General features: G+C 45.3%; 45 protein-coding genes and 3 pseudogenes (1 of these 48 only partly in view). 43 read left to right on the top strand and 5 right to left on the bottom strand.

The features are described from left to right. The first annotated feature begins 527 nt into the window (after positions 1-527). The 7 genes and pseudogenes from G475_RS0107525 (at position 528) to G475_RS24475 (ending at position 7,689) form a co-directional block, all read left to right on the top strand. A complete protein-coding gene (locus tag G475_RS0107525) occupies positions 528-2,297 on the top strand; it encodes a class I mannose-6-phosphate isomerase (protein ID WP_026700753.1) in 1,770 nt (589 codons plus the stop codon). Between the two features lie 52 nt (positions 2,298-2,349). Further along, positions 2,350-3,132, top strand: a complete 783-nt coding sequence (locus tag G475_RS0107520; RefSeq protein WP_035710449.1) for a glucose-6-phosphate isomerase family protein — start codon at positions 2,350-2,352, stop codon at positions 3,130-3,132. A 17-nt stretch (positions 3,133-3,149) separates the two neighbouring features. Then, positions 3,150-3,704 (top strand): glucose-6-phosphate isomerase family protein, encoded by a 555-nt coding sequence (locus G475_RS0107515; RefSeq protein WP_051302279.1) that lies wholly within the window; start codon positions 3,150-3,152, stop codon positions 3,702-3,704. An 18-nt stretch (positions 3,705-3,722) separates the two neighbouring features. After that, on the top strand, positions 3,723-4,454 hold the full coding sequence (locus G475_RS0107510; RefSeq protein WP_035710448.1) for a GntR family transcriptional regulator: 732 nt from the start codon (positions 3,723-3,725) through the stop codon (positions 4,452-4,454). A gap of 109 nt (positions 4,455-4,563) precedes the next feature. Further along, complete coding sequence (locus tag G475_RS0107505; protein ID WP_026700749.1) at positions 4,564-5,883, top strand: PTS sugar transporter subunit IIC; 1,320 nt, start codon at positions 4,564-4,566, stop codon at positions 5,881-5,883. A 48-nt stretch (positions 5,884-5,931) separates the two neighbouring features. Then, positions 5,932-7,341 (top strand): glycoside hydrolase family 1 protein, encoded by a 1,410-nt coding sequence (locus G475_RS0107500; RefSeq protein ID WP_026700748.1) that lies wholly within the window; start codon positions 5,932-5,934, stop codon positions 7,339-7,341. 44 nt (positions 7,342-7,385) lie between these two features. Then, a pseudogene (locus G475_RS24475) lies at positions 7,386-7,689 on the top strand (PTS sugar transporter subunit IIB). A 29-nt stretch (positions 7,690-7,718) separates the two neighbouring features. Here the strand turns inward: G475_RS24475 and blaI are convergent. Both blaI and G475_RS0107485 read right to left on the bottom strand, forming a co-directional pair. Continuing rightward, entirely contained in the window at positions 7,719-8,105 is a 387-nt protein-coding gene (blaI, locus tag G475_RS0107490) for a penicillinase repressor BlaI (RefSeq protein ID WP_026700747.1), read from the bottom strand. Between the two features lie 96 nt (positions 8,106-8,201). Continuing rightward, complete coding sequence (locus G475_RS0107485) at positions 8,202-9,974, bottom strand: BlaR1 family beta-lactam sensor/signal transducer (protein ID WP_026700746.1); 1,773 nt, start codon at positions 9,972-9,974, stop codon at positions 8,202-8,204. Between the two features lie 273 nt (positions 9,975-10,247). Here G475_RS0107485 and G475_RS0107480 point away from each other — a divergent pair, with 273 nt between their 5' ends. From G475_RS0107480 to G475_RS28160, 7 genes and pseudogenes are all read left to right on the top strand, one after another. Next, a complete protein-coding gene (locus G475_RS0107480; RefSeq protein WP_026700745.1) occupies positions 10,248-12,260 on the top strand; it encodes a penicillin-binding transpeptidase domain-containing protein in 2,013 nt (670 codons plus the stop codon). Positions 12,261-12,305: 45 nt separating this feature from the next. Next, the gene (gene bla, locus G475_RS0107475; RefSeq protein WP_026700744.1) at positions 12,306-13,238 is read left to right on the top strand and encodes a class A beta-lactamase; all 933 of its coding nucleotides are present in this window, start codon (positions 12,306-12,308) and stop codon (positions 13,236-13,238) included. A gap of 109 nt (positions 13,239-13,347) precedes the next feature. Next, positions 13,348-14,253 carry a DoxX-like family protein gene (locus tag G475_RS0107470; RefSeq protein ID WP_026700743.1) on the top strand — a complete coding sequence of 302 codons (906 nt, stop codon included), beginning with the start codon at positions 13,348-13,350 and terminating at the stop codon, positions 14,251-14,253. A gap of 13 nt (positions 14,254-14,266) precedes the next feature. Next, positions 14,267-14,878 (top strand): DUF4166 domain-containing protein, encoded by a 612-nt coding sequence (locus G475_RS0107465; protein WP_035710445.1) that lies wholly within the window; start codon positions 14,267-14,269, stop codon positions 14,876-14,878. Between the two features lie 447 nt (positions 14,879-15,325). Next, positions 15,326-16,006: a response regulator transcription factor gene (locus G475_RS0107455; protein WP_026700741.1), complete on the top strand. Its 681-nt coding sequence runs from the start codon at positions 15,326-15,328 to the stop codon at positions 16,004-16,006. Further along, complete coding sequence (locus G475_RS0107450) at positions 16,003-17,856, top strand: sensor histidine kinase (RefSeq protein WP_026700740.1); 1,854 nt, start codon at positions 16,003-16,005, stop codon at positions 17,854-17,856. The genes G475_RS0107455 and G475_RS0107450 overlap by 4 nt, the downstream gene beginning before the upstream one ends. A gap of 17 nt (positions 17,857-17,873) precedes the next feature. Then, positions 17,874-17,936: pseudogene (locus G475_RS28160) on the top strand (IS1/IS1595 family N-terminal zinc-binding domain-containing protein); the annotation flags it as partial. Between the two features lie 127 nt (positions 17,937-18,063). Here the strand turns inward: G475_RS28160 and G475_RS27720 are convergent. Next, positions 18,064-18,429: pseudogene (locus G475_RS27720) on the bottom strand (VanZ family protein); the annotation flags it as partial. 577 nt (positions 18,430-19,006) lie between these two features. Here G475_RS27720 and G475_RS0107435 point away from each other — a divergent pair. The 11 genes from G475_RS0107435 (at position 19,007) to G475_RS0107385 (ending at position 30,092) form a co-directional block, all read left to right on the top strand. Then, positions 19,007-19,699 carry an N-acetylmuramoyl-L-alanine amidase family protein gene (locus tag G475_RS0107435; protein ID WP_026700739.1) on the top strand — a complete coding sequence of 231 codons (693 nt, stop codon included), beginning with the start codon at positions 19,007-19,009 and terminating at the stop codon, positions 19,697-19,699. Between the two features lie 129 nt (positions 19,700-19,828). Further along, the gene (locus tag G475_RS0107430; RefSeq protein WP_026700738.1) at positions 19,829-20,644 is read left to right on the top strand and encodes a polysaccharide deacetylase family protein; all 816 of its coding nucleotides are present in this window, start codon (positions 19,829-19,831) and stop codon (positions 20,642-20,644) included. A gap of 197 nt (positions 20,645-20,841) precedes the next feature. After that, entirely contained in the window at positions 20,842-21,492 is a 651-nt protein-coding gene (locus G475_RS0107425; protein WP_084414033.1) for a GDSL-type esterase/lipase family protein, read from the top strand. Next, complete coding sequence (locus G475_RS24465; RefSeq protein ID WP_051302271.1) at positions 21,493-22,623, top strand: acyltransferase family protein; 1,131 nt, start codon at positions 21,493-21,495, stop codon at positions 22,621-22,623. It abuts the gene before it with no gap. A 606-nt stretch (positions 22,624-23,229) separates the two neighbouring features. After that, the gene (locus G475_RS24460) at positions 23,230-24,954 is read left to right on the top strand and encodes a polysaccharide deacetylase family protein (protein WP_051302269.1); all 1,725 of its coding nucleotides are present in this window, start codon (positions 23,230-23,232) and stop codon (positions 24,952-24,954) included. Between the two features lies 1 nt (position 24,955). Beyond that, positions 24,956-26,254 (top strand): glycosyltransferase family 2 protein, encoded by a 1,299-nt coding sequence (locus G475_RS0107410; protein WP_026700736.1) that lies wholly within the window; start codon positions 24,956-24,958, stop codon positions 26,252-26,254. A 17-nt stretch (positions 26,255-26,271) separates the two neighbouring features. Then, positions 26,272-27,423, top strand: a complete 1,152-nt coding sequence (wecB, locus tag G475_RS0107405) for a non-hydrolyzing UDP-N-acetylglucosamine 2-epimerase (protein ID WP_026700735.1) — start codon at positions 26,272-26,274, stop codon at positions 27,421-27,423. 12 nt (positions 27,424-27,435) lie between these two features. Continuing rightward, entirely contained in the window at positions 27,436-28,524 is a 1,089-nt protein-coding gene (locus G475_RS24455) for a glycosyl hydrolase family 8 (protein ID WP_051302267.1), read from the top strand. Between the two features lie 117 nt (positions 28,525-28,641). Further along, on the top strand, positions 28,642-29,196 hold the full coding sequence (fliS, locus tag G475_RS0107395) for a flagellar export chaperone FliS (RefSeq protein WP_324603207.1): 555 nt from the start codon (positions 28,642-28,644) through the stop codon (positions 29,194-29,196). Then, complete coding sequence (locus tag G475_RS0107390) at positions 29,197-29,559, top strand: flagellar protein FliT (RefSeq protein ID WP_026700733.1); 363 nt, start codon at positions 29,197-29,199, stop codon at positions 29,557-29,559. A 158-nt stretch (positions 29,560-29,717) separates the two neighbouring features. Then, positions 29,718-30,092, top strand: coding sequence for a hypothetical protein (locus G475_RS0107385; RefSeq protein ID WP_156911644.1), 375 nt, complete (start codon positions 29,718-29,720; stop codon positions 30,090-30,092). An 87-nt stretch (positions 30,093-30,179) separates the two neighbouring features. Here G475_RS0107385 and G475_RS0107380 read toward each other — a convergent pair whose 3' ends face one another. Next, complete coding sequence (locus tag G475_RS0107380) at positions 30,180-31,277, bottom strand: DUF6612 family protein (protein ID WP_026700731.1); 1,098 nt, start codon at positions 31,275-31,277, stop codon at positions 30,180-30,182. Between the two features lie 399 nt (positions 31,278-31,676). Between G475_RS0107380 and G475_RS0107375 the strand changes: the two genes are divergently transcribed. The 14 genes from G475_RS0107375 to tatC all read left to right on the top strand — a co-directional run bounded on the left by G475_RS0107375 (position 31,677) and on the right by tatC (position 47,497). Then, positions 31,677-33,104 carry an NAD-dependent succinate-semialdehyde dehydrogenase gene (locus G475_RS0107375; RefSeq protein ID WP_026700730.1) on the top strand — a complete coding sequence of 476 codons (1,428 nt, stop codon included), beginning with the start codon at positions 31,677-31,679 and terminating at the stop codon, positions 33,102-33,104. A gap of 356 nt (positions 33,105-33,460) precedes the next feature. Further along, entirely contained in the window at positions 33,461-34,045 is a 585-nt protein-coding gene (gene hpf, locus G475_RS0107370; RefSeq protein ID WP_026700729.1) for a ribosome hibernation-promoting factor, HPF/YfiA family, read from the top strand. A 367-nt stretch (positions 34,046-34,412) separates the two neighbouring features. After that, positions 34,413-36,941, top strand: a complete 2,529-nt coding sequence (secA, locus tag G475_RS0107360; RefSeq protein WP_026700728.1) for a preprotein translocase subunit SecA — start codon at positions 34,413-34,415, stop codon at positions 36,939-36,941. A gap of 31 nt (positions 36,942-36,972) precedes the next feature. Continuing rightward, positions 36,973-38,077, top strand: a protein-coding gene (gene prfB / locus G475_RS0107355) for a peptide chain release factor 2 (protein ID WP_156911643.1) whose coding sequence is annotated in 2 segments (ribosomal slippage) — positions 36,973-37,044 and positions 37,046-38,077 — 1,104 coding nt in all. Because the reading frame shifts where the segments join, the coding sequence is not laid out codon by codon here. Between the two features lie 69 nt (positions 38,078-38,146). After that, positions 38,147-38,932 (top strand): SDR family oxidoreductase, encoded by a 786-nt coding sequence (locus tag G475_RS0107350; protein ID WP_026700726.1) that lies wholly within the window; start codon positions 38,147-38,149, stop codon positions 38,930-38,932. 23 nt (positions 38,933-38,955) lie between these two features. Further along, entirely contained in the window at positions 38,956-39,822 is an 867-nt protein-coding gene (locus G475_RS0107345; protein WP_026700725.1) for a YitT family protein, read from the top strand. Between the two features lie 63 nt (positions 39,823-39,885). Continuing rightward, positions 39,886-40,215, top strand: a complete 330-nt coding sequence (locus G475_RS0107340) for a c-type cytochrome (RefSeq protein WP_026700724.1) — start codon at positions 39,886-39,888, stop codon at positions 40,213-40,215. 411 nt (positions 40,216-40,626) lie between these two features. After that, positions 40,627-41,313 carry a cell division ATP-binding protein FtsE gene (gene ftsE / locus G475_RS0107330; protein WP_026700722.1) on the top strand — a complete coding sequence of 229 codons (687 nt, stop codon included), beginning with the start codon at positions 40,627-40,629 and terminating at the stop codon, positions 41,311-41,313. Next, entirely contained in the window at positions 41,303-42,196 is an 894-nt protein-coding gene (ftsX, locus tag G475_RS0107325) for a permease-like cell division protein FtsX (protein WP_026700721.1), read from the top strand. The genes ftsE and ftsX overlap by 11 nt, the downstream gene beginning before the upstream one ends. Positions 42,197-42,231: 35 nt before the next feature. Beyond that, positions 42,232-43,488, top strand: a complete 1,257-nt coding sequence (locus G475_RS0107320) for a murein hydrolase activator EnvC family protein (protein WP_026700720.1) — start codon at positions 42,232-42,234, stop codon at positions 43,486-43,488. Between the two features lie 436 nt (positions 43,489-43,924). Next, complete coding sequence (locus G475_RS0107315) at positions 43,925-44,677, top strand: gluconate 2-dehydrogenase subunit 3 family protein (protein ID WP_026700719.1); 753 nt, start codon at positions 43,925-43,927, stop codon at positions 44,675-44,677. Positions 44,678-44,692: 15 nt separating this feature from the next. Then, positions 44,693-46,432: a GMC family oxidoreductase gene (locus tag G475_RS0107310; protein WP_026700718.1), complete on the top strand. Its 1,740-nt coding sequence runs from the start codon at positions 44,693-44,695 to the stop codon at positions 46,430-46,432. 84 nt (positions 46,433-46,516) lie between these two features. Continuing rightward, positions 46,517-46,735: a twin-arginine translocase TatA/TatE family subunit gene (gene tatA / locus G475_RS0107305; RefSeq protein ID WP_026700717.1), complete on the top strand. Its 219-nt coding sequence runs from the start codon at positions 46,517-46,519 to the stop codon at positions 46,733-46,735. 15 nt (positions 46,736-46,750) lie between these two features. Then, the gene (gene tatC / locus G475_RS0107300; protein WP_026700716.1) at positions 46,751-47,497 is read left to right on the top strand and encodes a twin-arginine translocase subunit TatC; all 747 of its coding nucleotides are present in this window, start codon (positions 46,751-46,753) and stop codon (positions 47,495-47,497) included. Here tatC and G475_RS0107295 read toward each other — a convergent pair. Beyond that, entirely contained in the window at positions 47,494-48,615 is a 1,122-nt protein-coding gene (locus G475_RS0107295; RefSeq protein WP_026700715.1) for a cysteine desulfurase family protein, read from the bottom strand. The two genes, tatC and G475_RS0107295, sit on opposite strands and share 4 nt — an antisense overlap. Before the next feature lie 236 nt (positions 48,616-48,851). Between G475_RS0107295 and G475_RS0107285 the strand changes: the two genes are divergently transcribed. The 4 genes from G475_RS0107285 to uvrA all read left to right on the top strand — a co-directional run. Next, the gene (locus G475_RS0107285) at positions 48,852-50,336 is read left to right on the top strand and encodes a S41 family peptidase (RefSeq protein WP_051302264.1); all 1,485 of its coding nucleotides are present in this window, start codon (positions 48,852-48,854) and stop codon (positions 50,334-50,336) included. A gap of 97 nt (positions 50,337-50,433) precedes the next feature. Then, positions 50,434-51,627 (top strand): PDZ domain-containing protein, encoded by a 1,194-nt coding sequence (locus G475_RS0107280; protein ID WP_026700713.1) that lies wholly within the window; start codon positions 50,434-50,436, stop codon positions 51,625-51,627. A 697-nt stretch (positions 51,628-52,324) separates the two neighbouring features. Next, on the top strand, positions 52,325-54,301 hold the full coding sequence (gene uvrB, locus G475_RS0107270) for an excinuclease ABC subunit UvrB (protein WP_026700711.1): 1,977 nt from the start codon (positions 52,325-52,327) through the stop codon (positions 54,299-54,301). 5 nt (positions 54,302-54,306) lie between these two features. Further along, positions 54,307-56,925: the 5' portion of an excinuclease ABC subunit UvrA gene (gene uvrA / locus G475_RS0107265; protein WP_026700710.1), read on the top strand. Its footprint extends 267 nt past the window's final position; 2,619 of the gene's 2,886 nt are visible here — the first part of the coding sequence; its start codon is at positions 54,307-54,309; its stop codon lies off the right edge, out of view.

Below are 56,925 nucleotides of genomic sequence, written 5' to 3'. Positions count from 1 at the left end.
CGTTCTTTGCCTATAGAACAAACACCACTAGTGCCGAGGCGGCGTTCATTTTTTCCATTCGGGCCCAGACCCAGCTAAGGAGCTTAGCCGCCCCCCACCACATGGATACGCCGGACGAAGGAATGTATGGACACCCATCCAGTGATATATGGGAGGGTTAGCGACCATGTGCGATGTGGGTGATTACCAAGAGCACGGTCATATAATAATTTACCAACAAATTCCTGTTCGAGCAGTTGGAAGGAATCCAAACTGGTTCAAATTGTTATAAATAACAATATATGTGTCCGTGAGGTGGGAATGAATCTATCTGGTGATAATTGATAGGATAGAAATTAGGAGAAAACAAGAGCATGTGGAAGAATAATTAATTACAAAGAGGGAGAGGTCATGTTTTACTATCCAGCTCCCTTGTGTGAAAAGTGAAAAAATTTGTATTGACTTTCCTTAACAAAATGGGTATTCTTTTATTAAATCATAATGTTATAACATTATATCGTTATATTTTTTACGGGAAGGAGTAATACATGTCTTCAGCATCTGAGAGAACATCGAATTATGTGAAGGAACCGATTGTTGAAATCACAGGGCACAGCGATCAAGTATGGCAAGGGTATAGCAGCATCGCCAAAGAATTGAATCAAGCCATTCACAATTATCCGTTAGAAAAAACGATTATCACGATTGAATGTTATCCGGGGGTGAGGGAAGAGGAAATTATGCAGGGGCTGTCCGGGTATTTGAATTTTGATCTTATTGTTAACTCGGACAGTGTGGCGTATCCTGCTGAAATAGTAACGGAAATGATTGAACGGAACCTTACAGAGGATAGGGTATTTGGGGCGATTTCTCCCCATCACCTGGAGGAGTTTTTTGACAACGAGAAGGTAGACGACGTAAGAAAGCAAATCGAGGATTTACACACTGGAACCATTCTAGTTTATGGAGTAGGAGCCAGTGTGATTTCTAAAGGAGACATCTTCCTTTATGCCGATTTGGCACGCTGGGAAATTCAGAAGCGTTATGAAAGGAAAGAATTAGGGAATTGGAAAGCGGATAACAGGGAAGAAGAACCGCTGCTTAAATTTAAAAGAGGGTATTTCTTTGAATGGCAGGCGGCGGATCGTTTAAAAAAAGATGTTCTTATGGATATTGATTATCTGCTGGATACCAACTTGGACAATAAGCCGAAGATGATTACCAATGATGCATTATTTAACGGATTAGACCAGGTGGTTCATCAGCCTTTCCGAGTCGTTCCTTATTTTAAGCCAGGGGTGTGGGGCGGCCAATGGATGAAGGAAGTATGTGACCTGGATCGGAATGCAGCGAACTTTGCCTGGGCTTTTGACTGTGTGCCGGAAGAAAACAGTTTATATCTTCAATTTGGCAGGGTTACTCTGGAAATTCCATCTATAAACGTAGTGTATTTTAAACCAAGAGAATTATTAGGAGAGAAAGTTCATGCCCGCTTTGGGACGGAATTTCCTATTCGCTTTGATTTTTTGGATACGATGGATGGGCAAAATCTGAGTCTTCAAGTGCATCCCCTGACAGAGTATATCCAAGATCAATTTGGGATGCATTATACCCAGGATGAAAGTTATTATTTATTGGATGCCGGGGAGGATGCGGTGGTTTATCTGGGGTTAAAAGAAGATGTGAACAGCGAAGAAATGGTTGAAGACCTTCAACGTGCAAATGAAGGAGAACTATCATTTCCAGATGACAATTATGTCAATCAATATCCAGCCCAAAAGCATGATCACTTTTTAATTCCGGCGGGAACCGTCCATTGTTCCGGCAAAAACAGCATGGTCCTGGAAATTAGTGCTACTCCCTATATTTTCACTTTTAAATTATGGGATTGGGGAAGGGTCGATCTGGATGGCAAGCCAAGACCTGTCCACCTTACTCATGGAGAAAAAGCCATCCAATGGGATCGGACAAAATCATGGGTAGATAATCACTTAGTGAACCGTATCGAAACGGTGGATGCGGGGGATGGATGGCGTGAAGAAAAAACGGGGCTGCACGAACGTGAATTTATCGAGACAAGACGACATTGGTTTCAAAAAACCGTAGCCCATGACACCCATGGCGGGGTGAATGTTCTTAATCTCGTGGAGGGAGAAGAAGCTGTAGTAGAAAGTCCTGCTCATGCCTTTCCCCCTTTTATTGTTCACTATGCGGAGACCTTTATTATCCCGGCTCACGTTGGGCCGTATACGATAAGACCTCACGGGGACAGCGAAGGAAAAGAAATGGCGACCATCAAAGCCTGGGTTCGAACCTGATGTCTGCGTTTCTGCTAACGAGTACAGCGAAGAAAGGGATGAGGTGATACGTTTGAAGAAATTTGATCCCGGCCTGGGGGTTAGAATAGATAAGGACCAAATGGAGTTCAGGTACGATCAGGATGTATTTGGCCCCCAGCCAGAAAAACGAACGCTTTCTGATATACGCGGAAGTTTAAAAGACCCGGACTGCAAAGGGCCCGATATTGTTTATTCTATAGCAATGGATGTTGGAAAGAAAAAACATCAAAAGCAACTGTACCAGAGAAAACTTCTGTTTGGTGTGGTAACGTATGCGGCAGGAGCACTCGGGGAGGAACCCATTAGAAGTCAGGGCCATATTCACAAAGCTTCTTCTCACAGCGGCTGGTCCCCGCCGGAAATCTACGAGATATGGGAAGGAAAAGCCGTTATTTATATGCAGGAATACGCAGATGATTTTCCGGGGAAATGTTACGCCGTACAGGCAGGCCCTGGGGATGTGGTGGTCGTTCCTCCCGGCTGGGCTCATTCAACGATAAGCGCTGATCCCGCTGCCCCGCTGACATTTGGAGCCTGGTGTGATAGGGAATATGGATTTGAATACGGAAAAATAAGAGCCCATCAAGGCCTGGCATGGTATCCTATATTAGATGATAATTTTAATATTGTCTGGGAACATAATGACAATTATATCTATACCAATTTAATTGAAAAGTCCCCCAATAAATATGAAAATCTCGATATCACAGAGAGAATACCTATATATAAGCAGTTTGAAAATAATCCGGATACGTTTCAATTTGTGTCGAAGCCCTTTTTAAAAAGAAATGAATGGGAAAATTTTGTACCATAGAAAAGGAGGAGTCCTCAGTGGAATGTAGTAAAGCTAAAGTGCAGATAGATACAAGCACAGGAAAGTTAACAGGAGAAGATGTTTCCAAATCGACACATCAGTTGAAACATTTGCAGGGAATTTTTGAAGATCAGGCTGCCTATGAAGCTATGAATCCAGAAACCATCGTTTATGAGGTAGAAATGCATGATAAAGAGACACTTGGAACGGAAGGGGGCCTGTTATTCGGTACGAGTTATATTTATCCTGGAAAAGTGGGCAAGGAATATTTTATGACGAAAGGACATTTTCACCAGAAAAGAAACCGCGCCGAATACTATTGGGGCATCCAGGGACATGGCGTTCTTTTGTTCATGTCAGAAACGGGGGAGGTCACAGCCGAAGAAGTACTGCCGGGCTCCCTTCATTATATCCAGGGGTATACGGCTCACCGCCTGGTCAATATTGGGGAAGATGTTCTTGCTGTTGGGGCCTGCTGGCCATCAGACGCAGGACACGACTATGCGGACATATTAGAACGTGGATTTTCCAAAAAAGTGAGAGAACGAAACGGAGTTCCTTTCATCGAATAAATAAATGGAGTGGGAATAATGACATTAGATTTTTCTAAAGGAGCAGCACCTCTTTATTACCAACTTGAAGATATTATTAAAGAGAAAATTATGACAAACGAATATGAAGTCGGCCAAAAGATAGAAACAGAAAAAGAGCTGGAAGAAAAATATCAATTAAGCCGTATTACCGTGAGACAGGCATTAAATGAGCTGGTTCAAAAGGGTTACCTGCTTCGGCAGCGTGGAAAAGGAACCATTGTATTGGGACAGAATTTATTCAAAGAACAAATCGTAAAAGTAAAAAGTTTTACGGAGGAGATGAGAGAGAGGGGCCTGGAGCCAGGGACCTTAAGTATTAACGTATCGTTGCTCCAGGCAAATGCCGCCGAAGCAGAAAAATTAAAAATAAACGAAGGCGAAGAGTTTTATAAAATAGAACGTGTAAGAACAGCTAATGACATTCCTATTGTTGTGTTTGAAACTTATCTTCCCAACAGAGCCGTTTTTAGTGAGGAAAAATTAAGAAATATCGAGTCTCTCTATGCTTTTATGAAGCAGCACCACATCAATATACAACGCACCTCTGAATGTTTTGAAGTCGGATTTGCCAGTAAAACGATAGCAGAAGAGCTTGAAGTGGAAGAAGAATTTCCACTTATGCTGAGAACGAGACAATCCTTTGATTCGAAGGGGCATGTCGTAGAGTATACGATCGCTCATTACCATTCCAAATTGTATAAGATTTATATGGAAATGGAGGGGATTTAACCCTTACTCTTTTTCTGTTAAATATAAATGTTATAATCTTATAACATTTAAAATGAAAAGGCTTTCAATATATGTTGTATATAGTGATAAATTCAGGAGGAGTGATACTGTGGAAAAATTTATTTCATTATTTGAAAAGTATATGATCCCGTTAACAAGTGCTTTGGATCGCAGCAAAATATTTACTGCCCTGAGAGAAGCCATGTTATTGACAATACCGGTTATTATAGTCGGCTCCTTTGCGTTAATTTTCAGTAACATTCCGTTTTTGGATGAACTGGCTCCCGAGGTAAACCAGTATTTACAAACCTTTTTTTCGCACATTTTTCCAGTAACCTTGGGGATCCTGGCCATTTTAGTATTAGTTGGGATATCTACAAACTATGCTAAATTAAATGATGTAGATCCAGTGTATGGTTTGATTACTGCTCTTATCTCTTTTTTAACGATAACTCTCTTTGAAACAGAAACTTCGGGTACGCAAAACGGAGAAGTGATAGAAAATATTACCGTCCAGAATGTGATTCCAACAAATATCCTTGGAGCAGAAGGTATTTTTACAGCCATTTTGGTAGCTTTTATTTCCGTTAAAATTCATGCTTTTGTTATACAAAAGAACTTCACGATTAAGATGCCCAGTTCTGTTCCGCCTAACGTTTCAAAATCGTTTACGTCCCTCGTTCCCATGATTATTACGGTTTTATTTTTCTTAATCATTAGGAACATCATCGTCTTAACTCCATTTGATAGTCTTCATGTCATGATTTACACCGTTATTACAGAACCATTAACGGCACTCGGAAACAATGTCTTTTCCATATTATTTTTAACGTTTGTTCAACAAGTTCTTTGGTTTGTAGGTATTCACGGCACTTCCATCCTCAATGCCGTATGGGGACCGGTCGAGCAGACGATGACAGGGGCAAACCTTGCCGCATTTCAAGCAGGCGAGCCACTTCCCTATATCCTGACGCAGCCTTTTCGGGAAGTATACGGAGTAGGCGGAGCTCAGGGAATTTTAGCTGCCATTGTTGCTACGATGATAGTAAGGAGATCCAAGCAAATGCGGACGGTTTCGCGGTTATCGATCACGCCGGGTCTATTTAACATTCAAGAACCCTTTCACTTTGGAGCCCCAACGTTCTTGAATCCGATTTTATTTATTCCCTATGTATTTATCCCGGTTATACAAGTTGGGCTTGCTTATGTAGCGGTCATAATAGGGTTTGCTCCTGTTCCTGTCACTCTTGTTCCCTGGACCACACCAATCATACTAAGCGGCCTGTTGTCCACCGATTTTAATATTATGGGGGCCGTGCTTCAACTCATTTTATTTGCGTTAGCCGTTGTTTTATGGATTCCTTTTATCAAGACGGTGGACCGGGGGTACCTGCATGAGGAACAAGAGAATAAAGAGGGTGATTCTTAAAAATCACATGACCTTTTAGAAAATTAAAATAATAGAAGGAGTTTTACCATGACAGAAAAAGCTTTTACCTTTCCAAAAGATTTCAAATGGGGAAGCGCCGTATGGGCGCAGGGCACCGAGGGGGCCTTTGATGAAGATCAAAAATCTAAGACGGTATTTGAAGAATATGCGCTGCAGAACCCTTCGAGAATGCAGCAGGGAATTGGTCCCTTCCACACCCTGGATTGGTATAACCGATATGAAGATTATATTAGTTATATGGAGGAACTGCATCTGAATTCTTTCCGCACCTCTATTTCCTGGGCACGGCTGATGCCGGATGGGAGGAATGTCAATCAAAAAGCAGTCGATTATTATACCAGCATGTTTAAAAACATGGCGCAGAAGAATATGGACGTTTGGGTTGTCTTATATTGGTTCGATATGCCTTTGCATTTTGAAAAGCAAGGTGGGTTCTCCAATAGAGACATCATCCCTTTATTTAAAGACTATGTCAGCGTTTGTTTTGAGCTATTTAGTGAATATGTAGACATATGGTTCGTATATAATGAGCCGGCGGTTGATATCATGCTTAAATACTTTAATGACCGCTGTTATCCGAACGAAATCAACTTTAATAAAGCCTATCAAAGCATGTATAACATGGTCGTAGCTCATGCAGAAGTCGTTAAAGAATTCAAACGTTTAAATATCGATTCATGCAAAATTGGCAGTGTATTAGATATCAAACCCGTGTATCCCCGCTCTTTTCATGAAAAAGATGTAGAGGCTGCCGAGATTTTTTCGCTGCTTCATGATAAATCGTGGCTGTCCTCTTTCATCCATGGCGTCTTTCCAGAGGAATTAAAAGAATTTTTGAGAGGTTTGAACGCGTTACCACGGATGGAGAAGCATGATGAGGCTTTGCTTAAAGAAAATACCATACAAGTTTTAGGCATAAACCACTATTTCCCCGTTCGTGTGCAGGCAAAACAGCACCTTAGGAATCCCGAAGCACCGTTACAACCGGAGTCATTTTTCGATTATTATGATATGCCGGGCAGGAAAATGAACAAATATCGAGGCTGGGAAATGTATCCTAAGGCTATCTATGATGTATTAATCGATATCCGCGATCATTACAACAATATTGAATGTTATATTACAGAAAATGGGATCGGAGTGCAGAACGAAGAAAGATTCAAAAACAAGGAGGGGGTGATTCAGGACGATTATAGAATCGATTATGTTCGTGATTATCTAGAGCAATGTTATTACGCCATACAGGAAGGCTGCCAATTAAAGGGGTATCATATGTGGTCGTTTATCGACTTATGGTCCCCCACCAATCAATTTCTGAATAGGTACGGTTTTGTAGAATTTCATCCTGAGACCAGGGAGACAAGGATTAAAAAAAGCGGTCATTGGTTTAAAGACGTGATTGATCAAAACGGCTTTAAGAAGAGGAACTCGGATTAAGGCCAGCCAACGTTTTATATAATCATAGGAGGAGGTACGGATAAATGAATATCGTATTATGCTGTAATGCAAGGATGTCTACCAGTATTTTAGTAAATAAAATGCAGAAGAGCGCGAAAGAAAGAGAGTTGAATAATTATAGCAGTCCCGTCAAATGATGTTATAAATTATGTGGAAGAGGCGGATGTATTACTACTGGGTCCTCAAGTCCGCTACCAATTACAGCAGATGAAAAAACTGGGAGAGGAAAATGGTTTTAAGGTGGATACCATTAACTCCGTCCATTACGGGATGGCAAATGGGGAAGAAGTATTGAATATGGCCATAAAAATGGCAGACACAGAGTAAGCAAGGAAAGTGCTAAACTCTCATACAACTTAATCACTTTTATTAGACTTTTTATCCAGAATGGAGCGTAACTCTTCAATATCTTCCTCGGATAAGGAATCCTCCTGGATGAATTGAACGAGCATGGACTTTAAGGTGCCGTCATAAATTCGCTGAACAAAGGATTGGGTCTCGGCGTGCTGGCAATCCTCCTGGGAATAGAGCGGATAAAACGTATAAATTTTCCTGTCCCTATTTACACCAATCACCTTTTTCTCGGCGAGACGATCCAACAGGGTGCGTACTGTTTTCGGCTTCCAGTCGGTCTGCTCCTGCAGGGAGGAAATGACCTCGTTGGCTGTTTGCGGGGCCTTTTTCCAAAGTACTTTCATAACCTCCCATTCAGCTTCCGATATGTTTGGAACTTTATCTGACACACGAATCCTCCTCCTGCTTTTTATGATAACGCCTGGTACCCCGTTGATATATTTTTACATAATCTCCGTTTTGCTTCCCTTATTCCATACGCCCATTTAATATACGCCTTTTTCCCGTAAAATAGATTGCGTGATCTCCGCTGCCTCGCTTCCGGTGGCATTATTTTCATGTTGTATGGTCGTCGCAAAGAAATAGGTATTCCTTTTGGTCTCGACATATCCAATAAACCAGCCGCGATAATTTTTCCCGTTAACATTTCCTGTCCCAGTTTTCCCTGACAACTGGGCGTCGTTTTTTTCTGTTAATTGGATGGCTTCTTTAACGGTTTGGATATTCTCCTCTCCGAATCCGAAGTTATTTGTATAAAAAGCTTTGAGTAATTGTACTTGTTCTATTGGAGAAATCTTTAATGAAGATTCGAGCCAATATTGGGTGATGCCGCCGGAAAGATCGTAATTCCCGTAGTTTATATGTTTTAGATAAGATTGGATGGTATCCCGGTGGACTCTTGTATCCAACTTCTGAAAATACCAGTTTACGGAATGTTCCATGGCGGAAGCCAGATTTTGATTCCTGTTCCAGGCGTCATAAGGATACTGCTTTCCATTCCATTCCATCGTTGAATGTTCGCTTGTTATAACATTGGATTCCAAGGCAAATAACGCGCTGTAGATTTTGTAAGTAGAATTAGGTGAAACCCGTAAAGTGCTTTTGTTTTTATTATAGATACTATATTGATCCGCTTGCAAATCATATAGTACAAAACTCCCGTCAACCCCTTCAAAATACGTGCTTAGATCCTCATACACTGTTCGTTCCCCTGCAAAATTGTACTGATTATCCTCATGATCCATTGCCGAAACTATTGGGATCTGACTTGCAATACATACCGCCAAAACCATAAAGATGACGATACTTTTCAGCTTCAGCCGTTTTGATTCGGTTGTAAAAGAGGCAATCCATTCCATACGTTTTTTCATTTGTTCCTTGGAACCGTTGAGCTGATTAACCAGCGTGAAATACGTTGGCCGTGAGTATCTGTCGGCAAAGTTAATGATTGTATATCCATACTTTTTATAATCGTGCTTGTCCAAAGAATTCAAGACGCCAATATCACAGGCTATTTCACGATCCAGTCTCATTTCCCGGAATGCAATCCAGACTAAAGGGTTAAACCAGTATAAAATTTGAAAAAAGACGATCAGGTAATTCATAGCAATATCTTTGTATTTATAATGATGCAATTCATGCAGGAAGATATATTTGATATCTTCCCTGGACAGCCATTCTTCAAAATGACTCGGAAGCACGACATAGGTTTTGAAAAGGCCAAACGTCAGCGGAGATTTAACAATCGGGGACTCCCCCACGATTAATTGCTTCGATATATTTACATCCCGTTTGCACTGTTCAAATAGAATGAGGATTTCCTTATTTTTTAAGCTGGAGGTGGTGGTTTTAATGTATTTAAGCTTTAACCCGCCGCGTATGGTCAGGCCAAGCATGACGACTACCCCTGTTACCCATATAAAGGCTGACATTTCATTAAGGAAGGTCATGTCGATGCGGTTAACCGATACTGCAAAGTCCTGCATCCAGCTGTTGTCGTTTAATGTCCGGGCTTCGGCAGAAGCAGCCGTATCACCTGATGCATGACTTGGATGATGACGGTCCCACGAGAAGTAATTTCCAAACTCAAACAAACGATTGGGTATCAAAGGAAATGTCAATGCCATCAAACATAGTAGCCAGAGATTATATTGCCATTTCGCTGATAGTTGGTTTTTGAAAAACTTCCGAAATATCATGATCATGCCAACCGTAAAAGAAGATACGATAACACTGATAATAAAATGAGTAAAGAACATCGGACTCGTCTCCATTTCCAAATGGTTCCCACTACATGAATGTCCTCTTGAAGTAAGGTATTTCTAAATCTAACACAAAACCGCCGGCATTTCACCTCACGAATGTATCAATCCATAAAGTTAGTCCATACTTGACACAAATAGACTACATATGTAGTATTAGATTACAATTGTAGTCAAAAATTCAAACGAAGCGATTTCGCCGGCAACTGTGAACGGTGCGTAATGGATGGCACATATCGTTTAGATCGTTTGTAAAGGGGGCTGGAAGGATTGAAACGATGTTGGATAGGTATAATAATGGCTGCAATTTTTGTCATTGTACCGGGCTGCTCAGATAAGCAAACACCAGAGGATGCTTTTGAAGCATATCTTGCCAATTGGGAAGATATGAATGTTGAAAAAATGTATCAGCATTTGTCCGAGCAATCTAAAAAGGAAATGACAAAAAAGGAGTTTGTGACGCGGCACCACAATATCTATCAGGGAATTGAAGCTGAAAACTTACAGATAGATGGAGTGTTTGATCGCAAAAACGAAGAGAAGCCGGAAGGCGATTCGGTTACCTTCAAGTACGAATTGAAAATGGAAACGCTGGCTGGCCCTGTTGAATTTGACCATCAAGCTACATTAGTTAAGGAAAAAAATGAATCTGACCAAGAGTGGTTCGTGGAATGGGAACCGGCACTTATTTTTCCTTCACTGGAACAAGAAGAAACGGTAGCGGCAGAAACATTAGAAGCATCAAGAGGAGAAATCAGCGATAAAAATGGAGTTGGTCTTGCAATTAACGCTAAGGCTGACGTCATTGGAGTCGTACCAGGCAAATTTGACGACCAAACGAAGGATTCTATAGAAGCACTATCTGATTTGTTGGGAATAACAACGGATGAAATAAATCAAAAGTTAAGTGCCTCATGGGTAAAACCTGATTCATTTGTTCCACTTGCCACATTGCCACAGAAGGAAGATAACCTTCAACCCTATTTTGACATTCCCGGGGTGGCAGCACAGGAAAAAATAGTCCGCACTTATCCCTTCAGTGCTTCGACAGCCCATTTAACAGGCTATGTACGGGAGATCACGGCAGAACAACTTGAGAAATTGCAGGAAAAAGGCTATACCTCGGGTGATATCGTTGGAAATACCGGACTGGAGGAGATTTTTGAAGAAAAATTAAAAGGAAAAGACGGGGGTCATATTTATATTAAGCATGCAGATGACAGTTTTAAGGGAACGCTCGCTAAAACTGATCCTGTTTCAGGAGAGGATATTCAGTTAACGATTGATGCCAATCTTCAGCAGGAAATTTATGATCAACTGAATGGGGATGCAGGAACTGCTGCTGCGATAGAACCCATAACAGGAGCAGTATTGGCGCTCGTCAGTTCGCCCTCCTATAATCCAAATGCGTTCATCCGAGGTCTTTCCGACGAGCAATGGGCTGAATGGAGTGACCATCCAGATACCCCTTTGTTAAATCGCTTTGTCAACCGCTATGCCCCAGGTTCGGTATTTAAGACGATTACAGCAGCCGCAGGATTGAAATCGGGTGTAACAGCTCCGGAGAAAAGCAGGCAGATTGACGGGCTTCACTGGACAAAAGATACGTCATGGGGGGATTATTATGTGACGCGTGTTCATGACAAACGTTCTGTGACTTTACGAGATGCCTTTGTATACTCCGATAACATTTATTTTGCTCAAGAAGCACTCGAAATGGGAAAAGACACCTTTTTAACCGAAGCAAAAGCATTTGGATTTGACGAAGAACTTTCTATGCCATTTTCGTTCGAGCCTTCTATGCTTTCAAATAATGGGATCCACAGCGAAACACAGCTGGCTGATTCTGCCTATGGCCAGGGGGAGGTGATGATGAGTACTCTTCATCTTGCATTAGCCTACACGCCTTTTGTAAAGGAAGGAGATTTGTTAAGCCCTTATTTGTTGAATGAGGAAGAAGGACGAACCGTATGGAAGGAAAACCTTATTGAACCGAAAACCGCTGAATTAATCAAGGAAGATTTAATCAAGGTTGTTGACGACCCGAATGGTACGGCACATGGTGCTTATATTCCCGGCATGACGATTGCAGGTAAGTCAGGCACAGTCGAAATCAAAGATAATAAAGAAGACAAAAAGGGGACGGAAAATGGCTGGTTTATCGGTTTCGATACAGAGGATAACAAATTACTGCTGGCAGTGATGGTTGAGGATGTAAAAGAGCGTGGCGGCAGCGGCTACGTCATGCCAAAAGCAAAAAATATTTTCAAATCATTAAAGTAGTTATTAAATTTCTAATTAAAATGTCTGAAAAGAGGTTAGATGTTAATGTCCTGTTGGAACACAATTTTGAAATTAAAAACGATTGTACCTGTATTCCTTTTCTTATGTGTCACACTTATAGGTTGTTCAGAGGAGAAAGCCGATTCAAATCAAGCAGCACAAACCAACCAGGAACCCCCCATGACAGATGACTTTGCTGAACTCGAAGATGAGTTTGATGCGAAACTTGGCGTCTTTGCGCTCGACACGGGCACAAATGAAACAGTAACGTATCGGCCGGATGAGCGTTTTGCATATGCATCGACTTTTAAAGTTTTAGCTGTAGGCGCCCTGTTACAACAAAAGTCAATAGCAGACCTAAACCAAAGAATCACCTACACCCGTGATGACCTTGTCAATTATAATCCGATCACGAAGAAGCATGTTGAAACAGGAATGACGCTGAAGGAGCTTTGTGATGCTGCTCTTCGATACAGTGACAATACGGCGGGAAATCTTATATTTGAGCAGCTTGAAGGGCCGGGCGGGTTAAAAAAATCCCTCAGAGAGATTGGTGATCAGGTTACTAATCCGGAACGAATAGAGCCGGAGTTAAACGAGTTTAAACCAGGAGAAACGCAGGATACCAGTACACCTAAAGCGCTTGCTGACAGCCTTCAGGCCTTCACAATGGGAGACGTCCTTCCATCAGAGAAACGTACGATGTTAATCGATTGGATGAAAAGAAATACGACAGGGGATACATTAATCCGAGCCGGTGTACCGGAAAGTTGGGAAGTGGCTGATAAATCGGGAGCAGCATCATATGGAACAAGAAATGATATAGCGATTATTTGGCCGCCGGAAGAGGATCCTATTATTCTTGCCATCCTTTCCCGCCGTGGGAAAAAAGATGCGGAATATAATGATGAACTTATTGCCCAAGCAGCCGAGGAGGTTATTGATGCTCTTAAAGGCAGCCATAACCCGGAAAGATAGGAAGTGAAAAATGGGATTGCTGCGTAACATATATATCTTTCTATCGTGTTTGGATAACAATCTGATAGACTACAAGAAAACAGGTTTGAAGTACTGGATGTGAAAAACGATGAAGAGCACCCCCATTTATGTGGAGATCCCTATTTATACGGATATCGACAAGGTATGGAAGGCCAGTCAGGATCCGGAGCAGCATGAGCAGTGGGATCTTCGATTTTCTTCTATTACCTACTTGCCAAAAAAGGAGCAGGAACCTCAGCTCTTTTCTTATCAAACGAAAATAGGGTTTGGACTGGAAATCGAGGGCTGGGGGAAAAGCATCGGCAGTTTTCACGCGGAAGACGGATCTCGTACCTCCTCTTTGCATTTTGGCACCGAGCAGAAAACATCTCTCATTCGAGAAGGAAAGGGATACTGGAAATACCGGCCTGAAACGGGAGGGATGGTTACGTTTTTAACCCAGTATGATTATAGTCCGCGCTTTGGAAGGATCGGCCGCGGTATCGATCATTTTCTTTTTCGGCCGCTGCTGGGATGGGGCACCGCGCTTAGTTTTGATGTGTTGAAAAGGTGGCTGGAAAAAGGAGAGACTCCGGCTTCTCAATATCTCCGCTTTTTCAGTCATTGGATCCTGGCCTTCCTTTTCTCCTTCATATGGATATATCACGGGCTTATTCCTAAACTGCTGTACAAGCATCCCGCTGAGATCTCGATGGTGGAGGGCTCCATGCCTTTTTCCACTGACGCAGCGGCCGGGCTGGTGATGATTGCCGGCGTTTGTGAAATCATGTTTGGGTTATTGTGGCTGGGTTATAGAAAGAGAAGGCGGTTGTTCGGGCTGCAAATGTTCTTCTTTCCCTTGCTTGCCTTGTCGGCGGTTATAGCCGATGCCGGTTACCTCAGTCATCCTTTCACCCCTCTCACCTTCAATCTCGCGCTATTTACGGCTTCTGTCATTGGGTATATTCTAAGTGAAGACGTACCAACAGCCAGACACTGCAAGAGAAAGAAATAAGGGGAAAGTGATGATGATTTACAAACAAGTACTGGGCGAGGAGTTCTATCACCTTCATCCTGCGCTGCAGCGAAGGTATGGAGGATCTCCCGGCACACGCTTCAACGGGGACGGCATGATGTGGACGATAGAAAGCGGTCCGAAATGGCTGGCTCCCTTGTTCAAGCTGGGAGCCCGGCGCAAATTTCTATTTCCAGAGCAGGGGAAAGATATCCCTTTTACGATACGGAATACATATACACAAGGGGAGGCCGGAGAGGAGCAGGTGCATTGGGAGAGAATCTTCTATATCGGGAAAAAGAAGAGATATTTTAATGCTTGGATGAGCCTGGATTCGGAACGGAAGATCATGAAAGATTACCTGGGAGAACCCCCGCTCCTCTATTCCGATTTATCTTTTTCCGTTTCCCAGGACGGGGGCCTGCATATCGCCTCAAAACGGCAGCGTTTTATTGCGGGAAACGTGGAGATTCCCCTTCCGGGACTCTTGCAGGGCCATGTGAATGTAACCGAGAAATATATAGAAAGCAGGCAGTGTTTCTATATCCATGTAAAGGTTACAAATCCCATCATCGGCAAGGTTTTTGCCTATGAGGGAGAGTTTACCAGTGGTCAGCTCTTGTAAGAGAAGAACAACCTAGGGAGAGTTTCTCCTTCGTGTAAACCACGGCAGGGAGGCTTTCTTTTTTTGACACGGAGGTTCAGGTTTTATCTATGAGATTAGAAGGATTTAAGTAAAAATGTAAGGTTGAGAAGTGTTGTTAATATGACATCTATCCTGTTTTTTGATAAAAGTGACGCTGAGCAGGATCCTCAGCATCACCTTTCCCCGAATGGAGAAAAAATGTGACGCTTAGCTGCAATGCTTTTTCAAAAATCTACCGAATGGAGAGGGGCACTTATACAAGGAGGACCCTCTGTTCCACTCCGGCTGGAAAATGCCATGAAATTCTTATTCTACTTCAACCATGATTTATGGAATACTATCATAAATGATATCTTTATTTCATCTTTATATCATCTTGATATCCTTCTTAAGGGAAAGGGGTTAAAAAAATCGCGGGGGGAGAATATGCCAAAAACCATATTAGTTGTGGAAGATGAAGATATTTTACGGGAAGTGGTGAAAGATTATTTTTTAAATGAAGGATATAACGTCCTGGAAGCGGCAGATGGAGAAGAAGCGTTATTTTTATTTCAAGAAGATCATGTGGATTTAATTATTCTTGATATCATGCTGCCGGAACTAGATGGCTGGTCGATCTGCCGGCGGATCCGCAAGACCTCCAATGTCCCGATTATTATGCTGACAGCGCGGGTGGATGAAGATGATACCCTTTTAGGATTTGAACTGGGGGCGGATGATTATATAACCAAACCATACAGTCCCCCTATATTAATGGCAAGGGCAAAACGGCTGCTCAAGAACCGGCATTCTGCAGTTGGTTCTACAGATGATACGCTGTCCCTTCATGGCATTTCTGTAAACTTTCTGTCCCGGACTGTCACCGTAGATGGGGGCCCGCTGGACTTGACGTATACGGAATTTGAAATCTTAACTTATTTGATGCAGAACCGAGGCATTGTCATCACGAAAGAACAATTAATCACTAAAATATGGGGATTTGAATATGTCGGTGACGATCGCACAGTGAATACCCATATACGGAATGTGCGAAATAAACTGGGGGAAAAATCCAAGTTGATTAAAACCATTATCCGGACAGGGTACAAGTTTGAGGGCAGCCTATGAGAAAACGGATTGTCGTTAAATTATTTTTGTTAACAACTGCTTTGTGTATGTTTATCTTAGCTGCCATTTTAATCGGCCAAACCCTCTTCTTTAAAAAGTATTACGCGAACCAGAAAGTAGAGGATATGAAGGCAAGTATTGAATCCTTTGAAACAGAGTATTTACAACATAGAGGAAATACGGAAGCTGTTCAAGGACTCGAACGTGACTTTTACCAAAACCATCATGCCTGGGTTACGACACTGGATCGGTATGGGAACTTGAAGAACGCCAATGATTTTTATGTAGAAGTTCAATTGGATCGTACGGACGGGCAGGAGTTTCCCGATAGGAACATCAAAGTTCCCTTATACCATCTCGTCAACGCAGACGATGTTACAGAGGAGGACTCCCCTTTTTCTTCTGGGATGAGAATCAGTATTTACGGAATTAAAAAAGGTACGTCATTTGTTCCTTATATACTCGGTGAATTAGGCACGTTTCCCAGCGGCACGTTTGGGGCGTTAACCCCTTCGCAGTTGAAATCGGTAAAGGGACAGCCCTTTTGGGAAAACGAGGTCTTGGAAAAAAAGGCGGGGGAACTGCTTGATAAAAACAAGCAGTCCGGTGATACCCAAAGCTCTGTGACGATGGTAAATGGCACCGTAAAGAACGTGGAACTGCCGCAGGGAAATGAAGATTTTATCACTTCCAATGGCTGGTTTATGGATCGGATTCAAGCTTTACAAGCCGACTTATTGCTAGGAAACGCCCCGGACCGCTATGACTCGTTGCAAGTGTTTGATTATGAAGAAAACGGAATAAAATATAAGCAGTTCATTAAACCGGTTAACGATGAGAATGGCGGCACCACTTATATTTTTTCGATGGTATCCTTACAGCCTGTAGATGAAGCAGTGCAGATGGTTCAAGATTATTATGTATATATCATTGGATTTGTGCTCCTTCTTATTTTGCTGATCGCGTTTTATTATTCAAAAAAGATTGCAGATCCCCTGCTGCAAATCAATAGGACGACGAAAAAAATTGCAGATTTAGATTTTTCAGAAGAGGTGCCGTTAACATCACGCGATGAGATTGGCGATTTATCCCGGAATATTAATTTTCTTTCTCATACGTTACACTCCCACATTAAACAGTTGGAACAGGATATCGAAAAAGAAAAAAAACTGGAAAACACCAGAAAAGAATTTATTTCAGGCGTATCCCATGAGTTAAAAACACCTCTAAGTATCATGAACAGCTGCATTTCCATTTTAAAAGACGGCGTTGCAAGCCATAAGAAAGATTATTACTTCGACTCTCTCGCCAAAGAAGTCGACAAGATGAATCACCTGGTGGTGGATATGCTTGAGCTGGCAAAATTCGAATCCGGCACGTATAAAATGAAGATGGACGTTTTTTCTATTGATCAAACCATTGAAAAGGTATATGACCAACTATCTTTAGAGATAGAGAAGAAAAATGTCCATGTTTATACCTCACTTGATAAAGCGGAAGTGATAGCCAATCAACCCCGTATTGAGCAGGTCATTACAAATTTTGTTACCAATGCTATTCACTATACCCCGGAAAATAAAGAGATTATTATTTCCACCATGGAAGAGAAGGAAGCCGTAAAAGTCTGTGTGGAAAATAAAGGCACGCATATCGAATTAGAACAGTTGGATAAAATCTGGGACCGCTTCTATCGTGGAGACACATCCCGCAAACGTTCCAAAGAGGGAACAGGCCTCGGCCTTGCCATAGCCAAGAATATACTGGAACTGCACGATGTCCATTATGGGGTTTCCAATACAGAAGATGGCGTCCTGTTTTTCTTTTACTTAAATAAAGGCTCAGTTAGGTGACGAAAGGAGAGAAACTCGTTATTCGGTTCGGAAAATATAATGGTCGGCAACGATATCGTTGTAAATGTTGTGGCAAAACGATGGAGTGATTATACTGTTAAATACCCACGCTATAAGGAACATCAGCATGGAAAACCCCAAAATGGACAATCCCATAGTAACGAAATACTTACTTGAAGTATTCATACGTCCACTTACTCGATAGGAACAGTACCCAATTGTTGCGCCCATTGTATTTATAACAATATCAGTTAAATCAAAGCTGCCTAAATAAGTTACCATTTGTAAAGTTTCAAAGAATAGAATAAAAAACACAAACAAGACAATAAACGGAAAGTATGATTTTATATGTTTTTCAAACACCATCGGAACAAGGATTCCAAACGGAACAAATGCTAAAAGGTTACCAAGAGCAAATATCCACAGTTTTATAATATCTATTGATAAACGGCTAGGCAGCCACAAAGGAATCCTAGTAAATTCTAATGAATACCGAAATTCGCGCACCTCTTCGAGCTGTTGCGGGCGACCAAATCCGAAAAACATAAAGTACACCAATAGTGCTATATACACACCAAAGAGTATAAATAGGTATTTATTATTATTTTTTTGTGCTGTCAATTTGAACCTCACCTTCAACGTATAGGAATCGAAATTTATCTGCTGCACTAATATAAAAATGCATAAACGACTCAAATTATACTATACAATACTAAATTATTATTCACATAGTTTTATGCAAGTCTAAAGGGTAGATTTCCTTGAATAAGGAATTGCGCGTTGTTCCATTAAAAAGTATAGAAAGGAACCTTGGCTATTAGGCTAACGGGTGCGGGTGTATTCCTTGAAAAAGATTGAAGGAAACCCTATTTACTAGGATTCCTTTTATTCTTACCAAATTATAGCTTTAACAGAGCTAAATAAAAAACCTGTTTTTCCAGGAAAACTTAAAAGCTGATAAGCCGTCCGTTCATGGGCCTTTACAAAAGGTATGGAATGGATGGCTTTTTTTTGTGGCAGCCGCATAGGGCCTGTTAATTCTAATCAACACGATTCGTCAATTTTTATATGATATTGACATGATCTGCACCTCATCTTTACCTCTTTCTATTAATCTTCCAAAAGATAAAGATAGAAAGGCGGTAAAAGCATGAAAAAAAATAGGTTGTTTATGACGTTGCTCTTATTTTCCATTCTCCTGGTATCGGCCTGCACCAGCAGCCCCGCCGACAATAACAGTAACGTTAATCAAAATAATAGTAAAAACAATAATACAGCTTTTAAAGTTGTCATTGATCCGGGCCATGGCGGGAGAGATGTCGGGGCGACAGGTGCCAGCGGCCGGTATGAAAAGAGTTTTACTTTAAGCTTGTCGAAAAAGGTGGAAAAACTATTGGAGGAGGAACCGCAAATCGAAGTTTTTATGACAAGATCGGAGGATCGCTTTATCTCCCAAGAAAGCCGGGAGAGGCCAAAATATGCAAATAAAATAAATGCAGATGTATTTATATCGATTCACGGTAATACGTTTTCCGACCCCAATGTTTCAGGCACTGAAACGTATTATTACCATCAGAGTTCCCGGCCGTTTGCCCAGAACATACAGAAACATGTAGTGGAAGCTGCCGGATTCAGGGATAGAGGAATCAAGAAGAAAGATCTATTTGTTGCAAGGGATACGAAAATGCCGGCGGCCGTGCTGGAAGTAGGTTATCTGACGAATGCAGAGGAGGAGGCGAAAATGCGGACGGAAGATTTTCAATCACATGTTGCCGCTTCCATTGTGGAAGGGATTAAAGAGTATAAAGAGAGATCGGTACCCAAGGTAACGGGGCTCTTTTAAATGTCTGTCCGAAGCCTATGTCCTAAATTGGAATGTCTTTTCTGACTTCACCTTAAATCCAGATTCATTTTCATCCCATCCTATTAATCTGCCAACCAGCATGAAAACGAAATAGAATGAGGTCGTTCCATGAAAAAGCTTAAACTATTTATCCTCCTTGCCTGTTTAGTTATTTTTTATGCCTGCAGTACGGAGACAGCACCTGATAACGAATCACCTGAGATATGTCCGGAATATAAAGATTCATCCGATTCACAAAGAACAGAATCTGATAGGTCACCGGAAAAAAATATAAAAAAAAAGACTGTCTACTTAACTTTTGATGACGGTCCTACTTCAGCAACAACAGATATTTTAGATACTTTACACCAATATAATGCCAAAGCAACCTTTTTCATGCTGGAACCTTCTATGAGGGAACGACCAGAAGTGGTGGACGAAATCGTAGAGGAAGGCCATGCTGTCGGTTTACATGGTGTGACCCACAACATTTCCCATTTTTATAAATCTGAACAATCTGCCCTGGAAGAAATGACCACGGCTCAGGAGACACTTCAACGTATTACAGGAATCCAATCGTATTTGATCCGCACCCCTTATGGTAGTGTTCCGTATTTAACTAAATCCTATCGAGAGGTTTTAGATAGCAAAGGATTTAAATTGTGGGATTGGAATATTGACAGTAGTGATTGGTCTTTATCCAATGACCAATATGTAGATAAGGTGATCAGCCAAATAGAAAAGCTGGTTAATGAAGAAGTGATACCAGTTATTCTTATTCATGATAAACAAAATACAGCTGACCATTTGCCTGCTCTATTAACTTATCTATCAGAACATGGGTTTCAAACAAAAAAAATTGAAGAAAATACACAGCCATATAACTTCAACTGTTATCAACGTTGCCATCGAATATCCACAACGGAGCAGGAGTTTCATGATTAAAAATAAAGAGGCAAACGGGGAGGACTGTTCTTGCCCACCTCGTTTTTGGTGACGTCCTTTTTTGCATTATCATTCTTTATTTGATATCGACAGCATCTTTATTTGATCTTTATCCTGCTCTATTATTCTTTTTACTGTACAAGGATGCCCTGCCGTTTACTCACAGGGCATTAATTAAAATCGAGGAGGTAATGGATATGACAAAAAAAATATTTCTCCCTGTGCTTATTGGAATCCTTGCCATATCGGCTGCAGCCTGTGGCAATAAACAGGACGAAGAACAAACAGGTTCTGTCGAAGAGGAGGAACAGTTTGAATCCACTTACAGTAATAGTATATTTTTAGGAGATTCTGTGTTAGATGGTTTAGCAGAGGTATTGGATGATTCCCGTGTTATCAGTAATGCGGGGGCTACGGCTCAATTCGCCATCGAAGAGGTGGATCAAATCGTCGATAAAAAACCACAGGATATATTTATTATGCTGGGTTCCGATGACATATTGATGCCGGTGGACAACCCCACGGAACATTCCATGACGCATTACACGGAATTAATCAAGAAACTAAAAGAAGAATTGCCAAATGTGAAGATACACGTCTTATCGGTTACCCCGGTGACCGAAGGAGCCATAAAGAAAGAACCACGTTATAAAAATATTCCTGATTATAATGAAGCGCTTAAAGACATGACGGCAGCTGAAAAGGTTGATTACATCGATCTTTCTCCCCTGTTTAACAATCATCAGAACCTGCATGCAGACGATGGCATCCATCTCAAGGCCGATTTTTATCCCCTTTTGCTGGACTATATAAAAAAACATTCGACCATCGATGAAGAGGACGCCTAGATGCAGACAAAGAAAAGCAGATATATGCCAGGCTTGGATGGAATCAGGGCGTTTGCAGTAGTTGCAGTGATCGCCTACCATCTCGATTTGGAATGGGCGTCCGGCGGGTTTTTAGGGGTAGGGGTGTTTTTTGTTTTATCCGGCTATCTCATTACAGATTTATTGATGAGGGAATGGAAGCATACAGGACAGATTAATTTGCGTCATTTTTGGATTCGGCGTGCCAGGCGCCTGCTGCCGGGAGTGCTTCTTTTATTGATCGTGCTGGCCGTATGGATGACCCTGTTTCATGCCTCCCAATTAACTGATTTTTGGGACGATTGGCTGGCTTCATTATTTTATGTTACCAATTGGTGGTTCATTTTTAATGATGTCGGTTATTTCTCCCATTTTGGCCAGCCATCGCCGCTATTACATCTCTGGTCCCTCGCGGTGGAGGAGCAATTCTATCTTGTTTGGCCATTTTTCCTGTTATTGGGGCTCCGTTTCATTCCAAAACGTAAGTTCCTATTCTTGCTTATCCTCGTTGGTGCCTTCGTTTCAGCACTTGAAATGGCAGTAATTTATCAACCAGGGCTGATGGATACAAGCAGAGTGTATTTTGGGACCGATACCCGTGCGTTCGCCCTTTTGATAGGTGCAGCCCTCGCCTTATATCTGCCCAGCCAAATGGTTACGGAAAATATGGCCGATAACAAACGTCTGCGCCTGACACTGAATATAATGGGAACAACGGGCCTTGTCAGCTTATGCTGGATGATGGGCCAGACGAATCAGTATGAAGCATTTCTTTACCGCGGCGGGATGGTCCTCCAGTGTATTGCAGCGGCAGCTGTAATCGCCGCAGCGGTTCACCCGTCAACTTGGATCTCTCGCATTATGGGATGCAGTCTGCTGCGTTGGTTGGGAGTTCGTTCATATGGCATTTATATATGGCATTACCCCGTTCTCGTGTTGACCTTCCCTGCCGCTGCGGCGGAAGGGTGGTATTCCATCCCTCGTATTACGATACAAATAACTGTAATTCTTTTGATTGCGTCCCTTTCCTGGCGATTCATTGAGAAACCCATTCGTTACGGAACATCAGGAAAGAAATCGGAGCTCCCTACAGGACAGCAGGCTCAGCCATGAGGAAGTATTAATATAGCGATGGATCTAGCTTCAGCGGCGATAGGTAAAAGCCTCTCTTTCGTGCCCGCACGGGAGGGAGGCTTTTCTGTAACTAACATGGATGATGGTACGCCCAGGCCATGCTCCTAAGAATGAGATTGGCGGAGTTTATCAAAAAAATGGGAGGCTGCGAAGCTGAATGGTTCCTTCATTCCTGCCCCTCCTTTCTTTTCATTAAAGCATGTTACGTTACGTCATATGCAATGGTTTATTTAAAAATAGGTCTAGGTATCTTGATTTCCTCCTGCTCTATCCCTGCCTCTGTATTGTCTCCTTTTTCTGCAATCCTTATATCTTCACAGCTCTCGAATGCTTTTTCCTTCTATGGAACAAAATAATTAGTTTCCAGCCAATCAGGACAATTATTTGCTTTTCATTCTTTATTAAGAACATAAACAGTGGCATTTAACCACATATAAAACAGAATCAGAAGATAAATAAAGAAAATCGATGAAACTCCGTTCTTTATAACGAATAAAAACAGGTGAAGAGGATTTGCAGCCTTTGTGTTCTTTATAAAATAATGATACGTTCTTTATTAAGAACAATAAGAGGAGAGGAACACCATTGAAAATACTGCTTAAGACATTCATTGTTTTTCTGCTGTTGGCCGGAAGTCTGCTTCCTTACGCGGAAAGCAGGGTATCAGCAGAAGAAGACGAGGCTTCTGTATTGGTTCTGTATTCTTCTAAAGACAAGACGGTAGATGCAGATCAACGGCTGTTGGATATGGCTATTGGCGCTTTTACAGATTCTATCACTTTTAAGGACGCAGAAACGGTGACAGTGGAAGACATAGAGGGAGTGACACATCTTTTTTATTACGGGAAAGTGCAGGATACTCTTTCCTCCAACGTAAGGGAGGTGATGGACACTTTTTCCGGACCAGTGATGGCCCTGGGGAAAAACGTAGAACAATTGGGAAACGGGTTTGATTTTGTAAAGTCGGCACACTGTCAGACGATTACGGCATTGTCCATGCCGGGGCAGCCCGATAAAGCGATGACGATTGAGCCGGAGGAAGTGGATGGGATTGAAATAGACGAAGAAACGGAGGTCCTTGTGCAGGGAGAAAATAAAACAGGGACTTATCCCATAATGGTAAAAAGAGAAAATCACTATTACTATGACTCTGATTCGCTGGTACCGCCTTTTTCCATGTATTTCAGCCAGGTGCTGTATGACGTTTTTGACATAGACACTCCTGCCGGGAACCCGGCATATATCCGGCTGGAAGATATTCACCCGCTGGCTGATCCGGAACAGCTGATGGCGGTGGCAGAGATACTGAAAGAAAAAGAGATTCCCTATATGATGGCGGTTATTCCGGTTTATACGGATCCGGAAACAGGCGAGGAAATGCATTTTAATGATGCTCCTGAGGTACTGAAAGCTCTTCGTTACATGCAGAAAAACGGAGGCAGCGTTATACTGCACGGTTATACCCACCAATACCGGGACAGCGAAACCGGGGAGGGATTTGAATTCTGGGACGTAGAGAATGATAGGCCGATTTATCAGGGCCAGGAAGAAGAAGCGGATCTACGGAGATTGGAAGATTTCGAAAGCAGGGAAGCGTTTGAGGAATTCACCGAGGAAAATAAAGCGTTTGAAAGGGACTATATCGAGAAACGGGTAACGCGGGGTATTCAGGAACTGGCCAATTTCGGTCTATACCCGCTTGCTTTTGAAGCCCCGCATTATACGATGTCCCAAAACGGCTATGAGGTCGTATCTGAGTATTTTTCCACGTACGTAGGGCAGCTGCAGCTTCATGATAAAGACTGGCGGACAATGGAAACGACACCCATTCCTTCAAAACCCAGCTTTTTGCACGGCATGCAGCTGCTGCCGGAAACCCTTGGCTATGTTAAGCCGGAGGATGACAAAGCTGTCGAACGTATGATGAAACAGGCAGACCAGTATCAAATAACTGATGGAGGAATGACAGGAGGATTCTATCACCCTTATCTGGGCGTTGAGAGATTCGAAGATTTAATAGAAGGAATGGAGCAGATTCCGGATGTTCAATGGATTGATTTAAAGGAAATGAAAAATGTCACAACTGCAGAAAATGTTGAAATTACGAGCGGGGACGGGACGATAGAAACCGACATCAATCAACGTGGATTAATGATGACATCGATGGATTTTCCCGTCTATCATATCAAAGTGGCAGCGGAAAAATCCATGTGGGGCATCGCTGGAATAGGGATGTCAGGGGTGGTTTTATTTGGAGCTTACATGACCGTCCAGCGTTCCAGCCGAAAACGGATGAGGGGGGAGAAGTAGAATGGCTGATTTCGTGCTGTATTTATCCTTGTTTATTATCTGGTTTATGCTTTTTTATCACATGTTTCTTATGCAGGGAGGCTATCTCCACTATCTCCGTCATCCGAAAACGAAAGCGGAATGGGAGGCTTCTCCCGGCGAGATGCCGTTCGTCAGCATATTAATACCGGCCCATAATGAAGAAATGGTGATAGCAAAGACGCTGGAAGCGATGGCTGTGCTCCGTTATCCAAAGGAAAAGCTTGAAATTATTGTGATTAATGATAATTCGGGGGACAGGACGGGGGATATCGTGGAAGCCTGGGCCGGGCGTTATCCTTTCATCAAAGCTGTTCATACCCGCCCGCCGCATGCAGGCAAAGGAAAATCGGGCGCGTTGAACCAGGGGCTCGTCCACGCCTCCGGAGAAGTGATCGCTGTCTATGACGCAGACAACACCCCGGAGCCTGATGCTATCTATTACTTGGCGCTGGGACTGAACAACGATAAAAAAGCAGGCGCGATCGTGGGTAAATTCCGGGTCCTTAATGCCGAGAAAAACCTGCTCACCCGTTTGATTAATATGGAGACATTAACCTTCCAATGGCTGGCCCAGGCAGGAAGGTGGTTCTGGTTTAAGATGACGACCATCCCCGGCACAAATTTTGCGATCCGCCGGGAGATTCTGGAGGAGCTGGGCGGCTGGGACGAAAAGGCATTATCCGAAGATACCGAACTCAGCTTCCGGGTCTACAACCTTGGATATTATATTCGCTTTTTCCCTGCTGCCATCACCTGGGAACAGGAACCGGAAAATCTGAAAGTATGGTGGAAACAGCGGATGCGCTGGGCTCGCGGTAATGAGTATGTGATTGGAAAATATTTGTTCCGGTTTGCCGGGCTGAAGAATAAACGAATCGGTCTTGATCTCTTTTACTTTTTATTTACGTATCTATTGTTTTTCAGCGGCATTCTACTTTCTCATGCGATTTTTATAACGAACCTGTTTATCGATCTGGAGTTGTCCATTGGGATGGTTTCTTATATTCTGCTCGTTACCGGCTTTTTGTTATTTGTTGTCGAAGTGTGGCTCGCCCTCAGCCTTGAAAAAGGCCAACTGACGATAAGAAATGCCGGAACCGCCCTGCTCATGTATTTTACGTATTCCCAATTGTGGCTCGCGCTTGTTGTTAATGCAACTTTTGCAGAAATGAAACGAATGCTCATGAAGCAGGAAATAACGTGGTATAAAACGCAGCGATTTCAGGCAGACGCTAGAAAACAGGCGAAAAAAGGAAATCAGGCAAAAATTTCATCTTAATCCTGGGAGGTATTATTATGACAAAAGTAATGACAATCATCGGAACAAGACCGGAGGGGATCAAGATGGCGCCAGTGGCGCGTGCCCTCGAAGCGTCGGAATATATGGAGAGTATTCTGCTGAATACCGCCCAGCACAGGGATATGCTGGATCAGGTGCTGGATTTGTTCCATCTGGTGCCGGACTATGATCTAAACATTATGAAAGCAGGCCAGCGTCTGGAAGAGTTAACCGTTCGTTTGTTTGAAGGGATTACTCCGATCTTGGAAAAAGAAAAACCAGACGTGGTCCTCGTTCATGGAGATACAACCACCACCTTTATCGGGGCCTATGCCTCCTTTTTGCGGCAGATTCCAGTCGGCCATGTGGAGGCCGGCCTTCGGACAAATACTCTCTATTCTCCGTTTCCGGAGGAATTGAACCGACAGATGGTAGGACGACTGGCAGCCTATCATTTTGCCGCGACGGAGAAAAATAGACAAAATCTTCTGAAAGAAAACGCCCGCCCCGACTCGATTGCTGTCGTCGGCAATACAGTGATAGATGCCCTGTTGGAAATTTCCGAGCGCCCATTTGAGTTTGACGACGAGCTGAAACCTATTTTTGAAAACGGGAAACGAACGATTCTATTAACCACCCACCGCCGTGAAAATCTAGAGGAAATGGAGCAGGTATACCGGGCGGTGCAGCGTATTGTACAGCAGCATGATGATATTCAGGTCGTATTTCCGGTCCATAAAAACCCGGTAATCCGTCAAAAAGTAATGAGAGAATTTGTCGATATGAAAAACATTTATCTCATCGAGCCGCTGGGGTATGAGCAATTTGTCCATGTCATGAAACAGTCGTATCTGGTGATTACCGATTCCGGCGGAATTCAAGAGGAAGCGCCGGCCCTGGGGAAACCGGTGCTTGTAGCGAGAAACACAACCGAGCGGCCGGAAGGAGTGGAAGCCGGCACCCTGAAGCTGGTGGGAACATCGGAGGAAGCGATTGTCACAGCCGGTGAAACATTGTTGAACGATGAAAAAGCTTATCAGCAGATGGCGGCTGTCCGTAATCCGTTTGGGGAAGGGAACGCTTCCCGGCAGATTGTAGATTTTCTGCAAAGCGCCGGCGGGCAGATGGAGCCGGCAGGTATAGACAGAAAACAGGTTTTATATCGGTAGGAGGAAATGGGGGTGAAACACATCATTGTTTTGGCAGCCATCATGTTGGCAGCAGGGGGAGCGCTGCTCTACTGGTTTTTCCTGGCGGACAGGCCCTCCGATAGAATGACGGAGGACTTCATCCGGCGCTGGCTCACAAATGATAACGGCATGCTGGCGACCTACCTGCAGGACGGGGAGGTAGAGGATGAGGATGAAGTCAAGGGAAGGGAAGCCTTGTCGGAAACCCTGGGGTTATGGATGACTTACGCATATGAAAGAGAAGATGAAATACTGTTTGAACAATCGTACCAGATTCTTATCCGTTCTTTTTTGGCGGAAGATGGGTTTGTTTACTGGAAATTGTCGGAGCAGGGTGAAATCGAAGTGTCCGCCAATGCCTTCATTGACGATCTGCGTCTGGCCGAGATTTTGATGAAGGCCGGAAGCGTATGGAAGGTGGGAAAGTATCAGGAAACGGCTCGTTATATCCTTTCCTATTTAGAAGGTCATAACATATATGCCGGTATTTTCACAGATTTTTATGAACGAAAGGAGAATGATGTGAGCGACACGATCACTCTCTCTTATATTGACGCGGCTGCCCTGCAATATCTCAGGGAAGACGGGACGGTTGCTTCGGAGCCTGCGGAGGCGACGATGAAAGTGTTATTTCAGGCACCGGCCCCTGACGGATTTTACCCAAAAGCTTATCATATAAAAAATCAGCGTTATCTCTATGATGAGCAGGTCAATATGGTGGATCAGGCCTTAACAGCCCTTCATCAAGCGGAAATGGGCGTGGTGTCGCAGGAATTTCTCCAATTTATTCAAACAGAAATGCGAGAACGGGAACTGGTTCATGGAATATATGATCTACAGAGCAGGGAGCCTCTTGTCGATTACGAATCTCCCGCCATTTATGCCCTGCTTGTCATGTATTGCCTGGAAATAGGAGAAACGCGTTTAGCTGACGCTCTCTACGACCGGATGACAACTTTTCGGATAGAGCGGCCTTCCAGTAAATACTATGGCGGCTATTCGATCCATCAGGAGGATACCCACATTTTTGATAATGTACTCCCCATGCTTGCAGAACTGCGTATGAAACAAAAGTCTTGACCCAGCCTTATGATTTGGGCTCTATTTGAAAATTCCTGCTTAAGAAACCGGGGCTTTCACCGATATAATAATTAAAGACAGTACATCTTGTTATATAGAAATTGGGGGAAGCACAGCATGTCTTTTCAAAATGCTCAGACAGCCTATAAACAGACGATGAAACAAGCGGAGGATTATCAGAAAACGACAGGAAAAACAGCAAATCAGACATTCACTCCCGCCTCGGCGCCGTCGTCGGGAAGCGGCGCAGCACTTGGCAGCGTGAACCCGCCGCAGCAGAAGCAAGCTGCGAACCCGTATCAGCAAAATGCTCTGGATACGGCCTCCAGCGGGGATCTGACCCTGTTATTATATAATGGCTGCATAAAATTTATCGATAAAGCTGATAAAGCGATGGAAGAAAATAATATCGAAGACAAAAATAAATTTATCAAGCGCGCCCAGGATATTATCCGGGAGTTGATGATAACCTTGAAAACCGACTCTGACATCGGACAGAACATGTACAGCCTGTATGACTTTATCCACCGCCGTCTGATTGATGCCAACGTCCAGAACGACCGGGAGGCGTTACAGGAAGCACGTGGGTTTGTCGTGGATTTTCGAGACACGTGGAAAGAAATTATTAAACTGGATCGCCAGCAGCGATTTGGAGAAGGAGGACAAGCGTAAATGGCTTTGGTTAAAGAGCTGTATCTTGTCACCAAAGCATTATATGAGCACATGTCCCAGCCTCTTCCGAAAGAGCTGGAAGCACGAGACCGGTATGTCGAAGAGCTGGAACAGCACCTGGAAAAACGAGCGTCTCTCCTGCAGCGCTTGAAAGACGAAACAGAATTCAGTGAAGCCGAAAAGTCGCTCGGGGCGGAAATGTTTAAAATGAACGAAGAAATTCAGCGTTTTATGGAAGCCTCCCGCGGAGAACTTCGTCTCGGCATGCAGGAACTAAAAAAGAAAAAGCAGTCCAGCCAGCGCTATGAACGGCCCTATACCGGCCCCACGGTGGACGGCGTCTTTTTTGACAAAAAGAACTAAAGAAACAGCCGCAGAGCGCGGCTGTTTTTTAAATGGAGACAGATGATGGTTTTTGCTGGAGACAATACAGGTTTATGGGGAGTTTTGGGGTATATATCCCGTTCCTTGGTGTGCCTCTTCCCACTTTATGTTATGGTCAGGAAAAAGGAGAATTTTCAATGGCAGAACAACTCGAACAAGCCGAACAGGAATTTCTCGAGCATTACCTGGGATATTTGCAGACGGTGGAAGAAGGAATCGGTTCGGTGGCTTATTTTTACCGGGAGGGATTTGAAGAAAACGGGGATCGGCTGCTCAACCAGATGCTCGACGGTTTTGATGCCATGTCCTCGGGCAGCATGACCATGGATTACTTATTTGCTCAGAAAGCCGGTTTAAAAGGAGAAATGGAAACCTTTCATGAGAAGATAGAAGAAGCCAAAACAATTCCTTCTCTTTCCGGTCCGGAAGAAAAAATGCAGGCACTTACGGCGGGATTCACCCCGGCTTTCCAACGTTGGAAAGTATTTGTGGAAAACATGGCAGCCGGCTGATGTGGAGAGCGTCCGGCAGAAACAGAAACCATCTCCGGATGAAAAGAAACGTACAAAAAAGGACCCCCTGGAGACAGGACATCCTTCTTACTTTGATTCTGATTCTTCTGCATCGGCGGTGTCCTCTTCTCCCTTTTCCTCTTCCCCATTTAAGTATTCACTGAGGTCGAAGTCGAGAATAGACTCTTCTTCCGAAGCACTCTCTTCGTTCTCATAAATTTCATCCATTTCAATGCCGTCAATGCTGTCAAACTCTTCCATATCATCAAAGCCGCTGAATTCTTCCAGCTCCATTTCTTCTGCCCGGTCCAATACATCCACCGGGATGGAAATATCCTCCGTTTCATCCAGATCGGAATATCGGGCGACGATGACATGGGTCGAAGTGTTGCCGTTTCCTTCTTCACTATTCATATTCATCTCGAGATTCATTTTTAATTTCTTTGCATAAAACGTTTCTTTATCAATCTGTAGTTCGTAAGTGAGATTGCCGATTTCGGTCATATACATCATATCCTCCATGGAGGTGGAGAAATCTGTATTGACCATCCCCATCATCTCCAGGGCAATCTGCTGGGTCTGTTCGTCATTTCCGTTAAACGTAAGCTGATAATGACGGTTCCCCTCCACGACTTCAATTTCACTGCTGTACGCTTCAATCATTTCCAGAATGTGGGCCGGGCTTTCGAACGATTTATCATAGGATTGAAAATCCTCGGTGAATTGTTCCGGGAACTGAACCCATCGTCCTTCCGAGGAATCAAAAATATAAAACCCTTCTTCTGTAAAGTAACGTTCCAATCCTACAAGACTATTCGCTGCATCCTCCGGGGCGCTGTCCCTTTTTTCAATCGTGGCGGTTTGATGATAACGAAGGGGCTCAAGGTTAACAAGTGTGTTGGAACGATATTTATTTTCAACCGTTTCTTCTGGATTCAGCTCAATCTGCTGGTTCATATTCGTCGCTATGGTGTAGCTTTCTATACTTTCCATCTCGTTAATGGAACGCTGGAGCACTTCCTGTGCCGGCATAACTTCTTCTTCGGGGTCTTCCGGGTCCTCGGGTTCCTCTTCTTCGGGAGGGACTTCGGTCTCCCCGTTGTCATCCGTTTCAGCTTCGGACATGCATGCGGATAATAATAAAATAACAATGAGGGCAAACATGCCTCCACGGATTCGATCCATGTTTTTTCCTCCTCTGCATGAGGCTATCATTAAAATAGTATCATATGATGCCGTGATTGGATAGAGCCAGCCATTGCAAAAGAAAAGCAAGTCCTGCGGGGAATATGTAACAGGAGCTTGCTTTTTGCTGCCATAGAAGAGGAAAAGGCAGGCCGATACGTAAAGGAGAAGCTGTCGGAGGGTTGGGAAAATATGTTGTTATGCTATTCATTTTACCGGAAAAATTGAAAAATTCAAGGAAATGGAAAAAATACCACCGAAAATCATTTTTGGCGTGATATCCGCATGTCGCACCCTGTCGAACCCCCGCCCGAAATTAAAATTTGGATCGGAATTGAATAGGAAAATGGAAACACGGGTATGGAGGAAAACAGATAAATATTAAAGGAGAGGGTAAAAATGGAAGGTCGTCTTTTTATAGATGGAAAGTGGGAAACGGCATCCAACGGTGCTTTTTCTGTTAGAAATCCGTCGTCGAACGAAGAAGTGGGAACCGCGGCGGATGGAAGCCGGGAAGAAACGAGAAAAGCCATTGAAGCAGCAGAAAGCGCAAGACCGGGCTGGGCTGGAAGGACAGCTGCAGAGCGGGCGTCCTTCTTGAAAGAGATACACCGGCTGATGATGGAAAAGCAGGAAGAACTGGGAGAACTGATTACCCTGGAAATGGGAAAACCGTTCCAGGAGGCGAAAGGAGAGGTAGCCTATGCTGCTTCTTTTCTGGAATGGTTTGCCGAAGAAGCAAAACGGGTCTACGGAGAGACTATTCCAGCTAATTCTCCAGACAAGCGGATGATGGTCATTCATCAGCCTGTTGGGGTTTCTGGAGCGATTACACCGTGGAACTTCCCGCAGGCGATGGTGACCAGAAAAGTAGCTCCCGCTCTTGCTGCAGGCTGTCCGGTTGTTCTGAAACCAGCCGAAGATACCCCGTTGTCCGCTGTGAAATTCGCTGAAATCTGCGAAGAAGCAGGTCTTCCAAAGGGTGTATTTAATTTGATCACCGGTCAGAATGCGGCAGACATCGGCGGAGAACTCATGGCGAATAAAACGGTCCGGAAAGTAACGTTTACCGGTTCGACGGAAGTCGGAAAGATTTTAATGGAACAAGGGGCGGATCACATTAAGAAATTGTCCCTTGAATTAGGCGGCCACGCCCCGATTCTTGTGCTCGATGATGCAGAGGTGGAAAAAGCTGTAGACGGAACGGTGGCATCGAAATTCCGCAACGCCGGTCAAACGTGCGTGTGCGGGAACCGAGTGTATGTAGAAGAGAATATATATGATACATTTGTCGAGCGCTTGAAGGAAGAAGTCGAAAAGCTGGCTGTCGGAGACGGATTTAAAGAGGGAGTTGCGCTTGGCCCGCTCATTAATAAAGAGGGCTGGGAAAAAGTCGACCGCCATGTAAAAGATGCACTGGACAAGGGCGCCGAAATTGTGACCGGCGGCAGAGGCTGGGAAGAAAACGGAGGCTATTTCTACGAACCTACGGTGTTAAAAAATGTTACGAGTGACATGGTCATTATGGAAGAAGAAACGTTTGGCCCGATTGCTCCCGTTCAGAAAGTTTCAGACGAAAACGAAGGCATACATTTATCGAACAACTCCCCGTACGGCTTGGCTTCATACTTCTTCACAGAAAGTATGAGCCGCGGCATGAAAGTGGCTGAAGCGCTGGAATACGGCATTGTCGGATGGAATGACGGACGCCCTTCCGCCGCACAGGCTCCATTCGGCGGCTGGAAACAAAGCGGTATTGGACGCGAAGGAGGCCATCAAGGCATCGAGCCGTTTCTGGAAACAAAATATATTTCGATCGGCCTGTAGTCCATTGGAGCAGGGCGGTATAGGAACGGATATCTGTTCCGTTAATGGCCGGTATTCAGGCGTTTTTTAGAGGCTGCGGACATTTGTTCCTCTATTTCTTATGTTTTACTGCAATAAGGAATGGATGGGTAACATTAACGGAATAAATGTCCCAAACCTCCCTGAAAATACGCATTTGAAGGAAGTTAGCGGAACAAATGTCCGCCCGGACGTCAAAAAATCACACCGTTCTCTGTTTATGTTAACGAAATGTTAAAAATTTTAGCGAAATTTTAGTTTTAGAAGGATTTTGTAAAGTGAATATAGAATAGTATGAATATAGAATAGTAGAAGTAACGAAAGGAGGAGTTTACTTGATGAATTACAACATTCGCGGTGAAAACCTAGAGGTGACTCCGGCATTGAAAAGTTACGTGGAAAAGAAAGTTGGTAAGCTTGAGCGTTACTTTGATACCACCCCGGTGGCAGACGTGCACGTAAAAATGCAGGTCCACAACAGTGAAAATAACATAGAGATTACGATACCAATGCCGCAGCTGCTTTTGCGCGCGGAAGAAAAGCACGCGGACATGTATGCGGCGATTGATCTTGTCGTTGAAAAACTGGAACGGCAGATAAGAAAGCATAAAACAAAAGTAAACCGCAAATTCCGTCAAAACGGCGGAGTGAAGCATATGTTTAAAGATGATATAGAAGAATTAAATGAAGAGATCATAAATGGGGAACTGGCGAACGATGAGTTTCCCGAAGAAGAGGTGGATGATTACGAAATTGTCCGCAAAAAACGCTTTAACCTAAAGCCGATGGATGCCGAAGAAGCGATTCTGCAGATGGATATGCTCGGTCACGCGTTTTTCGTTTTTTCAAATTCTGTCAACGGAGATACTAACGTGGTGTACCGCCGCAAAGACGGACGCTACGGCCTGATTGAACCGGAATAAAATAAAAGCAGCAGAGTCTGGGACAAAAGAAAAAAGGAGGAAAAAAACCCGACATTCCGTAGTTTGTGTTAAAGAAGCAACGAACAAGCGAAGTCAAAATACCGAAGACTCCTGTTCAGAACAGCACGTGTCTCGAGGCCCCGCAGGAGGCGGGTCAAGAGGGTTGCACCCCAAAGTTAGAGTGAAAACTAACTTTTGGGGTGTTTTTTATGTCCCGGAGACGGGGGGTTGTCTCTTCACGTTGTAAGGAGAAATGGAAACTGATAAAATAACAATAACTGTGAAAAACTTTAGACGAACGAAAAACCAAGATACCTTCATCTGTGGATAGATTTCCTGAACAAAAAGAGAGGACGATGATCTCGGCATGATCGGCTTATTGAAAAAAGTGATCGGCGATACGAACCAACGAAGTGTAAAGAAACTGGAAAAAACGACAGAGGAGATTGAAAGTTACGCAGACGAGATGAAAAAACTTTCCGATGACGGTCTGCGAAAGAAGACGGAAGATTTCAAGGAACGTTACCAAAAGGGAGAACCTCTGGATGATATTCTTCCGGAAGCGTATGCCGTCGTCCGGGAAGCAGCGACAAGAGTTCTTGGCATGACGCCTTTTCGTGTGCAGCTGATGGGTGCCATTGTGCTGCATCAGGGCGATATTTCTGAAATGAAAACCGGGGAAGGGAAAACGCTTGTTGCGACGATGCCGGTTTATCTTAACGCCATTACCGGCAAAGGCGTCCACGTGGTTACTGTTAATGATTATCTTGCCGGCCGTGACAGTGAAGACATGGGGGAACTGTACCGCTTTCTCGGACTAACCGTAGGATTGAACCAGAAAGGCATGACAAAAGAGGAAAAACACGAAGCGTACCTGGCGGATATTACGTATGGAACTAATAACGAATTTGGTTTTGACTATCTGCGCGATAATATGGTGCTTTATAAAGAAAAGATGGTGCAGCGCCCGCTTCATTTTGCGGTGGTTGACGAAGTCGATTCGATTTTAATTGATGAAGCGCGGACGCCTCTTATCATTTCCGGTTCGGTTCAGCAGTCGACGAAAATGTATATGGCCGGGGATGCTTTTGTACGCCGCTTAAAAGAAGAGGAAGACTATACCTATGATGAAAAGACGAAAAACGTGCAGCTGAGCGAAGAAGGGGTGAACAAAGCGGAACAGGCTTTTGGCATTGATAATCTGTTCGATCAGAAGCATGTGCAGCTCATTCATCATATAAATCAGGCTCTGAAAGCCCATGTTACCATGCATCGTGATACGGATTATGTCGTAGAGGATGGACAAGTTGTCATCGTCGACCAATTTACCGGCCGGCTGATGAAAGGACGTCGTTACAGCGATGGGCTTCATCAGGCGATAGAAGCAAAAGAAGGACTGGAAGTACAGAAGGAAAGCATGACCCTTGCTTCCATTACCTTTCAGAACTATTTCCGTATGTATGAAAAGCTGGCCGGCATGACAGGTACGGCGAAGACGGAAGAAGAAGAATTCCGCAATATTTACGGAATGAATGTGACATCGATTCCGACGAACGAACCGGTCGTCCGGGACGATAAACCCGATATGATATATAAGTCCAAAGAAGGCAAGCACCGGGCCATTGCCGACAAAGTGGAAGAGCTGTATCACAAAGGCCAGCCGGTTCTTGTCGGGACGGTCAGCGTGGAAATGTCCGAACTGATTTCCCAGCTCCTGAACAAGCGTAAAGTACCCCATAATGTCTTGAACGCAAAACATCATGAAAACGAAGCAAATATAATTGAAGATGCCGGACAGCGCGGTATGGTTACCATTGCCACGAACATGGCCGGCCGCGGAACAGATATCAAACTCGGCGAAGGTGTCACGGATCTTGGCGGATTGTTTGTACTTGGAACGGAACGGCATGAGAGCCGCCGGATTGACAATCAGCTCCGCGGACGTTCGGGCCGTCAGGGCGACCCCGGCGCTTCCCAGTTTTATCTTTCCATGGATGATGAACTGATGCGCCGCTTCGGCACGGACAACATGCGGGGCATGATGGAAAAGCTCGGCATGGAAGATGATCAGCCGATTGAAAGTAAACTTGTCAGCCGTGCCGTCGAGCAGGCCCAAAAACGGGTGGAAGGTCATAACTTTGATGCCCGGAAACAAGTACTGCAGTATGATGATGTCATGCGGGAACAGCGGGATATTATTTATGCCCAGCGCATGGAAGTGCTCGAGTCCGAAAACTTAAGCGAAATTGTGAAAAATATGATCAAATCTGTTGTGGAGCGGGCTGTCGGCACGTACACACCGGAAAGCATGGTCCCGGAAGAATGGAACCTGGAAGGCCTTGTTAACTATCTGAAAGGGACCGTTCTGCTGCCAGATGATCTGGAAGTCAAAGATATCAGCGGCATGGAGCCGGAAGAAATCACCGAGACCGTACTCGAAAAAGCTTATCAGCATTATGAGACAAAAGAGCAGGAGCTGCCGGAGGAAACCATGCGCGAATTTGAACGGGTGGTAATGCTCCGGGCTGTCGACCGCAAATGGATGAACCATATCGACCAGATGGACCAGCTCCGTCAGGGTATTCATCTGCGGGCATACGGCCAGAATGATCCGCTCCGCGAATATAAATTCGAAGGCTTTAATATGTTTGAAGAAATGGTCGAATCGATTGAAGAAGAAGTAGCCATGTATGTGATTAAAGCACAGGTGCGCAGCAACCTTGAGCGCGAAGAAGTAGCGGAAGGAAAAGCCGTCCACGGTGATAATACAGAACGGGACAATAAGAAGCGCCGCCCCATCCGGAAAACGCAGAATGTCGGCCGGAATGAACCGTGCCCGTGCGGAAGCGGAAAAAAGTACAAACATTGTCACGGCCGGGAGGAGCAGGCGCAGTAAGGAAAAGAATTCTTAATTGAGGTGACGTCGTATGGATATGGCAGAAATGCAGCACGAACTAACAAATATCAGTAAACGTTTAGCAGATTTCAGGGGGTCTCTTTGACCTGACGGAAAAAGAAGACCGCATTGCAGAACTGGAACAAAAAATGACGGAACCGGGTTTTTGGGACCAGCCGGACGAATCAAAAAAAGTTATTGATGAATCCAACGCCCTCAAAAATACTGTTCATGGATACAAGGAACTGGCAGAGGCTTACGATGATCTGGAGCTCACTTATGATCTGGTAAAAGAAGAGCAGGACGAAGAACTCCAGGAGGAATTGGAAAAAGGCGTGCGGACGTTGAAAAAACAAGTCGATGAATTCGAATTAAACATGCTGTTAAACGAACCCTATGATAAAAATAACGCAATCTTAGAGCTGCACCCGGGAGCAGGTGGAACAGAATCCCAGGATTGGGCGGAAATGCTGCTCCGTATGTATAAACGGTGGGCAGAAAATAAAGGATTTACAGTAGAGACGCTTGATTATCTGGCCGGTGATGAGGCAGGCCTGAAAAGTGTCACGCTGCATATTAAAGGGTATAACGCCTATGGTTATTTAAAAGCTGAAAAAGGGGTGCACCGCCTCGTGCGGATTTCTCCGTTTGATTCATCCGGACGCCGCCATACGTCCTTTGCCTCCTGTGAGGTCATGCCGGAAATGGATGATGATGTTGAAGTTAAAATCAATAACGAAGACCTGCGGATTGATACGTACCGTTCCAGCGGAGCAGGCGGCCAGCATGTCAACACCACGGATTCAGCGGTGCGGATTACCCACCTGCCGACCAATATTATCGTGACCTGTCAAAACGAACGCTCCCAGCTGAAAAACAGGGAAGCGGCCATGAAAATGCTAAGAGGTAAACTGTATCAAAGAGAACTGGAAGAGCACCAGAAAGAACTGGATGAAATCAGAGGAGAACAGAAAGAAATCGGCTGGGGAAGTCAAATCCGCTCGTATGTGTTTCATCCCTACAACATGGTGAAAGACCATCGGACCAACCGGGAAATAGGAAACACCTCAGCTGTCATGGATGGCGGGATTGATCCTTTCATTAATGATTATTTACGATCAAGCATGGACATTTAATAATGAAGCCGCAAAGGGTCTGGCTCCTGCAGAGCCGGACCCTGGCTTTGTAAAAAGGAGGAACGCCGTATGGATCTGGAGTTAAAAGGAAAAGCCGCGGTCGTGCTTGCTTCAAGTAAAGGGCTGGGAAAAGAATCCGCCAGGCAGTTTGCTCTGGAAGGGGCCCAGGTGATGATCAGCGGCCGGAACGAAGAAAGTCTTCAAAAAACAGCGAAAGAGATTAGTGTGGAAACGGAGACCCCGGTATACTGGCAGGTCTGCGATATCACGAAGTCCGAGGATATCCAGGCTTTGATGCAGGAAGCTCAGGATAAGATGGGACGTATTGACGTGCTCGTAAACAATGCCGGCGGCCCAAAGGGCGGTTCCTTTAAAGATATGAGCGATGAAGACTGGCAGCAGGCGTTTGAATTAACCCTGTTCAGTTTTATAAGAGCCATCCGGGCTGCCCTTCCGGAATTAAGAAAAAATGAGGGCCGCATCGTCAATATCGCTTCCTCTTCGGTAAAAGAGCCGGTGGATCATTTGATTCTTTCTAATACGTTTCGAATGGGGATTGCAGGTTTGGCCAAAAGCCTGGCCCGGGAGCTTGCCGCGGATGGCATTTTGATTAATACGATTGGGCCGGGCCGGATTGCGACAGACCGGACGAAGGCGCTGGATGAGGCAAAAGCGGAAAGACGGGGAACGTCGTTTGAAAACGTGAGGGCCGAAAGTGAAGAAGCGATACCTCTGGGTCGTTATGGAACGCCGGAAGAGTTTGCAAAACACGTAGTCTTTTACGGCTCTGGTGCCAATACGTACGTTACCGGCCAGACGCTGCTGGTCGAAGGCGGCGTTGTCAAAGCATACTGATAATAAATGGGGGAGAGGCTCACATGAATTGGAAAAAGCAGCGGGAGCCGATGCCAAAAAATCTCCAGGTCACTTTGAATACTTTTTTCATATTGGCTGGTTCGATGATTCTGGCTGTTTCCTATAATCTGTTTTTGCTTCCGAATCGCATCGCTTCCGGGGGATTAAGCGGTTTTGCGACGATTGTTTATGAAGTAACCGGCATTGAACCGGCGCTCACGCTGTGGAGCTTGAATATCCCCGTATTTGTTGCGGGGATCTTATTATTAGGCGGTTTAACCTATGGAGGCAAAACACTGGCAGGCACCCTGTTTGTGCCATTGGTCATCTATTTGACGAGAAACGTCGATGCCGCTGTGCAGGACCCGCTGCTGGCTGCCTTATTCGGTGGTATCGGGGTAGGGGCCGGTCTGGGTCTGGTTTTTCGGGCCCATGCTTCTACCGGCGGCACCGACTTAATTGCGCAGATTATACATAAATACACCGGTGCCTCGCTCGGAGCCTGTGTATTCATTATGGACGGGCTGATCGTGACGACTTCCGCTTTTGTATTCAGCCTGGAATACGCGTTATATGCTCTGATTGCCCTTTTTGTGACTGGGAAAACCATTGATGTTGTTCAAACCGGTGTGGGATATGCGAAGGTTGCTTTGATCATTACCCGGGAGGAAGAAAGTGTCCAGCACGTAATATTGAATGAAGTCGACCGGGGTGTGACAAGATTGACAGGCGAGGGCGGCTATACGAAAGAACCAAAACCTGTCCTTATGTGTGTTGTAAACCGTACGGAAGTCACCAAATTGAAACATCTGGTACAATCCGTAGATTCCGAAGCATTTGTCGTGGTTTCAAACGCCACAGAAGTTCTTGGAAAGGGTTTTAAAAAATAAACACCCGGGTATAATAATGAAATGAAAAAATCTGTCCATGATAAGCCCAAGGAGGTTATCACCATGAAGAAAACTTTGGTTACGCTTGTGGGAAGTCTCGTTTTAGTGCTTGGTGCCTGCGGCGGAGGCGGCGATGACGAAGCCGGGGACACAGGCGGCGGTGAAGACGGCGGCTCGTACGATGCACAGGCTGCCCAGGAAAGTTACGATTCCAACTGTCTGCAGTGCCACGGCGAAAATCTTGAAGGTCAAAGCGGCCCGGCCCTGGCAGACAATGATTTATCCCAGGAAGATGTTCTGTCGATGATTGAAAACGGCGGAAATGGAATGCCGCCCAATATCATTGAAGGAGACGAAGCAGAAAATGTAGCGGCGTGGGTCGCGGATCAATAAGTATTACGACGGGAAGGACCGGTGGAAACCGGTCCTTTTTTCTCTCTTTTTTACAGGACTTTTAACCTACAATTAAATCAGCCTAATTTTTTATTACAGCGAAAATGAAGCAAAAACCCTGATAAAACAGCAATCATAAAATTGCTTAATTTTATAATTTCTACATTGAAATAAAAATGTAATACTTTTTTAGCATTTTTTGTTCCCGAAAGATGATATAATGTGTCATGGAAGATGACAAGATACTCCGATTCTCTATGTTTTTCAACATGAAAGACGCACGCACCGCGCAGCGGAAAACATCCAGAATGCTTGGCGCTTTTGCCCAAGTATCTTTTCATGTAAAGAGGAAAGTGGACAACCATCGAAGGAAAAACAACTTAGAATACGTTTGCTTCAGGAAGTGATTGAATGATAGAAATGAACAACGTGTCGAAAACGTACGCCAATGGCGTTAATGCATTGAACAACATCGAAGTGGTCATTGAAAAAGGGGAATTTGTTTACATCGTCGGGCCAAGCGGCGCTGGAAAATCGTCTTTTATAAAAATGATTTACCGGGAGGAAAAACCTTCAGAAGGTATTATCCGGATTCACGGCACAGATTTGACGACGCTGAAGGAAAAGGACGTCCCTTATCTGCGCAGAAAAATCGGCGTGGTGTTTCAGGATTTTAAACTGCTCCCGAAATTATCCGTGTTTGAAAATGTAGCCTTTGCCCTTGAAGTGATCGAAGAGCCCCGGGATGTTATACGAAAACGGGTGATGGAAGTTCTTGATGTGGTCAGACTGAAGAACAAGGCACGTTTTCTGCCGGATGAACTATCAGGAGGAGAACAGCAGCGGGTATCGATTGCCAGGGCTATCGTGAATTATCCGCGTGTGGTGATAGCGGACGAGCCTACCGGTAATCTGGACCCGGACACCTCCTGGGAGATTATGGATATCCTCGAAAACATTAATCGAAACGGCACGACTATTCTTATGGCTACCCATAATCGCGAAATTGTAAACGCGATAAAGAAACGGGTGATAGCTATCGAGGCAGGCAGGATTGTTCGTGATGAGTTCAGGGGGGACTATGGTTATGAAAGGTAGGACCCTTCTCCGTCACAGCAAAGAAGGCGTGAAAAACCTTGGCCGCAACGGCTGGATGAGCTTTGCCTCCATCAGTGCCGTCACGATCATGCTGCTGGTGGTTGGTGTATTTCTGCTGCTCATCATGAATATGAACAATTTCATGTCTTCCGTGGAAGAAGACGTCGAAGTCAGAGTCTATATTGAACTCGCTACGTCGGATGAAGAGCAGGCAGAACTCGAAGAACAATTAAAAGACCTGGAGAATGTAGAAAGTGTTACATACTTGAGCAAGGATGAAGGATTGGATCAACTGATTGAAAGTCTCGGTGAAAACAGCGAAGCGTTTGAATCTCTGCGGGACGAAAATCCTTTGAATGATGCATTTATCCTCCAGGCCGCTGAACCGCAGCTGACTGAAAATGTTGCGGAAGAGGCTAGAGAGCTTCCTTACATTGACTCGGTGGATTACGGAGAGCAGGTGGTCGAGCAGCTGTTCAATGTTACCAAGATTTTACGTGTGATTGGGATTGTTCTCGTTTTGGGACTTATGTTTACAGCGATGTTTTTGATCTCCAATACCATCAAATTGACGATCGTCGCCAGACAGAGAGAAATCCAGATTATGAAGCTGGTGGGAGCAGCCAATGGCTTTATTCGATGGCCGTTTTTTGTAGAAGGGCTGCTTCTCGGGGTGGCAGGCTCGGTGCTGCCGATTGCGGCAGTGATCACGGGTTATCACTATTTATATGACAATTATGCGGACAGGCTCAGCCTGAATTTTGCGGAAATGCTGCCTATTTTTCCATTAACATTACAGGTTTCCCTCGTATTGGTCGGAATCGGCATTTTAGTGGGAGTCTGGGGAAGTATTACGTCTGTCCGTAAATTTTTAAAAGTTTAGTTTCGCTGGGAAAAGATAGAGGAGGAACCGTTGGGATGAGAAAACGATTCTTGCAGACACTGCTTATATTCATTACGGCTTCCGGGCTGGCTTATGGAACTTCCGTGGATACTGCTGAGGCGGATGGCGAAGAGCTCCGGGATAAAATTAACGAGCTCCAGGATAAGCGGGAAAGTACGGAAGCTGATTCGGAAGAAACCAAAGAAGAAATTGAAGCGCTGGAAGAAGAAATACAGGAGATCAATGACGAGATCCGCAGCCTGGATGAAAAAATGACAGAGACGAATGAAAACATCCGGGAAAAAGAGGAAGACATCGAGGAAACCGAAGAACGGATTGACAAGCTGGAGGATCGGATTGATGAACTTCAGAAGCGGATTGAAGAACGCGATGAACTTCTGAAAGACCGGGTAAATGCGATGTATAAAAACGGCGGGTCCGTGGACTATCTGGAAGTGTTAATGGGAGCGAAAAGTTTCGGCGACTTTCTGGACCGTGTTTCGGCTTTGAACACCATCGCAGACCAGGACAAAGAGATTCTGGAAGCTCACATCAAGGACCAGAATGAACTGGAAGAAGCGAAGAAAGAAGTAGAAGAGGAACGCGATTCACTGGAAGCCGCCCTCGCTGATCTTGAGGATTTAAAGGCGGATCAGGAAGAGCAGCGCGAAGAAAAGCGTAATATTCTCGGAGATCTGGAAGACGAAGAACACGGCCTGGAAGAAACCCTTGTTTCCCTGCAGGATGATGAAGAGCTGCTGAAAGAACAGGAAGAAGCTGCGAAAAAAGAGCTGGAGGCTTATGAACAGCGGCAGGCAGAAAAACGCGCAGCACAGGAATCGCAGAATAACAGCGCCGGCACCATGGAGGCGGACACTCCTTCCGACAGCGGAGGTTCCCTGATGAAACCAGCGACAGGCTCCTATACCTCGGAATTCGGAGCGCGCTGGGGAAGAACCCATTTCGGCATTGATATTGGATCAGGCGGCCGTTCTAGTGTGCCGATCGTGGCAGCGGCAAGCGGGACCGTGGTAAAAGCCGGCTATATGAATGGGTACGGAAATACAGTAATGATTTCCCACCAAGTTGACGGCCAGCAGATTACCACCCTGTACGCTCATATGTCATCCACCAATGTATCAAGCGGACAAAGCGTTTCCCGCGGAGATAAGATCGGCATGATGGGCAACACCGGCGCTTCCCAGGGCAAACACCTTCATTTTGAAGTACATGAAGGACCATGGAACGGCTCCAAATCAAACGCTGTGAATCCACGAAACTATCTTGAATAATAGAATTCAAAGGAGCACCCTAATCCCGCGCGGAAAAGGGTGCTTTTTCATGTAGTAGTAAAGTAGAAACTTTTTGAAGGTTGGCCGGACTCCTCTTTCATTTTCTCCCCTTTGTTTCAACCGCCCTTACAATTGGTAGGAAACTCAGACCAGCCACTGGCTGCCCTCCAAGATTGTCAGGATTTTCCCCGATTTATTTCTCGTCATTAGTGTTTTTCTCATGGTTCAGGGTCATTTACCAAGCTGGGTTTACTTACTACTCTGGGCCGATTTCTTATTGTCCCATTCCATTTACTTATTGTTTCAGTCCTTTTCCGTCTTGTTCTATCCAATTGTACGCCGCCAGGTTCAGATTGCACCAGAAAATACTAATGAAAGTATATATTTTCCTTGAGATGGACACAGTATAGAGAAAGTTAGGAAAGGAGGCAGGAGGATGGCGGAAAATGAGGAGCGCTCGACCATGTCGCGCCGCCGTTTTCTTAAAAATTCAAGCTATGTTGCAGGAGGAGCTATCGGAGGCGGTTTTCTCGGAACCTTCCTGGGCAGAGATTTGTTGCGCGGGACACAGCAGAATTCCAATGGAGAGAATTCTGTCAATGATTTTAACCGCGCCCTTATGCATTTCACAAGGCAAAGTGATTTTGAACTTCTCAGCGCAGCTGTCGAACGAATTTTTCCAGCTGATGATAATGGGCCCGGTGCCATCGAACTGGGAGTTCCCTTTTTTATCGATCACCAGTTAGCCGGCTCCTATGGGCACAATGACAGAGAATACATGCAGGGACCGTTTTACCCGGGCTCCGATTTTCAGGGCTATCAAACCAGGCTGAAACGGCACGAGGTGTTTGATGTTGGGATCAAAGGAATAGAAGAAGAAAGCCGGAAAGAATTTGATTCCTCGTTCACAGGGCTGGAAGGAGATCAGCAGGATCAGATTCTGCAAAAGTTTCAGGATAACGACGTGGCTCTAAAAGGAGTAACGTCAAGTACCTTCTTTGAACTTCTCCGTTCCGCTACGTTGGAAGGAGCGTATTCGGATCCGCTCTATGGCGGAAATGGAAACATGAAAGGCTGGTTAATGAAGGAATTCCCAGGCAGCTACATGAGCTATATTGAAGAAATTGAAGAAGAAGAGTTTATTAATAAAGAGCCCCAGCCATTACGGGCACATATAGTCTCAGAATAAAGGTGGGAAAATAACGTGGCAAAAACACTGGATAAAGTAGAAGTACTTACCGTAGGAGTGGGCTGGACCGGCGGAATTATCGCAGCAGAACTCGCCAAGCAGGGCGTTCAGGTCGTTGGCCTGGAGCGAGGAAAACCAAGATCGACCGAGGATTTTCAACACGTTCACGATGAATACCGCTATGCGATTCGGTACGAATTAATGCAGGATCTTTCCCGCGAAACCATCACATTTCGAAATCACCGCGACGAAAGGGCCCTTCCGATGCGGCAGCTCGGTTCCTTTCTACTCGGAGAAGGCCTGGGCGGAGCCGGGGTGCATTGGAACGGTCAAACCTGGCGTTTTTTACCGTACGATCTGCAGATTAAATCCAAAACCGATGAAAAATATGGTCCGGATAAACTGGGGGCCGATTATACCCTTCAGGATTGGGGCATTACCTATGACGAACTAGAACCGTATTTTTACAAGTTCGAAGAAATGGCCGGCATCAGTGGGGAGGACAACCCGAACGGGGCGCCGCGCAGTAAACCGTATCCGACACCTCCGATGAAGGAAACACCGATTACGCAGCGATTTAAAGACGCCGCAAATAATCTGGATCTTCATCCTTTTCACATTCCATCCGGGAATTTATCTGAATCGTATGAGAATCCGGATGGGCAGACCGTTTATCAATGCCAGTACTGTGGGTTCTGCGAACGATTCGGCTGTGAATACGGAGCCAAATCATCACCTAATGTCACTGTGATCCCTACGGCGCAGGATACAGGAAATTTTGAATTAAGAATGCACGCCAATGTGACAGAACTTGTTTACGACGGGGGGAAAGTGACTGGCGTGAAATACGTGGATCTCCAGACCGGCGATGAATTTATCCAGCCGGCGGATGTTGTGGTGCTGACAAGCTATGTGATGAACAACGTCCGGCTGCTCCTTAATTCCGGCATTGGCCGTCCTTATGATCCGGAAACAGGCTCCGGAGTGATCGGCAAAAATTACTGCTATCAAATTTTACCCGGAGCTAATGGGTTTTTCGAAGAAGAGAAATTTAACACGTATATGGGAGCTGGATCTCTGGGGGCTGCCATTGACGATTATAACGGAGATAACTTTGACCATTCGGATGTAAACTTTATTCACGGCGGGGTGGCTACCATTACACAGACAGGACAGCGCCCGATTAATAACAATACCGTACCAAACGGGACCCCGAACTGGGGGCAGGAATTCAAATCCCAGTCGATTAAATATTATCACCGGGTCTTGTCTGTGGGAGCCCAGGGTGCCTCGATCCCGCACCGGGATAACTACCTGAGTCTTGACCCGGATTATAAAGATATATTCGGACAGCCGCTTTTGCGCATGACCTATGATTATACAGAACAGGACCGCAACCTGCATGATTATTTAAGTGAAAAGTGTGCGGAGATTGTGAAAGAAATGGGGGCGGATACTGTAGAACCAAGAGAAATCAGTGACCACTACAGCATTGTTCCTTATCAGACCACCCATAACACAGGGGGGGTCATTATGGGGGGAGACCCAGAAACCTCCGCCGTCAATAATTACCTGCAAATGTGGGATGTCGATAATCTATTTGTGGTTGGATCCTCCGCTTTTGCCCATAACGGCGGGTATAATCCTACCGGAACCGTAGGAGCACTGGCCTACCGCGCCGCGGAAGGGATCATGAAGTTCAGGGAAGAAAACGGACAGCTGGTGACAGCGAGACACAGCAGCAAAAAAGTATAACCGAAAGAGAGGCAGGCTAGTTCCGAGCAGAGAAGAATAGCCTGTCTCCTTCCCAATTTTTCCTGAAAGGAAGGAGAGAGTACGATGAGTCTTACAAATATTGGAGTGCCTGGTTTGATTATTATTCTGGTGATTACGCTGATTATTTTCGGTCCGAAAAAACTGCCGGAAATCGGTTCCGCCGTGGGCCAGACATTGTCAGAGTTTAAAAAATCAGCAAACAGTATTATGAATGATGAAGAACCGAAACCAAGCAAAAGTGAAGGCCAGGCAAAGAAAAACAAAGATGAATCTTCCGTATAACGCAGGGGGCCCAGCATGAATGAGGTACATGTACCAAAGAAAAACGAAGAACAGACCCTGGTAGAACATATCACAGACCTTCGAAAAGCGGTGATCAGCTCCTCCGTTTTTTTTGTGGTATGTTTTGTACTTTTTCTCCTCTCTATCAATTATGTCGTGCCGCTGCTGACGGATGAAAACCAGCTTGTGATGCTGGGGCCGCTGGACGTGGTAAGGTTTTATACCGGTATTGCCGGAAGTTTAAGTTTAGGTGTGTCAGCGCCGTTTATCGGTTATCAGGCCTGGAAATTTGTAAGACCTGCCTTGACGAAAAAGGAAAGCAAAACGGCGCTGACCTTCCTCCCGGGGATTTTCTTCAGTTTTATCACCGGGCTGCTATTCGGATTTTTTGTCATATTTCCTACGGTGTACCAGTTTTTAATGAGCCTCGGCACGACCCATTTTGATATGATGATCACGGCGAAAGAATACTTTTCCTTTATGCTGATGACCTCGATTCCTCTTGGTTTCTTGTTTGAAGTGCCTCTGTTTCTTATGTTTCTAACCGCTATCGGGGCAGTGACTCCGCAGAAATTAAAGGAAATAAGAAAATATGGTTATATCCTCATGGCTGTGATCTCTGCTCTGATTACACCGCCGGATGTAATGTCACAGGTTATTGTATTAGGTCCGCTTTTTGGTTTATATGAGCTGGGGGTGCTGCTTTCCAGCGTCATGTACAAGAAAAAAAGGAAGGCGGAGCAGCCGCAATCTCCGGCTTAGGACAGCCGCTTCATGGCTTTTTCCAGCTTTTCCGTGACCTGAATAATATCATTTTTTTCAGAGTACCGCCCCAGGCTGAAACGAATCGCGCCTTTGCCGATTTCGGGATCCGTTCCCATTGCTTTCAGTACCGGGGACAGGGTAACCGAACCGGAATGGCAGGCGGAACCGGTTGAAGCCGCCAGTTCCGGGATTTCCGCCAACAGCTCCTGTCCGGCAGGACCGGCAAAACTAACGTTTAACGTATTGGGAAGCCGTTTTTCTGGGTGACCATTTAATACCACAGCGTTGCCGAACGTTTTCTGAAGCCGTTCCCAAAAGTCATCACGGAGATGCCGGAGGCCGGTCTGGTCCGCCCCGGCGGCAAGGGTGCATGCTTTCCCCAGCGCAGCAGCAAGCACTACGTTTTCTGTTCCGGCTCTGCGCCCCTGTTCATGACCTGCCCCATGCATGAAGGAAGGCAGAGTATTTCCGCTGCGTATATATAAAGCGCCTATTCCCTTGGGCGCATAAAGTTTATGGCCGGCGATAGATAAAAAGTCAACATCCAGGTCCTTCACATGCACCGGGATTTTACCAATCGACTGTGCCGCATCCGTGTGCATGAAAACATTGTGCCGGCGGGCAGCAGCGGCTATCTGCTCAATTGGGTTAATGGTCCCTGTTTCGTTATTGGCATGCATAATAGAAATGAGCTTTGTATTTTCTGTTATGGCCGCTTCTACATCAGCTGGATCCACGCGGCCATAAGCATCCGTTCCCAGGAACGTTACGGGGGCCCCCTGTTCTTCAAGATAGCGGCAAGGCTCTTGAATAGCAGGATGTTCGGCGTTGGAAGTGATGATATGGCCCTTTTCTTTATACGTATGAAATATTCCTTTCAAGACATGATTATTTGATTCGGTGCCTCCGCTTGTAAATACAATTTCTTCGGGAGAAGCTCCGATGAGAGAAGCCGTTTCTTCCCGCGCCTGCTCGACTGCTTCTTTTGCCGGAATGCCGGCCCAATGGGAAGCGGAAGGATTTCCGTACGCTTCATCAAGCAGTTTCAGCATCGTTTCTTTAACCTCTGGAGCAATCGGAGTACTCGCATTGTAATCCATGTATATATAGCCCAATCCCGGTCTCTCCTTTATGGTAAGTACTGTCTTACCCAAACAATATAATAAAAATGTTGTTAAAACAAGGTACGGAGGGAGGGGGATCGAAATGTGGACAGTTCCGTATGCCAGGGACTGTTTTTTTCATCCAATAATATTTGTTGAAATCGAGATTCATGCTAGAATAGAAGAATGACGCCGATGACACAACTGATGAAAAAGCGGGAAAAATATAGAGCTGAGGTGTAAACACAATGGAATGGAAAGTGAAGCTGGCTTCAGCGGTAACCGGTGCTGTTCTTATATCAGGAGCCGGTGGTGTGTTTGCCGGCATGAATATAAACGACCAGCCCGGCGACGGCCCTTCTTCTGCTTCTAACTCCGATCAAAAGGGTAACACCCAAGAGCAGGCGGACGCTGATACTGCGGCGGAGGGCATGGATAAAGTAGAACAAGTCTATCAAATGATTGAGAACCAATACGTAGAAGATGTAGAGGAAGAAAAACTATGGGAAGGCGCGTTAAAAGGGATGGTGGATGAACTGGATGATCCTCATTCCGCTTACATGGATGAAGAGACGGCTTCTCAGTTTAATCAGTCGCTCGAATCTTCTTTTGAAGGAATCGGGGCGGAAGTGAGCATGGTGGATGATACGGTAACGATCGTATCCCCATTTGGCGGATCCCCCGCTGAAAAAGCAGGCCTGCAGCCGAATGACCAGATTCTTGAAGTCGATGGCGAAAGTACAGAAGGCGACACTCTAAATGAGACAGTGCTGAAGATCCGCGGAGAAAAAGGTTCTACGGTTACACTGACTGTTCAGAGGCAGGGCTCTTCGGAACCTTTCAAAGTTGATGTGGAACGGGATAAGATTCCGATTGAAACCGTTCATTCGGATACGATAGAACACAACGGAAAGACGATCGGCCTGTTGGAATTGACCTCCTTTTCTGAAGATACAGCCTCCGAATTTGAGGAGCAGTTAAACTCACTGGAAGAGGAAGGCATTGATGGGTTATTGATTGACGTGCGGGGCAACCCCGGCGGCTTTTTGAATAGTGTAGAAGATATTGGGGACCTGATTATTCCCGGCGATGAACCGGTGGTTCAGATTCAGGAACCAGACGGCAATACGACCCGATCCATCTCAACATTGGATGAGAAAAAAGAATACCCAATCGTTGGCTTAATTGACGAAGGCAGTGTTTCCGCGTCTGAAATCCTTGCGGCAGCCCTGAAAGAAGCAGGCGATTATGAACTGGTCGGCCAGACCACTTATGGGAAAGGAACCGTTCAGCAGTCGATGGAGCTGGGAGATGGAAGCCAGCTGAAGTTATCCATGTTCAAATGGCTGACCTCCGACGGCAACTGGATACATGAAAAAGGCGTCAAACCGACAGTGGAAGTAGAACAGCCGGAATACTTTTATTCGGCCGCGCTCTCCCCTGAGAATGAATTGAAGGAAGAAGCAAACGGAGAACAGGTGGAGATTGCCCAGCAAATGCTGAAGGGGCTTGGTTACGATCCAGGCCGAACAGATGGCTACTTTGACGGGCAGACAGCGGAAGCCGTCCGCAGTTACCAGGAGTCCGCAGAAGAGCTTTCTGTTACAGGAATGATTGATGAAGACACGGCCGGCCGGATGAATCAGGATCTATTGGAATTAATACGGGATCAGGAAAATGACAAACAGCTGAATAAAGCTCTTGAAGTTATGGTGGATAAAATTTCGGAATAACAGCCGGGTTCCTTACGGAGAGGAAGGCAGACAGAATAGAATAAAAAAAGCGCAGTAAACGCTGCGCTTTTGTCATAATAAAGGAGGAGTAACCGCCATGAGTGACATAGGCTGGGAACTGTTACAGGGTTTCGGAAGATTTTTTGTTCATCCGCTTACATATGTGATTCCTGTCGCGATGTTTGTGCTTGGCATCCTTCGCGTAAAAAAAGAACGTGCTTCATTTCATACCCGGATGTTCCGGGCAGCTTTTGACGTTACGGCTCCCCTTTTACCAGGATTGGCCGCAGGAGCTTTGTTATCGATCATTGTGGTGGTGACAGGTATGGCTATTCCTCTCGTCTTTATAGGTCTGGTATCTCTCCTTGTTTTTCTCATTCTGCTTACAGGACGGATACAGTGGCTTTCTCCGGCTTTCACCGTGAGCGCCGCGATCATTCTTGCTCTCTTTTTACCGGTTTGGGAAACGGGAAATCAGATGGTGGACAGCTGGTTTCAGGTCCTGGAAGAGATGAATTACCAGCCTGTGCTGATCTGGCTTGCTGCGTTCATTGTGCTGGAAGGGCTGCTTGTACTCCGCAATGGGAAGCAGAATACCTCTCCGGTGATAGTGAAAAGCACCCGCGGAAAGTGGGTGGGGGCCCACCGGCTTCGGCGGATTTGGCTGGTCCCGTCCGTCATGTTTGTTCCTGAAGGGATGATTGACCCTGTTTCCTGGTGGCCGCTTCTTTCGGCAGGAGAAGGAGGTTTGGCTCTGTTTATCCTTCCCCTTGCGGTCGGAGCAGATTACTCTATCTTTCACACACTTCCTGCGCCAGCTGTGAAACGGACAGGCCTGCGGATTATTATGCTCGGGCTCGCAGCCGGGGTGGGAGCCGCTGTTTCTTTTTATTATCCCGAAGCCGTTTTATACACCGCTGTTATCGTGTTTGTGCTCCGGGAAGCGCTGATTGTATGGCGGAATACGGAAGAAAGCAGCAGGCCGGCGTTTTTCAGGCCGCGTTCCCATGGAGTCTTGATTTTAGCGGTTCTCCCGGAATCCCCGGCCGCAAAAATGGGTCTTGCACCGGGGGAAACCATCATGAAAGTGAACGGACTGCCGGTTCATACGGAAAGAGAATTTTATAAAGGGCTTCAGAAAAACTCTGCATACTGCAAAGTGGAAGTACTGGATATAAACGGGGAACTCCGCCATGTCCAATCCGCCGTATATGACAACGAACACCATGAAATCGGGGTGCTGACGGTAAAAGAAAAAGAAGAATACCCTGTCTCCGGTGTGCAGCTATAGAAAGGACGGCTAAAGCAGAATTCAGCAGCGGACGTGTTTATTAAGGCACATCTTTTTAGAAAGCGGTGTGCCTGAAGGACAGCAATTGAATGGGTTTCTCCTTTTGAAGGGACTTTGCGTTTGATGTCCGGTTTCGATTTCTGGATACCTCAGGGGGGACAGTAAAGATCTGGAATCTGAAGACAGTCGTGGAGGACACAAAGCAACGGAACGAAGCTTTTAATGTCCTCCACATCGGCTTTTGCCCCTATTAGCAAAGAAAAAAGAAGAAGGGCCGGCCCCCAAATGCTTTTGGCGGTTACGAAAAGAAAAAAGGAAAGTTTACTGGCCTCCATCCCCAAGTGGAGATCATTAGAATACATGCATTCCGCTCTCATGTCCTCCAGTTTCCCTGCATGGCTCCCGCCAGTTGTTCGAAGATGCTGCTGCCCCTGCCAGAACAAATTTGGATAAAAACCATAAGCTATACGAAGCAAGTGGAAAGCTTCCGGCAGGATGCTTGTGAAGGATAACCAAAAAGACATCGTTCCTTTGATACACGTGCGGTCCTACCATACGTTCCGCATGTATTTTTTTAATAAAAAAACGAACATATATTCGAATAAGTCGTTTAAATTGATGTAAGATGTGGTATAATGTATAAGCGGTAATGTACGAATTTGGAATAAACTTGAGTGTAATAAATGGGGGCGACATAATGAATGAAACATTTAAACTGGTTTCCGGCTATGCCCCCGAGGGCGACCAGCCGGAAGCGATTGAAGCTCTTACGAAGGGACTGCAGCGTGGAGAAAAACACCAAACTCTGCTGGGGGCGACGGGAACGGGGAAAACATTCACGGTTTCCAATGTTATTCAGAATGTGAACAAGCCCACTCTGGTTATGGCTCATAATAAAACGCTGGCAGGCCAGCTTTACAACGAGTTTAAGGAACTGTTTCCCAATAATGCGGTAGAGTATTTTGTCAGTTATTATGATTACTACCAGCCGGAAGCATATGTTCCTTCCACCGACATGTATATTGAAAAAGACGCCAGTATTAATGATGAGATAGATAAATTACGGCACTCCGCCACCAGTGCGCTGTTTGAACGAAATGACGTGATCATTGTGGCTAGTGTTTCCTGTATTTACGGGCTGGGTTCCCCGGAGGAGTACCGGGATCTTGTGCTTTCTCTGCGCAAGGATATGGAAAAAGAACGGAACACGCTTTTAAGAGAGTTAGTTGACATCCAGTATGAACGAAATGACATTAACTTTGTGCGCGGGACGTTCCGGGTGCGCGGGGATGTCGTAGAAATATTCCCGGCTTCCCGCGATGAACATTGCATCCGTGTCGAGTTTTTCGGCGATGAAATCGACCGGATTACGGAAGTGGATGCTCTAACCGGTGAAATACTGGGAGAGCGCCAGCATGTTGCTGTTTTCCCCGCGTCCCACTTTGTGACGCGGGAGGAAAAGATGCAGCGGGCGATTGAGAATATAGAGAAGGAACTGGAGCAGCAGCTTCAGGCTTTTCGGGATAAAGGAAGAGAACTCGAGGCGCAGCGTCTGGAGCAGCGTACGAAATATGATCTGGAGATGATGCGTGAAATGGGATTCTGTTCCGGGATCGAAAACTATTCCCGTCATCTGACGTTCCGCAGTCCCGGGGAATCTCCTTATACGCTGATGGACTTTTTCCCGGACGATTTTCTGTTGGTGGTGGACGAATCGCACGTCACCCTGCCGCAGGTCAACGGGATGTTCAAAGGGGACCGGGCGCGGAAGCAGGTCCTGGTGGATCACGGGTTCCGTCTGCCTTCTGCCATGGATAACCGGCCGCTGCAGTTTGAGGAATTTGAAAACCGGCTGCAGCAGGTAGTGTATGTATCAGCCACCCCAGGTCCTTATGAGCTCGAACATTCACCGGGAGTGATTGAACAAATTATCCGTCCGACCGGCCTGCTCGATCCAACGATTGAATTAAAGCCGATTGAAGGACAGATTGATGACTTGATTGGACAAATCCACGAGCGGCGGGAGCGTAATGAAAGGGTTCTCGTCACAACGCTTACGAAAAAAATGGCAGAAGATCTGACTTCCTATTTAAAGGAAGTCGGTATCCGCGTGAAATACCTGCACTCGGAAGTGAAAACGCTGGAGCGGATCGACATTGTCCGGCAGCTGCGGCTCGGAGAATTTGATGTGCTGGTCGGCATCAACCTGCTCCGGGAAGGGCTCGATATACCAGAAGTTTCTCTTGTTGCGATTTTGGATGCAGATAAAGAGGGATTCCTCCGGGCCGAACGTTCTCTCATTCAGACGATGGGACGCGCGGCGCGAAATGCAAACGGACATGTTGTTATGTATGCCGATAACATCACGAAATCGATGAATACAGCGATCGAAGAAACGAACCGGCGCCGCGCGATTCAGAAAGAATACAATGAAAAGCACGGCATCACACCAAAAACTATCCAAAAAGAAATACCGGAACTGATTCAGGCTACCATTGCTTCGGATGAAAAAGAAGACTTTGATAAACCAGCTCTTGATAAAATGAGTAAAAAAGAGCGTCAGAAAGTTATAGACGAAATGGAAGCGGAAATGAAAAGTGCCGCCAAAGACCTTCAATTTGAACGCGCGGCCGAACTTCGTGATATGTTACTTGAATTAAAAGCGGAAGGATGACGATTATGTCGGTAGAAAATTTGCAGATCAAAGGAGCCCGTTCCCATAACCTGAAGGATATCGACGTGACCATTCCCCGCGGTAAATTGGTCGTGTTAACTGGTTTATCGGGATCCGGGAAGTCGTCGCTTGCCTTTGACACCATTTACGCGGAAGGACAGCGCCGTTATGTAGAATCACTGTCCGCTTATGCCAGACAGTTTCTGGGACAAATGGATAAACCGGACGTCGATTCAATTGAGGGGCTTTCCCCTGCTATATCGATTGACCAGAAAACAACCAGCCGTAATCCGCGTTCCACCGTGGGAACGGTCACAGAAATCTATGACTACCTGCGCCTTTTGTTTGCCCGGGTAGGACGGCCGATTTGTCCGAAACACGGAGTGGAAATTTCATCTCAGACTGTCCAGCAGATGGTGGATATGATGATGGAATATCCGGAACGTACCAAAATGCAGATTCTGGCTCCATTGATATCAGGGCGTAAGGGAGAGCATGTAAAAGTACTGGATGACCTCAAGAAAAAAGGGTTTGTCCGGGTTCGTGTCGATGGGGAGATGCGGGAAGTCAGTGAGGAAATCAGCCTTGAAAAGAACAAAAAACATGATATTGAAGTTGTTGTAGACCGGGTGGTTATCAAAGAAGGTGTTGATACGCGTCTGTCGGATTCTCTGGAAACCGCCCTTGAATTAAGCGGCGGGAAAGCAATGGCTGATGTTATTGATGGAGAGGAACTTCTGTTTAATCAGCACCATGCTTGTCCACACTGCGGATTCTCCATTGGTGAGCTGGAACCGCGGCTGTTCTCGTTTAACAGTCCCTTCGGCGCCTGCCCTTCTTGTGATGGATTAGGTAGTAAACTGGAAGTGGATGAAGAACTGGTGATCCCCGACTGGGACCGGACGCTGAATGATCATGCGATTGCAGCCTGGGAGCCGACCAGCTCAAATTATTATCCGCAGCTTCTGTCTTCGGTCTGCCGTCACTTTAATATTGATATGAATACCCCGGTGAAAGAGCTGCCGCAAGAGAAAGTGGACATTCTGCTGCACGGAAGCAGCAAAGAGCGAATGACCTTCCGCTATGAAAACGACCGCGGCCGTATTACGGAACGGAATATTTATTTTGAAGGCGTGCTGAACAATGTGTCCCGCCGTTATCACGAGACCTCTTCCGACTTTATCCGGGAACAGATGGAACAGTATATGGCCAAGACCAACTGCCCGACGTGCAAAGGTCACCGTCTGCGTAAAGAAAGTCTGGCAGTCAAGGTTGGAGGAAGCCATATCGGCGAGGTTGCTGACCTTTCCATTAAAGATGCGAGGAGCTTTTTTGAGTATCTTGAACTGTCGGAGAAAGAGCTCACCATTGCACGGCTTATTTTACGGGAAATTGAAGAGAGACTTGGTTTTCTAATTAATGTCGGTCTTGATTATCTGACACTGAGCAGATCAGCTGGAACCTTATCAGGCGGAGAAGCGCAGCGTATCCGTCTGGCCACCCAGATCGGCTCGTCTCTAATGGGGGTTCTGTATATTCTGGATGAACCTTCTATCGGCCTGCATCAGCGCGATAACAATCGTCTTATTCAAACTCTTGAAAGAATGCGTGATCTCGGGAATACGCTTATTGTAGTAGAGCATGATGAAGATACGATGCTTGCTGCCGATCATATCGTAGATATCGGCCCTGGAGCGGGAGTTCACGGCGGTTACGTTGTCTCGGAGGGAACTCCGGATGAAATAAAGGAAGACAGAGAATCATTAACCGGCCAGTATCTGTCCGGGGCAAAATTCATTCCGCTCCCCGCGGTCCGCAGGCAGCCTCAGAACAGGTGGGTTACGATAAAGGGAGCACGGGAAAACAACCTTCGTAATGTTAATGCCAAGGTTCCGCTTGGTCTGCTGACGGCGGTAACCGGAGTATCTGGTTCGGGTAAAAGCACACTGATCAATGATATTTTATATAAATCACTGGCGCAGAAGCTTCACCGCGGCAAGGATAAACCAGGAGCCCATAAAAAAGTAGAGGGAATAGAACAGCTGGAAAAGGTTGTGGATATTGACCAATCCCCGATCGGCCGCACTCCCCGCTCTAATCCGGCAACTTATACCGGGGTGTTTGATGACATTCGTGATGTGTTCGCGATGACTAACGAAGCTAAAACAAGAGGTTATAAAAAAGGAAGGTTCAGCTTCAACGTTAAAGGCGGGCGCTGTGAAGCCTGCAAAGGGGACGGAATTATCAAGATTGAAATGCATTTTCTGCCGGACGTTTATGTTCCATGTGAAGAGTGCGGCGGAACGAGGTATAATCGAGATACACTTGACATACGCTACAAAGGAAAAAATATAGCGGATGTCCTGGCCATGACCGTAGAAGAAGCTCTTTCTTTCTTCGAAAACATCCCGAAAATCAGGCGGAAAATCCAAACCCTGTATGATGTGGGATTAGGCTACATTACTCTGGGCCAGCAGGCGACAACGCTCTCCGGAGGGGAAGCGCAGCGGGTGAAACTTGCCAGCCAGCTGCAGCGCCGCTCTACCGGAAAGTCTCTTTATATTCTTGATGAACCCACCACAGGGCTGCATGTCGATGATATAGACCGGTTGATGACAGTATTG

The sequence above is a fragment of the Salibacterium aidingense DSM 18341 genome, from assembly GCF_000429685.1.
In the GTDB taxonomy this organism is placed as follows: Bacteria; Bacillota; Bacilli; order Bacillales; family Marinococcaceae; genus Salibacterium; species Salibacterium aidingense.
This window is presented reverse-complemented; position numbering and strand designations above follow the sequence as displayed.

What these genes read in the sequence shown, in the direction of transcription:
- G475_RS0107525 (WP_026700753.1), top strand. Translation starts at nt 528, where the DNA reads ATGTCTTCAGCATCTGAGAGAACATCGAATTATGTGAAGGAACCGATT.
- G475_RS0107510 (WP_035710448.1), top strand. Translation starts at nt 3,723, where the DNA reads ATGACATTAGATTTTTCTAAAGGAGCAGCACCTCTTTATTACCAACTT.
- G475_RS0107500 (WP_026700748.1), top strand. Translation starts at nt 5,932, where the DNA reads ATGACAGAAAAAGCTTTTACCTTTCCAAAAGATTTCAAATGGGGAAGC.
- G475_RS0107485 (WP_026700746.1), bottom strand. Translation starts at nt 9,974, where the DNA reads ATGTTCTTTACTCATTTTATTATCAGTGTTATCGTATCTTCTTTTACG.
- bla (WP_026700744.1), top strand. Translation starts at nt 12,306, where the DNA reads ATGTCCTGTTGGAACACAATTTTGAAATTAAAAACGATTGTACCTGTA.
- G475_RS0107470 (WP_026700743.1), top strand. Translation starts at nt 13,348, where the DNA reads ATGAAGAGCACCCCCATTTATGTGGAGATCCCTATTTATACGGATATC.
- G475_RS0107465 (WP_035710445.1), top strand. Translation starts at nt 14,267, where the DNA reads ATGATTTACAAACAAGTACTGGGCGAGGAGTTCTATCACCTTCATCCT.
- G475_RS0107455 (WP_026700741.1), top strand. Translation starts at nt 15,326, where the DNA reads ATGCCAAAAACCATATTAGTTGTGGAAGATGAAGATATTTTACGGGAA.
- G475_RS0107450 (WP_026700740.1), top strand. Translation starts at nt 16,003, where the DNA reads ATGAGAAAACGGATTGTCGTTAAATTATTTTTGTTAACAACTGCTTTG.
- G475_RS0107435 (WP_026700739.1), top strand. Translation starts at nt 19,007, where the DNA reads ATGAAAAAAAATAGGTTGTTTATGACGTTGCTCTTATTTTCCATTCTC.
- G475_RS0107430 (WP_026700738.1), top strand. Translation starts at nt 19,829, where the DNA reads ATGAAAAAGCTTAAACTATTTATCCTCCTTGCCTGTTTAGTTATTTTT.
- G475_RS0107425 (WP_084414033.1), top strand. Translation starts at nt 20,842, where the DNA reads ATGACAAAAAAAATATTTCTCCCTGTGCTTATTGGAATCCTTGCCATA.
- G475_RS24465 (WP_051302271.1), top strand. Translation starts at nt 21,493, where the DNA reads ATGCAGACAAAGAAAAGCAGATATATGCCAGGCTTGGATGGAATCAGG.
- G475_RS0107410 (WP_026700736.1), top strand. Translation starts at nt 24,956, where the DNA reads ATGGCTGATTTCGTGCTGTATTTATCCTTGTTTATTATCTGGTTTATG.
- wecB (WP_026700735.1), top strand. Translation starts at nt 26,272, where the DNA reads ATGACAAAAGTAATGACAATCATCGGAACAAGACCGGAGGGGATCAAG.
- fliS (WP_324603207.1), top strand. Translation starts at nt 28,642, where the DNA reads ATGTCTTTTCAAAATGCTCAGACAGCCTATAAACAGACGATGAAACAA.
- G475_RS0107390 (WP_026700733.1), top strand. Translation starts at nt 29,197, where the DNA reads ATGGCTTTGGTTAAAGAGCTGTATCTTGTCACCAAAGCATTATATGAG.
- G475_RS0107385 (WP_156911644.1), top strand. Translation starts at nt 29,718, where the DNA reads ATGGCAGAACAACTCGAACAAGCCGAACAGGAATTTCTCGAGCATTAC.
- G475_RS0107380 (WP_026700731.1), bottom strand. Translation starts at nt 31,277, where the DNA reads ATGGATCGAATCCGTGGAGGCATGTTTGCCCTCATTGTTATTTTATTA.
- G475_RS0107375 (WP_026700730.1), top strand. Translation starts at nt 31,677, where the DNA reads ATGGAAGGTCGTCTTTTTATAGATGGAAAGTGGGAAACGGCATCCAAC.
- hpf (WP_026700729.1), top strand. Translation starts at nt 33,461, where the DNA reads ATGAATTACAACATTCGCGGTGAAAACCTAGAGGTGACTCCGGCATTG.
- secA (WP_026700728.1), top strand. Translation starts at nt 34,413, where the DNA reads ATGATCGGCTTATTGAAAAAAGTGATCGGCGATACGAACCAACGAAGT.
- G475_RS0107350 (WP_026700726.1), top strand. Translation starts at nt 38,147, where the DNA reads ATGGATCTGGAGTTAAAAGGAAAAGCCGCGGTCGTGCTTGCTTCAAGT.
- G475_RS0107345 (WP_026700725.1), top strand. Translation starts at nt 38,956, where the DNA reads ATGAATTGGAAAAAGCAGCGGGAGCCGATGCCAAAAAATCTCCAGGTC.
- G475_RS0107340 (WP_026700724.1), top strand. Translation starts at nt 39,886, where the DNA reads ATGAAGAAAACTTTGGTTACGCTTGTGGGAAGTCTCGTTTTAGTGCTT.
- ftsE (WP_026700722.1), top strand. Translation starts at nt 40,627, where the DNA reads ATGATAGAAATGAACAACGTGTCGAAAACGTACGCCAATGGCGTTAAT.
- ftsX (WP_026700721.1), top strand. Translation starts at nt 41,303, where the DNA reads ATGAAAGGTAGGACCCTTCTCCGTCACAGCAAAGAAGGCGTGAAAAAC.
- G475_RS0107320 (WP_026700720.1), top strand. Translation starts at nt 42,232, where the DNA reads ATGAGAAAACGATTCTTGCAGACACTGCTTATATTCATTACGGCTTCC.
- G475_RS0107315 (WP_026700719.1), top strand. Translation starts at nt 43,925, where the DNA reads ATGGCGGAAAATGAGGAGCGCTCGACCATGTCGCGCCGCCGTTTTCTT.
- tatA (WP_026700717.1), top strand. Translation starts at nt 46,517, where the DNA reads ATGAGTCTTACAAATATTGGAGTGCCTGGTTTGATTATTATTCTGGTG.
- tatC (WP_026700716.1), top strand. Translation starts at nt 46,751, where the DNA reads ATGAATGAGGTACATGTACCAAAGAAAAACGAAGAACAGACCCTGGTA.
- G475_RS0107285 (WP_051302264.1), top strand. Translation starts at nt 48,852, where the DNA reads ATGGAATGGAAAGTGAAGCTGGCTTCAGCGGTAACCGGTGCTGTTCTT.
- G475_RS0107280 (WP_026700713.1), top strand. Translation starts at nt 50,434, where the DNA reads ATGAGTGACATAGGCTGGGAACTGTTACAGGGTTTCGGAAGATTTTTT.
- uvrB (WP_026700711.1), top strand. Translation starts at nt 52,325, where the DNA reads ATGAATGAAACATTTAAACTGGTTTCCGGCTATGCCCCCGAGGGCGAC.